Annotated in this window: 51 protein-coding genes and 1 pseudogene (2 of these 52 running past the window's edge); 18 read left to right on the top strand and 34 right to left on the bottom strand. The window is 69.3% G+C overall.

Features of this window, described 5'->3' with window-relative positions:
- Positions 1-651: the 3' portion of an O-methyltransferase gene (locus IEY95_RS34775; protein ID WP_308429374.1), read on the top strand. The gene continues 48 nt to the left of window position 1, outside the view; the window shows 651 of its 699 coding nt (coding positions 49-699); the start codon falls outside the window, past its left edge; the stop codon is at positions 649-651.
- A 151-nt stretch (positions 652-802) separates the two neighbouring features.
- Here IEY95_RS34775 and IEY95_RS34770 read toward each other — a convergent pair whose 3' ends face one another.
- Positions 803-970 carry a DUF3117 domain-containing protein gene (locus IEY95_RS34770; RefSeq protein WP_003966491.1) on the bottom strand — a complete coding sequence of 56 codons (168 nt, stop codon included), beginning with the start codon at positions 968-970 and terminating at the stop codon, positions 803-805.
- Positions 971-1,333: 363 nt separating this feature from the next.
- Between IEY95_RS34770 and chcB the strand changes: the two genes are divergently transcribed.
- A complete protein-coding gene (gene chcB / locus IEY95_RS34765; protein WP_189190160.1) occupies positions 1,334-2,137 on the top strand; it encodes a 2-cyclohexenylcarbonyl CoA isomerase in 804 nt (267 codons plus the stop codon).
- Positions 2,138-2,227: 90 nt separating this feature from the next.
- Here the strand turns inward: chcB and IEY95_RS34760 are convergent, their stop codons facing one another.
- Both IEY95_RS34760 and IEY95_RS34755 read right to left on the bottom strand, forming a co-directional pair.
- Positions 2,228-2,812: a DNA-3-methyladenine glycosylase I gene (locus IEY95_RS34760; protein WP_189190159.1), complete on the bottom strand. Its 585-nt coding sequence runs from the start codon at positions 2,810-2,812 to the stop codon at positions 2,228-2,230.
- On the bottom strand, positions 2,809-3,156 hold the full coding sequence (locus tag IEY95_RS34755) for a DivIVA domain-containing protein (protein WP_189190158.1): 348 nt from the start codon (positions 3,154-3,156) through the stop codon (positions 2,809-2,811). The genes IEY95_RS34760 and IEY95_RS34755 overlap by 4 nt, the downstream gene beginning before the upstream one ends.
- A gap of 152 nt (positions 3,157-3,308) precedes the next feature.
- On the opposite strand from IEY95_RS34755, the gene folP reads away from it, so the two are divergent.
- Positions 3,309-4,169, top strand: coding sequence for a dihydropteroate synthase (gene folP / locus IEY95_RS34750; RefSeq protein ID WP_189190157.1), 861 nt, complete (start codon positions 3,309-3,311; stop codon positions 4,167-4,169).
- A gap of 133 nt (positions 4,170-4,302) precedes the next feature.
- Here the strand turns inward: folP and IEY95_RS34745 are convergent, their stop codons facing one another.
- Both IEY95_RS34745 and dapE read right to left on the bottom strand, forming a co-directional pair.
- Positions 4,303-5,061: an LOG family protein gene (locus IEY95_RS34745; RefSeq protein WP_189190156.1), complete on the bottom strand. Its 759-nt coding sequence runs from the start codon at positions 5,059-5,061 to the stop codon at positions 4,303-4,305.
- A 107-nt stretch (positions 5,062-5,168) separates the two neighbouring features.
- Positions 5,169-6,248, bottom strand: a complete 1,080-nt coding sequence (dapE, locus tag IEY95_RS34740) for a succinyl-diaminopimelate desuccinylase (protein WP_189190155.1) — start codon at positions 6,246-6,248, stop codon at positions 5,169-5,171.
- 232 nt (positions 6,249-6,480) lie between these two features.
- Between dapE and IEY95_RS34735 the strand changes: the two genes are divergently transcribed.
- Both IEY95_RS34735 and IEY95_RS34730 read left to right on the top strand, forming a co-directional pair.
- Positions 6,481-7,476 (top strand): VldE C-terminal domain-containing protein, encoded by a 996-nt coding sequence (locus IEY95_RS34735; RefSeq protein ID WP_189190154.1) that lies wholly within the window; start codon positions 6,481-6,483, stop codon positions 7,474-7,476.
- A gap of 337 nt (positions 7,477-7,813) precedes the next feature.
- Positions 7,814-8,287 (top strand): ATP-binding protein, encoded by a 474-nt coding sequence (locus tag IEY95_RS34730; protein WP_189190153.1) that lies wholly within the window; start codon positions 7,814-7,816, stop codon positions 8,285-8,287.
- Between the two features lie 88 nt (positions 8,288-8,375).
- Here the strand turns inward: IEY95_RS34730 and IEY95_RS34725 are convergent, their stop codons facing one another.
- Both IEY95_RS34725 and fdxA read right to left on the bottom strand, forming a co-directional pair.
- Entirely contained in the window at positions 8,376-9,473 is a 1,098-nt protein-coding gene (locus tag IEY95_RS34725; protein WP_189190152.1) for a bifunctional succinyldiaminopimelate transaminase/glutamate-prephenate aminotransferase, read from the bottom strand.
- Positions 9,474-9,588: 115 nt separating this feature from the next.
- Complete coding sequence (gene fdxA / locus IEY95_RS34720; RefSeq protein ID WP_018089397.1) at positions 9,589-9,909, bottom strand: ferredoxin; 321 nt, start codon at positions 9,907-9,909, stop codon at positions 9,589-9,591.
- 140 nt (positions 9,910-10,049) lie between these two features.
- On the opposite strand from fdxA, the pseudogene IEY95_RS34715 reads away from it, so the two are divergent.
- Positions 10,050-11,033, top strand: a pseudogene (locus IEY95_RS34715) (GNAT family N-acetyltransferase); the annotation flags it as partial.
- 305 nt (positions 11,034-11,338) lie between these two features.
- Positions 11,339-12,190: a transglutaminase family protein gene (locus IEY95_RS34710; protein WP_189190151.1), complete on the top strand. Its 852-nt coding sequence runs from the start codon at positions 11,339-11,341 to the stop codon at positions 12,188-12,190.
- Positions 12,191-12,408: 218 nt separating this feature from the next.
- Here the strand turns inward: IEY95_RS34710 and IEY95_RS34705 are convergent, their stop codons facing one another.
- The 8 genes from IEY95_RS34705 to IEY95_RS34670 all read right to left on the bottom strand — a co-directional run bounded on the left by IEY95_RS34705 (position 12,409) and on the right by IEY95_RS34670 (position 20,115).
- Positions 12,409-13,023: a response regulator transcription factor gene (locus tag IEY95_RS34705; protein ID WP_189190150.1), complete on the bottom strand. Its 615-nt coding sequence runs from the start codon at positions 13,021-13,023 to the stop codon at positions 12,409-12,411.
- Positions 13,020-14,228: a sensor histidine kinase gene (locus IEY95_RS34700; protein WP_189190203.1), complete on the bottom strand. Its 1,209-nt coding sequence runs from the start codon at positions 14,226-14,228 to the stop codon at positions 13,020-13,022. The genes IEY95_RS34705 and IEY95_RS34700 overlap by 4 nt, the downstream gene beginning before the upstream one ends.
- A 5-nt stretch (positions 14,229-14,233) precedes the next feature.
- The gene (locus IEY95_RS34695; RefSeq protein ID WP_189190149.1) at positions 14,234-14,974 is read right to left on the bottom strand and encodes an ABC transporter permease; all 741 of its coding nucleotides are present in this window, start codon (positions 14,972-14,974) and stop codon (positions 14,234-14,236) included.
- The gene (locus IEY95_RS34690) at positions 14,971-15,894 is read right to left on the bottom strand and encodes an ABC transporter ATP-binding protein (protein WP_189190148.1); all 924 of its coding nucleotides are present in this window, start codon (positions 15,892-15,894) and stop codon (positions 14,971-14,973) included. The genes IEY95_RS34695 and IEY95_RS34690 overlap by 4 nt, the downstream gene beginning before the upstream one ends.
- A gap of 175 nt (positions 15,895-16,069) precedes the next feature.
- Positions 16,070-18,352 (bottom strand): hypothetical protein, encoded by a 2,283-nt coding sequence (locus IEY95_RS34685; protein ID WP_189190147.1) that lies wholly within the window; start codon positions 18,350-18,352, stop codon positions 16,070-16,072.
- Between the two features lie 160 nt (positions 18,353-18,512).
- Positions 18,513-18,932, bottom strand: a complete 420-nt coding sequence (locus tag IEY95_RS34680) for a DUF6113 family protein (RefSeq protein ID WP_189190146.1) — start codon at positions 18,930-18,932, stop codon at positions 18,513-18,515.
- Positions 18,933-18,963: 31 nt separating this feature from the next.
- On the bottom strand, positions 18,964-19,872 hold the full coding sequence (mshB, locus tag IEY95_RS34675; protein ID WP_189190145.1) for an N-acetyl-1-D-myo-inositol-2-amino-2-deoxy-alpha-D-glucopyranoside deacetylase: 909 nt from the start codon (positions 19,870-19,872) through the stop codon (positions 18,964-18,966).
- A gap of 48 nt (positions 19,873-19,920) precedes the next feature.
- Positions 19,921-20,115, bottom strand: coding sequence for a hypothetical protein (locus tag IEY95_RS34670; RefSeq protein WP_189190144.1), 195 nt, complete (start codon positions 20,113-20,115; stop codon positions 19,921-19,923).
- Between the two features lie 188 nt (positions 20,116-20,303).
- Here IEY95_RS34670 and IEY95_RS34665 point away from each other — a divergent pair, with 188 nt between their 5' ends.
- Positions 20,304-22,421: a S9 family peptidase gene (locus IEY95_RS34665; RefSeq protein WP_189190143.1), complete on the top strand. Its 2,118-nt coding sequence runs from the start codon at positions 20,304-20,306 to the stop codon at positions 22,419-22,421.
- 222 nt (positions 22,422-22,643) lie between these two features.
- On the opposite strand, the gene IEY95_RS34660 is transcribed toward IEY95_RS34665, so the two are convergent.
- From IEY95_RS34660 to IEY95_RS34640, 5 genes are read right to left on the bottom strand one after another with little or no spacing between them, the layout of a single operon-like run.
- Positions 22,644-23,705, bottom strand: coding sequence for an ABC transporter ATP-binding protein (locus IEY95_RS34660; protein WP_189190142.1), 1,062 nt, complete (start codon positions 23,703-23,705; stop codon positions 22,644-22,646).
- Positions 23,698-24,714 (bottom strand): ABC transporter ATP-binding protein, encoded by a 1,017-nt coding sequence (locus tag IEY95_RS34655; RefSeq protein WP_189190141.1) that lies wholly within the window; start codon positions 24,712-24,714, stop codon positions 23,698-23,700. Before IEY95_RS34655 ends, IEY95_RS34660 begins: the two co-directional genes overlap by 8 nt.
- Before the next feature lie 5 nt (positions 24,715-24,719).
- On the bottom strand, positions 24,720-25,700 hold the full coding sequence (locus IEY95_RS34650; RefSeq protein ID WP_189190140.1) for an ABC transporter permease: 981 nt from the start codon (positions 25,698-25,700) through the stop codon (positions 24,720-24,722).
- Positions 25,693-26,616, bottom strand: a complete 924-nt coding sequence (locus tag IEY95_RS34645) for an ABC transporter permease (protein ID WP_189190139.1) — start codon at positions 26,614-26,616, stop codon at positions 25,693-25,695. Before IEY95_RS34645 ends, IEY95_RS34650 begins: the two co-directional genes overlap by 8 nt.
- Before the next feature lie 57 nt (positions 26,617-26,673).
- Complete coding sequence (locus tag IEY95_RS34640; RefSeq protein WP_189190138.1) at positions 26,674-28,302, bottom strand: peptide ABC transporter substrate-binding protein; 1,629 nt, start codon at positions 28,300-28,302, stop codon at positions 26,674-26,676.
- Between the two features lie 540 nt (positions 28,303-28,842).
- Here IEY95_RS34640 and IEY95_RS34635 point away from each other — a divergent pair.
- From IEY95_RS34635 to IEY95_RS34615, 5 genes are all read left to right on the top strand, one after another.
- Positions 28,843-29,832, top strand: coding sequence for an ABC transporter permease (locus IEY95_RS34635; protein WP_189190137.1), 990 nt, complete (start codon positions 28,843-28,845; stop codon positions 29,830-29,832).
- 84 nt (positions 29,833-29,916) lie between these two features.
- Complete coding sequence (locus tag IEY95_RS34630) at positions 29,917-31,677, top strand: ABC transporter substrate-binding protein (RefSeq protein ID WP_189190136.1); 1,761 nt, start codon at positions 29,917-29,919, stop codon at positions 31,675-31,677.
- Between the two features lie 102 nt (positions 31,678-31,779).
- Positions 31,780-32,760, top strand: a complete 981-nt coding sequence (locus IEY95_RS34625; protein WP_189190135.1) for an ABC transporter permease — start codon at positions 31,780-31,782, stop codon at positions 32,758-32,760.
- A 59-nt stretch (positions 32,761-32,819) separates the two neighbouring features.
- Positions 32,820-33,857, top strand: coding sequence for an ABC transporter ATP-binding protein (locus tag IEY95_RS34620; protein WP_189190134.1), 1,038 nt, complete (start codon positions 32,820-32,822; stop codon positions 33,855-33,857).
- Positions 33,858-33,883: 26 nt separating this feature from the next.
- On the top strand, positions 33,884-34,930 hold the full coding sequence (locus IEY95_RS34615) for an ABC transporter ATP-binding protein (protein ID WP_189190133.1): 1,047 nt from the start codon (positions 33,884-33,886) through the stop codon (positions 34,928-34,930).
- Positions 34,931-35,091: 161 nt separating this feature from the next.
- On the opposite strand, the gene IEY95_RS34610 is transcribed toward IEY95_RS34615, so the two are convergent.
- From IEY95_RS34610 to IEY95_RS34600, 3 genes are read right to left on the bottom strand one after another with little or no spacing between them, the layout of a single operon-like run.
- On the bottom strand, positions 35,092-35,568 hold the full coding sequence (locus IEY95_RS34610) for a GNAT family N-acetyltransferase (protein WP_189190202.1): 477 nt from the start codon (positions 35,566-35,568) through the stop codon (positions 35,092-35,094).
- Between the two features lie 11 nt (positions 35,569-35,579).
- The gene (locus IEY95_RS34605; protein WP_189190132.1) at positions 35,580-35,972 is read right to left on the bottom strand and encodes a VOC family protein; all 393 of its coding nucleotides are present in this window, start codon (positions 35,970-35,972) and stop codon (positions 35,580-35,582) included.
- 3 nt (positions 35,973-35,975) lie between these two features.
- Positions 35,976-36,479 (bottom strand): DinB family protein, encoded by a 504-nt coding sequence (locus IEY95_RS34600; protein WP_189190131.1) that lies wholly within the window; start codon positions 36,477-36,479, stop codon positions 35,976-35,978.
- Positions 36,480-36,770: 291 nt separating this feature from the next.
- Between IEY95_RS34600 and IEY95_RS34595 the strand changes: the two genes are divergently transcribed.
- Positions 36,771-37,511 carry a class I SAM-dependent DNA methyltransferase gene (locus IEY95_RS34595; protein ID WP_189190130.1) on the top strand — a complete coding sequence of 247 codons (741 nt, stop codon included), beginning with the start codon at positions 36,771-36,773 and terminating at the stop codon, positions 37,509-37,511.
- Positions 37,512-37,612: 101 nt separating this feature from the next.
- Here IEY95_RS34595 and IEY95_RS34590 read toward each other — a convergent pair whose 3' ends face one another.
- From IEY95_RS34590 to IEY95_RS34560, 7 genes are all read right to left on the bottom strand, one after another.
- Positions 37,613-38,677, bottom strand: a complete 1,065-nt coding sequence (locus IEY95_RS34590; RefSeq protein WP_189190201.1) for an ABC transporter ATP-binding protein — start codon at positions 38,675-38,677, stop codon at positions 37,613-37,615.
- A 77-nt stretch (positions 38,678-38,754) separates the two neighbouring features.
- Positions 38,755-39,819 (bottom strand): ABC transporter ATP-binding protein, encoded by a 1,065-nt coding sequence (locus tag IEY95_RS34585; protein ID WP_189190129.1) that lies wholly within the window; start codon positions 39,817-39,819, stop codon positions 38,755-38,757.
- A 19-nt stretch (positions 39,820-39,838) separates the two neighbouring features.
- Positions 39,839-40,816, bottom strand: a complete 978-nt coding sequence (locus tag IEY95_RS34580; RefSeq protein ID WP_189190128.1) for an ABC transporter permease — start codon at positions 40,814-40,816, stop codon at positions 39,839-39,841.
- Positions 40,817-40,897: 81 nt separating this feature from the next.
- Positions 40,898-42,694, bottom strand: coding sequence for an ABC transporter substrate-binding protein (locus tag IEY95_RS34575; RefSeq protein WP_189190127.1), 1,797 nt, complete (start codon positions 42,692-42,694; stop codon positions 40,898-40,900).
- A gap of 114 nt (positions 42,695-42,808) precedes the next feature.
- A complete protein-coding gene (locus IEY95_RS34570) occupies positions 42,809-43,837 on the bottom strand; it encodes an ABC transporter permease (protein ID WP_189190126.1) in 1,029 nt (342 codons plus the stop codon).
- A 606-nt stretch (positions 43,838-44,443) separates the two neighbouring features.
- On the bottom strand, positions 44,444-46,351 hold the full coding sequence (gene typA / locus IEY95_RS34565; protein ID WP_189190125.1) for a translational GTPase TypA: 1,908 nt from the start codon (positions 46,349-46,351) through the stop codon (positions 44,444-44,446).
- A gap of 264 nt (positions 46,352-46,615) precedes the next feature.
- Entirely contained in the window at positions 46,616-48,835 is a 2,220-nt protein-coding gene (locus IEY95_RS34560; protein ID WP_189190124.1) for an ABC transporter family substrate-binding protein, read from the bottom strand.
- 518 nt (positions 48,836-49,353) lie between these two features.
- On the opposite strand from IEY95_RS34560, the gene IEY95_RS34555 reads away from it, so the two are divergent.
- From IEY95_RS34555 to IEY95_RS34540, 4 genes are all read left to right on the top strand, one after another.
- On the top strand, positions 49,354-49,641 hold the full coding sequence (locus tag IEY95_RS34555) for an Rv0250c family protein (RefSeq protein WP_189190123.1): 288 nt from the start codon (positions 49,354-49,356) through the stop codon (positions 49,639-49,641).
- Between the two features lie 109 nt (positions 49,642-49,750).
- The gene (gene sdhC, locus IEY95_RS34550) at positions 49,751-50,572 is read left to right on the top strand and encodes a succinate dehydrogenase subunit SdhC (protein ID WP_189190122.1); all 822 of its coding nucleotides are present in this window, start codon (positions 49,751-49,753) and stop codon (positions 50,570-50,572) included.
- Positions 50,573-50,590: 18 nt separating this feature from the next.
- A complete protein-coding gene (locus tag IEY95_RS34545; RefSeq protein ID WP_189190121.1) occupies positions 50,591-52,558 on the top strand; it encodes a fumarate reductase/succinate dehydrogenase flavoprotein subunit in 1,968 nt (655 codons plus the stop codon).
- The gene (locus IEY95_RS34540) at positions 52,555-53,325 is read left to right on the top strand and encodes a succinate dehydrogenase/fumarate reductase iron-sulfur subunit (RefSeq protein WP_189190120.1); all 771 of its coding nucleotides are present in this window, start codon (positions 52,555-52,557) and stop codon (positions 53,323-53,325) included. Before IEY95_RS34545 ends, IEY95_RS34540 begins: the two co-directional genes overlap by 4 nt.
- On the opposite strand, the gene IEY95_RS34535 is transcribed toward IEY95_RS34540, so the two are convergent.
- The 4 genes in view from IEY95_RS34535 to IEY95_RS34520 are tightly spaced (at most 48 nt apart) and all read right to left on the bottom strand, a layout consistent with a single transcriptional unit that may run on beyond the window.
- A complete protein-coding gene (locus IEY95_RS34535) occupies positions 53,306-53,653 on the bottom strand; it encodes a hypothetical protein (RefSeq protein WP_189190119.1) in 348 nt (115 codons plus the stop codon). The two genes, IEY95_RS34540 and IEY95_RS34535, sit on opposite strands and share 20 nt — an antisense overlap.
- Entirely contained in the window at positions 53,650-53,970 is a 321-nt protein-coding gene (locus IEY95_RS34530) for a hypothetical protein (protein WP_189190118.1), read from the bottom strand. The genes IEY95_RS34535 and IEY95_RS34530 overlap by 4 nt, the downstream gene beginning before the upstream one ends.
- 48 nt (positions 53,971-54,018) lie before the next feature.
- A complete protein-coding gene (locus tag IEY95_RS34525) occupies positions 54,019-55,110 on the bottom strand; it encodes a phosphotransferase family protein (RefSeq protein WP_229703568.1) in 1,092 nt (363 codons plus the stop codon).
- A protein-coding gene (locus IEY95_RS34520) for a glycoside hydrolase family 18 protein (protein WP_229703567.1) crosses the window boundary here: on the bottom strand, positions 55,107-56,193 show its 3' portion. 167 nt of this gene lie beyond the right edge of the window; 1,087 of the gene's 1,254 nt are visible here — the last part of the coding sequence; its start codon lies off the right edge, out of view — the gene reads right to left on this strand; it ends in the stop codon at positions 55,107-55,109. Before IEY95_RS34520 ends, IEY95_RS34525 begins: the two co-directional genes overlap by 4 nt.

Here is a 56,193-nt window from a genome sequence, read left to right as displayed (position 1 = left end):
CGGGGACAGGAGAGGGTCATTACCGGCAACCGGCAGACGAGCTGGGCGTTCGCCGACGCCTTTGTCGCCGAGGACGAGGCGCTGCGCTGGGCCCGCGACCGGGCCCGCGAGGCAGGCCTGCGCTCGGTGTCGCCCGGCACGGGCGCCGCGCTGCGGTTGCTCGCTGCCACCGTGGACGCGAAAGCGGTGGCGGAGATCGGGACCGGGACCGGCGTCTCCGGGATTCATCTGCTGCACGGCATGCGGCCGGACGGGGTACTGACCACCGTCGATCCGGAGCCGGAGCGGCAGCAGTTCGCCCGCCAGGCCTTCCGGGCGGCCGGTTTCGCCAGCAACCGCGCCCGCTTCATCCCGGGCCGCGCGCTGGACGTCCTGCCCCGGCTCGCGGACGCGGGTTACGACCTCGTCTTCTGCGACGGCGACCGTCTCGAGTGCCTCGACTATCTCGCTGAATCGTTGCGCCTGCTGCGCCCGGGCGGGCTCGTCGTCTTCGAGGGCGTCTTCGCGGACGGCCGCACGGTGGACTCGGGACCGCAGCCCGCGGAGGTCGGCCGGCTGCGCGAACTGCTGCGCGCGGTCCGCGAGAGCCAGGATCTGGTGCCCTCTCTCCTGCCGGTGGGCGACGGTCTGCTGTGCGCGGTCAAGCGCTGACGACGCACCGGTTCGTACACGTCTGACCTGCACAAATACCAAAGGGGTACGTCGCCGACGTACCCCTGGACCCCCTGGCCCCCCCGGAAAACCACTGCCCCGGCACCGATTACGGTGCCGGGGCAGCTGAAAAGGTATGGTCGCTTCCGCGTCAGCCGACGACCTTCTTGAGGGCGTCGCCGAGCGCGTCGGCCTCGTCAGGGGTCAGCTCGACGACGAGCCGACCGCCGCCTTCGAGCGGAACGCGCATGACGATGCCCCGCCCCTCCTTGGTCACCTCGAGCGGGCCATCGCCCGTCCGCGGCTTCATGGCCGCCATGCTCGTTCCCCTTCCTGAAACCAGCTCATCGTCGCCGACGGCCCCTTGAAGGGCACGCACGTCCCCTCATAGGACACACGTCACCGGCATCGAACACATTGCTTCCAGGCCATTATCCCGCATCTCAGGACCCGATGACCAACATCAGTCGGCATCGCTTGCGCAACGCGCTTGAGCAAAACCACTCAATTCGGCGATGTGGCTGCGATACTGCGCCGCCGCATGGTCTTCCGGAGCGCGGAATTCTTTGACGCAGGTCACATGTCCGGTCCGCGCCACCGTCGGTGATCTCCGCCATGCTGTCATCGGACACAGGACGTACCGACCGGTACGACGGAGCCGCGACCCCGGAGGGGACCCACCATGGCCGACACCGTGCTCTACGAGGTGAGCGACGGACTCGCGACGATCACGCTGAACCGCCCCGAGGCGATGAATGCGATGAACATCGAGACCAAGGTCGCCTTCCGGGACGCGGCTCAGGCGGCCGCGGCGGACGGAGACGTACGGGCGATCCTGCTGACCGCCGCCGGTGACCGGGCGTTCTGTGTGGGACAGGACCTCAAGGAGCACATCGGGCTGCTGATCGCCGCCAAGGAGTCGGGCTCGGGGCAGACGATGAGCACCGTGCGCGATCACTACAACCCCATCGTGCGGGCTCTGGTCGGCGCCGCGAAGCCCGTGGTCGCCGCCGTGAACGGCGTGGCGGCCGGAGCGGGCTTCGGCTTCGCGCTCGCCGCGGACTATCGCATCGTCGCCGACACCGCTGCCTTCAACACGTCGTTCGCCGGGGTGGCACTGACCGCCGACTCGGGGATCTCCTGGACGCTGCCCCGGGTCATCGGGCCCAGCCGGGCCGCCGACCTGCTGCTCTTCCCGCGCAGCATCACCGCGCAGGAGGCGTACGAGCTGGGGATCGCGAACCGTCTCGTGCCCTCGGCGGAACTGCGCGCCGAGGCGGAGAAGGTGGCCCGGGCGCTGGCCTCGGGGCCGACGCTCGCGTACGCCGCGCTGAAGGAGTCCCTCGCGTTCGGGCTCTCCCACTCTCTGGAGGAGACCCTGGAGAAGGAGGACGAACTCCAGACGCGGGCGGGTGCCTCCGAGGACCACACCATCGCGGTGCAGGCGTTCGTGAACAAGGAGAAGCCGAAGTACCTGGGGCGGTGACGGTCGACGAGAGGCCGAAGTACCCGGGGCGGTGACGGTTGTGGGGAACTGCGGGCCGGTGCGGGCCGGTCACGCAGTTCCCCCGCGTCCCTAAGGGGCGCTCCTGCGTGCGGTGCAGTCTGCCAAGTGATCGTTCACCAGGCCGCACGCCTGCATCAGCGCGTATGCCGTCGTCGGGCCGACGAAGCGGATGCCGCGCTTCTTCAGTGTCTTGGACAGGGCCGTCGACTCGTCGGTGACCGCCGGTACGTCGGCCAGCCTCTTCGGGGCCGGGCGGCTGGTCGAGTCGGGGGCGAAGGACCAGATCAGCTCGTCCAGCTCGCCGGGGGCCCAGTCGGCCAGCACGCGCGCGTTGGCGACCGTCGCCTCGATCTTGGCGCGGTTGCGGATGATGCCCGGGTCGGCGAGGAGGCGCTCCTTGTCGGAGTCCGTGAAGGTGGCGACCTTGGCGATCTCGAAGCCGGCGAAGGCGGCGCGGAAGCCGGGACGGCGGCGCAGGATGGTGATCCAGGACAGGCCCGACTGGAAGGCCTCCAGGCACAGCCTCTCGTACAGCGCGTCGTCGCCGTGGACCGGGCGGCCCCACTCCTCGTCGTGGTACGCCACGTAGTCCTCGGTCGACAACGCCCAGGGGCAGCGCAGCGCGCCGTCCGGGCCGGCGAGGGTGTCGCTCACCGGGAGTCCTCCTCGTTCCGCTTGCGCAACGAGGTGGCGCTCGCTCGGGCGCCGGCCAGCGCGACCTCCAGGTCGGCGATCCGGGCGTCCCGCTCGGCGATCTCGGCGCCGAGTCGGCCGAGGGCGTCGTCGACGTCCGCCATGCGGTAGCCCCGTACGGCGACCGGGAAGCGCAGCGCCTCCACGTCACCGCGGTTCACCGGCCGGTCGTACGGCAGCGGGTCCTGCAGCCGCTCCGGGCCGGCCTCGGGAAGGGGGGCGCTCTCGCCGCCGCCCACCACGGACAGTGTCACCGCGGCGACCACGACGGCGAGCGCGACGACCAGGAACAAGAACATGAACATCGCTGAGGTCCCCACGCTCTGGTGCCGACGCGTGCGCGTCGGCGCTGAAGTACTGAAGCTGAAACTGTCAGGCTCCGATCGTGCCATGCGAGTCTGACAGTTAAGGTCGCAGGCGGCTTATCGGCAGGACTTACTGGGAGAGGTCACAGGGGATGCTCAGGCTGGGCAAGCGTGAATTCGATCCGCGCGAGCCGGTGATCATGGCGATCGTGAACCGGACCCCGGACTCCTTCTACGACCAGGGGGCCACCTTCCACGACGAGCCGGCGCTCGCCCGCGTGGAGCAGGCGGTGGCGGAGGGCGCCGCCATCATCGACATCGGCGGGGTCAAGGCGGGGCCGGGGGAAGAGGTGACCGCCGAGGAGGAGGCGCGGCGTACGGTCGGTTTCGTCGCCGAGGTGCGCCGGCGCTTCCCCGACGTGATCATCAGCGTCGACACCTGGCGGCACGAGGTCGGGGAGGCGGTCTGCGAGGCGGGAGCGGATCTGCTCAACGACGCGTGGGGTGGAGTCGATCCGCGGCTGGCCGAGGTCGCCGCGCGGTACGGGGTGGGGCTGGTGTGCACCCACGCCGGAGAGTCCGAGCCGCGTACCCGTCCGCATCGGATCGCGTACGACGATGTCATGGCCGACATCCTGCGGGTGACCCTGGGGCTGGCCGAGCGCGCGGTGTCGCTCGGCGTGCCTCGTGAATCCGTGTTGATCGACCCCGGGCACGACTTCGGGAAGAACACCCGGCACAGCCTGGAGGCGACGCGACGGCTGGGTGAGATGGTGGCCACGGGCTGGCCGGTGCTGGTCTCCCTCTCCAACAAGGACTTCGTCGGGGAGACGCTCGACAGGCCGGTGAAGGAGCGGGTGGTCGGCACGCTGGCGACGACGGCCGTCTCCGCCTGGCTGGGGGCCCAGGTCTACCGCGTCCACGAGGTCGCGGAGACCCGGCAGGTCCTGGACATGGTGGCGTCCATCGCGGGCCACCGCCCACCGGCGGTGGCCCGGCGGGGGCTGGCGTAGCGGGATCCTCGCCGCCTCCGCCCCTGCCCTCCCCAAGCTCTCTGCTTCGCTCGAGCAGGGGACCCCACCCGTACCCGGGACTCCGCCCCGGACCCCCGGTGATCCCGGTGATCCCGGGGAAACCCCGACCCGACTACCGGCCCGCCTCCTTCGACACCAACGCCACCGCCTCCGCCACCTCGTCGGTCAGGTGGAACAGCAGCAGGTCCTTCTCGGAGGCCTTGCCCTGGGCGATCAGGGTGTTCTTGAGCCAGTCGACGAGACCGCCCCAGTACGCGGTGCCGAAGAGGACGATGGGGAAGCGGGTGACCTTCTGGGTCTGGACGAGGGTCAGCGCCTCGAAGAGTTCGTCGAGGGTGCCGAGACCGCCGGGCAGAACCACGAAACCCTGCGCGTACTTGACGAACATCATCTTCCGGACGAAGAAGTAGCGGAAGTTGAGGCCGATGTCGACGTAGGGGTTCAGGCCTTGTTCGAAGGGCAGCTCGATGCCGAGGCCGACGGAGATGCCGTTCGCCTCGCAGGCACCCTTGTTGGCGGCCTCCATGGCGCCGGGGCCACCACCGGTGATCACGGCGAAACCGGCTTCGACGAGACCACGGCCGAGGGCGACCCCTGTGTCGTACTCGGACGAGTCCACCGGCGTACGCGAGGATCCGAAGACACTGATCGCGGGCGGGAGTTCGGCCAGCGTGCCGAAGCCTTCGATGAACTCCGACTGGATGCGCAGAACCCGCCACGGGTCGGTGTGCACCCAGTCGGAAGGTCCGCCCGCGTCCAGAAGGCGCTGATCCGTGGTGCTCGCCTGCACCTGACTCCGCCTGCGCAGCACCGGTCCGAGCCGCTGCTCCTCGGGTGGCACCTTCTTGCCCTCGGGGTTGCCGGTAGCCATGTCCGCTCCCTTCCGACCGTCCGCGTCGTTCCACCCCAGCGTAGATCTACGCGGGTTACGGAGGGGGGACGTGTGTATGTCTGCCATGAACCGCCCCGAGATACGGCTCAGGCGGTCAGCCAGGAGCGCAGCCGCTCCTCGCCCGCAAGGACCTTCGACGTCTCCACACGCTCGTCGCGCTTGTGCGCCAAGTGCGGGTTGCCGGGGCCGTAGTTGACCGCCGGGATGCCGAGCCGACTGAAACGGGAGACGTCCGTCCAGCCGTACTTGGGCTGCGGGGTCCCCCCGACCGCCTCGATGAAGGCGGCGGCCGCAGGGTGCGAGAGGCCGGGGAGCGCGCCGCCGCTGTGGTCGTCGACGACGAACTCCTGCACGCCGCAGTCGGCGAACACCTCCCGGACATGGGCGATGGCCTCCTCCTCGCTGCGGTCGGGCGCGTAGCGGAAGTTGACTGAGACGACGCACTCATCGGGGATGACGTTGCCGGCGACTCCGCCCGAGACGCCCACCGCGTTCAGGCCCTCGCGGTATTCAAGGCCGTCGATGACGGGGTAGCGCGGCTTGTACTCGGCCAGCCTCGCCAGGATCGGGGCCGCCGCGTGGATCGCGTTCGAGCCCATCCAGCTGCGCGCGGAGTGGGCGCGCTCGCCCTTCGTCTTCAGCAGCACCCGCAGCGTGCCCTGGCAGCCGCCCTCGACCTGGCCGTCGGAGGGCTCCAGGAGGACCGCGAAGTCACCCTCCAGCCACTCGGGGTGGGCGTCGGCCACATGCTTCAGACCGTTCAGGTGTGCCGCGACCTCTTCGTTGTCGTAGAAGACGAAGGTGAGGTCGCGGTTGGGGGCGGGGACCGTGGCCGCGATGCGGAGCTGGACCGCGACACCCGACTTCATGTCGCAGGTGCCGCAGCCCCACAGCACACCGTCCTCATCGAGGCGCGAGGGGACGTTGTCGGCGATGGGGACGGTGTCGATGTGGCCGGCGAGGATGACGCGCTCGGCGCGGCCCAGGTTCGTCCGCGCCACCACGTTGTTGCCGTACCGGTCGACCGTCAGGTGCGGCAGGGCGCGCAGGGCGGCTTCGACGGCGTCCGCGAGCGGCTTCTCGTTGCCGCTCTCCGAGGGGAAGTCGACGAGCTGCGCGGTGAGCTCGGCAGCGTCCAGGGTGAGGTCAAGGGAGGTGTCGGCCATGCCCTCGACCCTAGCGCCCCCGGGCACCCGGTCCCGCTGACGACAGGATGCGCACGGACAGGAACGGACGGACGGGAAAAGACAGAACGTGACGGACGGACAGGGAAAGACGGAACGTGACGGACGAATAGGAAAGGACGGATAGGGACGGATGTCCCGAAGTCCCGGTCGGCATTCCGGTTGTCCACAACCCCACGCCTCGCCGACAGTGGCCTCCAGTACCTTGTACGACGTGCCAGAGCCGTCCCCCACTCCTGCCCGGCGCGGCCGCCTCCTCCGTTTCGGAGGGGCCGTCGTGGTCCTGCTCGCGCTCGCGGGCTATCTCACCGTGCAGTACCTCACGGGAGGCACCGGGGCGCCGAGATGCGAGGTCGTCTCGGGCAAGGGCGACGGGGCGTCGTACGAGTTCACACCGGAGCAGGCGGTGAACGCGGCGACGATCTCGGCGGTCGGCACCTCCCGCGGCATGTCCGAGCGCGCCGTGACCATCGCCCTCGCGACCGCCCTCCAGGAGTCGGGGCTGCGCAACATCCGGCACGGCGACCGTGACTCGCTGGGCCTGTTCCAGCAGCGGCCCTCGCAGGGCTGGGGGACGACGAAGCAGATCATGGACCCGACGTACGCGGCGGGGGTGTTCTACGAACACCTGGCCAAGGTGCCCGGCTATTCGCGCCTTCCGCTCACCGTCGCCGCGCAGCGTGTACAGCGCAGCGGCTATCCGCAGGCGTACGCGAAGCACGAGCCGGACGCCACGCTGCTCGCCGCGGCCCTGACCGGGCGCGCGGCGGCCACGCTGACCTGCGAGGGGCGCCCCGACGCGACCCCGACCGGCGGCGCGGACTCGGTGCGGGCCGCGCTCGTACGGGACTTCGGGCGCGAGGTGCTGCAGGAGGCGGGGGCCGACGTGGGTGCCGACGGCGTCTCCGCCTCGCCGTCGGCGGCCGCTTCGGCGTCGGCCTCGCACTCCACGACGGGCGGCGGGGGCCGGACCGTGACCGTTCCCGTGCGCAAGGAGGCCACCTCCGGGACCGGCGCCCGGCAGCGCGGCTGGGAGCTGGCGCACTGGGCCGTGGCCAACTCCTCGGCGCTGCACATCGAGCGGGTGTCGTACGCGGGGCAGATGTGGACCGCCGGGAGCACCGACAGCGAGTGGCGCGCGTCCGGCGCGCAGGGGGGTTCGGCCGCGCGGGAGTCCGTCGCCGACGTCCGAATCGTCACTGGGCAGTAGTACGGGTCCTCACCCGTTGGGGGGACCCGCCCCGCGGCGCGTCGACGATGTGCGCAGGTATTCGTGTCCTCACTCCCCCGTCCGTCGAATCCCTTGAAAACACAGAGCCGTAAGGATTCGGCAGACTTTCCGACCGGGCGCTCTTTGCCCGTTTTTGTCCGCAGATGATAATGCGACGCATTGCCAACTCTTTACGTCGGGCCACCGCAACCTTCGCGGGCTTCGAGCGGTAGTCACTGCGTCCGAGCCCGGAACGATCACCTTCGGTCGGCAGCCAGCCGCTCAACTGCCGGGCGCGGTCGGACATTTCAACGTTCTCTCCCGTCTAAGGAGCATCATGTCCCTCCCCCTGACCCGCCGGATCGCCCGTGCCGCGCTGCTCGTCGCAGCGGGAGCGGCAGCCGGGGTCGGTGCGGCCGGCTCCGCCAGCGCTGCGGCCGAACTCCCGGCCACCCCCGACCTCGGCGGGCTGACCGCCCTGGACGGGGCGAGCGTCGGCAACACCGTCGACGGAGCGGCTCAGAACGCCACCGGGCTCGCGGGCACGGCCGGCGGCAGCACGGTCAAGAAGGCGGTGCCCACTGTGGGCAAGACCGGTGGCAAGGTCGCCAAGACGGCGACGCCGGCCGCGCGGAAGGTGGCCCGGGATGCGGCGGGGCAGGCCGGGGGCCTGCTCGGCACCGCGAAGACTGCCGCCAAGGGTGGGCTGCCGACGGACGCCGTCACCAAGGGTGGCCTGCCGACGGACACCGTCGCCAAGGGTGGGCTGCCGACCGACCAGCTGCCGCTCAAGACCCTGCCGCTCGGCTGACGCCGGGTCCGTACGGCTACGGGGGTCCAGGGACGTGTTCCCTGGACCCCCGTTGCGCGTTCGGCCGCCCCCGCGGTAGCGGACTCCGCTACCGCGCCAGGCGTTCCACCGCTGCCGCTACGCGCTCGTCCGTTGCCGTCAGGGCCACGCGTACGTACTTCTCGCCCGCCTGGCCGTAGAAGTCGCCGGGGGCCACCAGAATGCCCAGCTGTGCCAGGTGGGCCACCGTGTCCCAGCAGGACTCGTCGCGGGTGGCCCAGAGGTAGAGGCTGGCCTCGCTGTGTTCGATGCGGAAGCCGTGCTTCAGGAGGGCGTCGCGGAGGGCGGTGCGACGGGCGGAGTAGCGCTCACGCTGGTCGCGGACGTGCGTGTCGTCCGACAGGGCGGCCACCACCGCGGCCTGGGTCGGCGCGGATGTCATCATGCCGCCGTGCTTGCGGATCTCGAGCAGGTCGCCGAGAACGGCGGGGTCACCCGCCAGGAACGCGGCGCGGTAGCCGGCCAGGTTCGAGCGCTTCGAGAGGGAGTGGACCGAGACGATCCCCTCGTACGACCCGCCGCACACATCCGGGTGCAGGACCGAGACCGGGTCGGCCTCCCAGCCCAGCTCGATGTAGCACTCGTCGGAGAAGACCAGGACGTCGTGCTCGCGGGCCCAGGCGACGATCCGGGTCAGTTCGTCCTTCGACAGCACCTTGCCCGTGGGATTGGAGGGCGAGTTGAGCCAGAGGAGCTTCAGGTCCGTCGGATCCAACTGCGTCGGGTCGTCGTAGGCCTCGTACTCCGCACGGGCCAGCCGCGCGCCCACCTCGTACGTCGGGTACGCCAGGCGCGGGTAGGCCACCTTGTCGCCCGGGCCCAGGCCCAGCTGGGTCGGAAGCCAGGCGACGAGCTCCTTGGAGCCGACGATCGGCAGGACGTGGCGGTGGGTCACGTCGCGGGCGCCGAGGCGGCGCTCGACCCAGCCGGTGATCGCGTCGCGCAGCTCGGGTGTGCCCCAGACGGTCGGGTAGCCGGGAGAGTCGGCCGCCGCGATCAGCGCTTTCTGGATCAGCTCGGGCACCGGGTCGACCGGGGTGCCGACGGACAGGTCGACGATGCCGTCCGGGTGGGCGGCGGCCGTCTTCTTGTACGGCTCCAGCTTGTCCCAGGGGAAGGTGGGCAGGCGGTCGGAGACTGCGGACACGGTTCTGGCTCACTTTCTCGTACGTACGAGCCGTCGTACGGCAAACGCCTCGGTCCCGTACGGCGATCAAGGAGATCGGGCCGTACGGGACCGAGGCGGCGCGTGTGCGGGCCGCTTACTGGTTCTGCGGCGGCAGCGCTGCGATGAAGGGGTGGTCGCGCTCGATCAGGCCGAGCTTGCTGGCGCCGCCGGGCGAGCCGAGCTCGTCGAAGAACTCGACGTTCGCCTTGTAGTAGTCCTTCCACTCTTCCGGAGTGTCGTCTTCGTAGAAGATCGCCTCGACCGGGCACACCGGCTCACAGGCTCCACAGTCGACGCATTCGTCCGGGTGGATGTACAAGGACCGGGAGCCCTCGTAGATGCAGTCGACCGGGCACTCCTCGATGCACGCCTTGTCCTTGACGTCGACACAAGGCTGCGCGATGACGTAGGTCACGCTGTCGTTCCTCCTCGATAGGGCGCTGGCGGGCCTCCGTAGGCTCCGCCGCCTGGCGCGCGGGAGCGCGGCGTCGTCGATGCCCGCCCCTAGTATCTCCGTTCTTGGGCATGATCCGAACAGGAGGGGTGAACTGACCTGTGGAAATCTCTGCCTCCGGCCGTCTCGAGGTCCGTATCACCGCTGCTGACGTGGGCAAACGTGTCTCTGTTCGGCGGATGATCAAAGATGCCGCCGAGGGTGAGAAGTTCACCGACACGGTCGGTGTTCTCACATCATGGGACGAAGGTGTGCTGCTGATCACACGACGGACCGGCGAACGTGTCCGGATTGCGGAATCCGCGCTGGTCGCGGGCAAGGTCGTGCCGTCCGCTCCGGCGCGTCGGCGGGGCCCGGCGGCCTCGTACGAGGAGCTGGCGCGGGTCGCCGCGCGGGCGTGGCGGCCGGTGGAGAGCGAGCGGCTCGGCGAGTGGGAGCTGCGGGCGGCCTCCGGTTTCACCCGGCGCGCCAACTCCGTCCTGCCGCTCGGCGACCCCGGCGTGCCGCTGGACGAGGCGCTGACGCGCGTACGGGCCTGGTATGCCGCCCGTGACCTGCCCGCGTACATCCAGACCGCGACCGGGGCCGAGGGCACGCAGGAGCTGCTGTGCGCGGAGCTCGAGGCGCGCGGCTGGACGCGTGAGGTGACGGCCGAGCTGTGGATCGGCTCGCTCGCGCCGATCGGGGACCGGGAGGCGCCCGAGGTCGTGCTCTCCCGCGCGGCGGACGACGCGTGGCTGGGCAGGTATCAGCGGAAGGGACTGACCGAGGTGGCCCTGAAGGTGCTGGGCAGTGGGCCTTCGGTGTGGTTCGCGACGGTGCCCGGTGCGAAGGGGGAGGCTCCGGCCGCGATCGGACGCTGCGTGGTCGACGGCCGCTGGGCCGGTTTCGCAGCGGTCGAGGTCGATCCGGCCCACCGCCGCCAGGGGCTCGCCACCGCCGTCATGGCCGCGCTGGCCCGGCGGGCTCTGGACGAGGGCGCCTCGGCTGCCTGGCTCCAGGTGGAGGACGACAACGCGGGGGCGCGGGCGATGTACGCGGGGATGGGCTTCGGGCCGCATCACGCGTACCACCACTATCGGTGGGCGCCGGACCCCGACGCCGGGGAGGGCGCTGCCGAGCGGCCGGACGCGCGGGACCTCGGCCCGCTCACCGACGGCGCGGCGGGCCGGACCGACGAGCCGACCGGCCACCGGAGCGAGCCGACAGGCCACCGGAACGGACCGACCGGTCACAGGAACGAGCTGATCGACCACCGCAACGAGCCGACCGGTCACAGGAACGAGCCACCCGGTCACAGGAACGAGCCGATCGGCCACCGGACCGGCGCGAGCGGCGGTTTCGGTGCCGACGACTGCTATCGATCGGTGTGAAGGGGCACGAGCCAGGTATGCGTTCCCCTCAGCCACCGGAGCCGGAGCGGGCCGCCGAGGTGCGGCGGCGCTTCGCCGATGAGGCGCGGGCCGATCGGCCCGATCTGGCGGAACTGTGTCTGCTGGTGGGGGCCGCGGCGGACGGGACGCTGGACGAGGCCGGGATGGACGCGGCGCAGATCGAGCTGGACCGGCTGGCGGGGCAGCTGCCGTTCCGCCCGGGCGGGCCGCGGTCCTGGGCGGCCGCGCTCGGTGAGCTGCTCGGCGGGCGCTACGGGTTCCGCGGGGCGCCGGCCGACTACCAGCGGCTGGAGTCCTCGCTGCTGCACGAGGTGTTGCGGCGGCGGCGCGGGCTGCCGATCCTGCTCTCCGTGGTGTGGATGGAGGTCGCGCGGCGGGCCGGTGCGCCGGTGTACGGGGTAGCGCTGCCCGGGCACTTCGTCGTCGGCTTCGGGCCGACCGAGCAACAGGTGCTCGCCGATCCCTTCGACGGCGGGCGCGTCCTCACCGGCTCCGACGCGGAGCTGCTCGTCGCGGGGGCGACCGGTGCACCGCTCGACCCGTCGATGCTCTCCCCCGCCGACCCGCTCGATGTCGTGCTGCGCATCCTGAACAACATCCGGGCCTGGGCCGCCGCCCGGCCGGAGCGCTCCGACGTGTCCCTGTGGGCAGTGGAGCTGTCCCTGCTGCTGCCCTCGCATCCGGCGCGGCTGCGCTACGAGCACGCCCAACTCCTGGTCCAGCGTGGCGACTTCCTCGGAGGCGCGGCCGAACTCGACGCGTATGCCGACATGGTGGCCGCCGTCGACGAACCGGCCGCGGCCCGGGTGCGCCAACAGGCCCATGCCGCACGGGCGATGCTCAACTGAAGCCGGGGGAGGGCTTATCGCCCCCTCCGCCCCTACCCTCCCCCAAGCTCTCGGCTTCGCCCGAGCAGGGGAACCCCCACCGTGCCTGGGGCCGCGCCCCAGACCCTGCTGGGTTGTTCTTTCGGCTACGGGTGCCTGGGGGCTGATCGCGCAGTTCCCCGCGCCCCTCACGGGGCGCCAGGGGGCGAAAGGGCGCGAAAGGCCGCTGGGGCGTGCCCCTACAGCCAGCCCTTCTCCCTTGCTGTGCGAACGGCTTCCGCGCGGTTGCGGACTGCCAGTTTCTGGATGGCTGTGGACAGGTAGTTGCGGACAGTGCCCTGGGAGAGGTGCAGGGTCGTGGCGAGCTCCGCGTTGGTGGAGCCGTCGGCTGCCGCGCGCAGGATCTCCCGTTCGCGGTCGGTCAGGGGGTTGGCACCCCCGGCGAGGGCGGCGGCCGCCAGGGTGGGGTCGATGACCCGCTCGCCGGCCAGTACCTTGCGTACGGCTTCGGCGAGTTGGGCGGCCGGTGCGTCCTTGACGAGGAAGGCGTCGGCACCGGCCTCCATCGCGCTGCGCAGATAGCCGGGACGGCCGAAGGTCGTGAGGATGACCAGCTTGAGGCGCGGAAGTTCCTTGTGGAGTTCGGCCGCCGCCTCGATGCCCGTCCGGCCGGGCATCTCGATGTCGAGGAGCGCGACATCGACGTCCAGGGCACGGGCCGCCGCCAGTACTTCGTCGCCGCGCGCCACCTGGGCGACCACCTCGATGTCCGGTTCGAGGCCCAGCAGCGCGGCCAGCGCCTCGCGGACCATCGACTGGTCCTCGGCGAGCAGGACCTTGATCGTGCGGCTCATGCCCCGGATCCTACGGGGTGGCCGCCCACGGCAAGGGGGGCCTCCGTCGGTACCCGCGCCACCAGCCGGAAGCCGTGCCGCGCCCTCCCCGCTTCCAGCGATCCGCCCGCCTTCTCCAGGCGTTCGGTCAGCCCGGTCAGACCGTTGCCGTGGGTGCCCCCGGAGCCGCCCGAGCCGTCGTCCTCCACGGACAGTTCGAGCATCTGACCGTCCAGCGTCTGCCGTCGGACGACCTCCACCGCGCAGCGCCGGGCCCCGCTGTGCCGTACGACGTTGGTGACCGCCTCGCGCAGCGCCCAGGCCAGCGCGGACTCACTCTCCTCGGGGACGCCGCCCAGGTCCGGTTCGGCCGGCAGATCGGCGGTGACGCCCGCGGCGGTCAACGCGACCTGCGCGCCCGCGAGTTCGCCGGCCAGCCGGGGTCGCCGGTAACCGGTGACCGCCTCGCGCACGTCGACCAGCGCCTGACGGCTCACCTGCTCGATGTCGGCGACCTGCTGGGCCGCCTTGTCGGGATGGTCGGGGAGCATCCGGCCCGCGAGCTCGCTCTTCAGCGTGATCAGGGAGAGCGAGTGGCCGAGCAGGTCGTGCAGGTCGCGGGCGAGGCGAAGGCGCTCCTCGTTGGCGGCGAGCTGGGCGACGGTGGCCCGGGCCTTGCGCAACTCGATGGTCGTGCGGACCAGTTGACCGACGCCCGTCATCGCGAATCCGATCAGCAGCACCAGGAGGACCAGGTTCTGGGCCTCCTCGCGGCCGACGTGGCTGCCGACGAGCAGCATCACGCCCGCCGTCGCCGGGATCGCGCCGTAGGCCACCCGCAGCGGGAGGGTGGCCCCGCAGGCGACGGAGACGTAGCAGAAGAGGCCGAGCCAGTGCTCGCCGAGCGTGAAGCAGAGCACCGTGGCGAGCGTGCCGAGGGCGACGATCAGGCCGACGACCAGCCGTCCGGAGAACGGCCTGCCCATGTTCCGGAAGACCAGCGCCAGATAGCCTCCGACGAAGGCCGCGAGGCCGATCGATCCGGCCACCGTGCCGCCGGTGCCGTGGTCCCCGGAGGCGAGGTCCTGGACCGGGGCGCTGAGAAACACCAGCCAGACACCTATCCACAGGATCTTGCGCAGCAGCTCACGCCGGTTGCGGGGCGACTGGCCCATGCTCATCAGCCGCGCCGCCCGGTTCTCGTCGCAGCGCGGGTCTTCCGTCATGGCGCTCACGCCTTCAGCGTGTCCTTCCGGTACAGCCAGGCCGCGCCGCCCGCGAAGAGGACGAAGAAGACGGCGAGGATGGCGATGTCCTGGGCTCTCGGGGCCTGGCTCTGCTCGATCGCCCGCCCCAGGGCAGCGTACGCGTGCGTGGGCAGCCACTTGGCGATGTCCTGGAGCCACCGCGGGAAGGTCGTCTCGGGCATCCACAGGCCGCCGAGCATGGACAGACCGAAGTACGTGATCATCGTGATCGGGCGGACCGCGTCCCCGGTGGCGAGGTAGCCGATGGCGACACCGAGAGCTGCGAAGACCAGGCTCCCGGCCCAGATCGAGCCGGTGAGGGCGAACCACTGCCAGGCGTCCAGACGTACGTCCTTCACGGCCGCTGCGACGACGAAGACGATGACGATGGACGGCAGGCTGACCACGGCGGCGCCGGCGGTCTTGGCGAGGACATAGCCGCGCCCCGGCAGCGTGGTCAGCCTGAGCTGCCGCACCCAGCCGCTCTCGCGCTCCTTGGCGATGCGCTCGCTGTTGCCCATCAGGACGGCCGTCAGGGCGCCGAAGGAAGCCATGGAGACCATCATGTAGGTCGGGATGGTGAGGCCGGTGCCGTCGACCTTGGCCGTGCTGTCGGCGTTGCCCGCGATCAGCAGGAACAGGGCCGAGGGGTAGATCACCGAGAAGAACAGGAACTTGCGGTTGCGCAGGGCGCGGGCGAGCTCCAGCTTGATGAGGCTGTTCACGACTGCTTGGCCTCCTCGGCCTCCGTGATGGCGACGAAGGCCTGCTCGAGCCCGAGCCCGGCGACTTCGAGGTTGCGGGGGTAGACGCCGAGGCCGTACAGGGCGTGGACGGTCGCGTCGGCGTCGGTGGACTGGATGCGGACGGTCTGACCGCTCACGTCGATGGAGTTCAGGAAGGGCAGCCGCCGCAGCGCGGCCTGGTCGATCTCGCCCTCCAGGTCGAAGGAGACGCGGCGCGCGCCCGCCTTCGCCTTGATCTCGGCGGCGGTGCCGTCGGCGAGGAGCCGCCCCCGGTGCAGGACCAGCACGCGGTCCGCGATCGCGTCGGCCTCCTCCAGGTAATGCGTGGCGAACAGGACCGTACGCCCCTGGTCGGCCTGTTCGCGCATGGTGGCCCAGAAGGCCTGGCGGGCGGAGACGTCCATGCCGGTGGTGGGCTCGTCGAGGACGATCAGGTCGCTGTCACCCGCGGTGGCGAGGGCGAAGCGGACGCGCTGGGCCTGGCCGCCGGAGAGCTTGTCGACCTTGCGGTCGGCTATCCCCGAGATGCCCGCACGGGCCAGTACGTCGGTGGCCCGGAACGGCTTGGGGTGCAGATCGCAGGCGAGCTTCACGAGTTCGCCGACGGTGACCTCGTCCATCAGTCCCCCGCTCTGCAGCATGGCGCCCACCCGGCCGGCGACGATCGCCTCGCGCGGGCTGGTGCCGAACACCCGGACCGCGCCGCTGTCGGCGTGCTTGAGGCCGAGGAGCAGGTCCAGCGTGGTCGACTTGCCCGCGCCGTTGGGCCCCAGCAGGGCGACGGTCTCGCCCGGGTGCAGGTCGAGCGTCAGCCCGTCGACGGCCCGGACGCTCCCGTAGACCTTGGTCACCGATTCGAACCCGACCACCGAGGTGGTGGCCGCCGCAGTCGTTGTCATGTGATCCATCGTGGCGGCGCGGGAGGGGCCGTCGGCAGTGCAGCGTGTCCTCGGTCGGGGATGACAGATGTCATATCGCGCCTCGCCCCCGTGCTGTCCCGGCGTACGACAAAAGGGCACCCGGCCAGGGAAACCATGGCCGGGTGCCCTCCGGAGAGCGGCAGCGGAGCGCCCGCTAGCTGGGGTTGGTGGAAAGGGTGACGATGCGGTCGGCGGGCGTCTTTCCGAGCAGCGCCTGCCCGAGGGCCGAGGCCACGTCCTCGGGGCTCACGGCCTTCTTGCTGCCGTCGCCCTTGGTGATCGTGACCCCGTCGAAGGCGCCGCCGTACAGCTCCTTGAGGACCTTGAGGTCGTAGTGCTGGACGAGCTTGCCGTTGACCGCCTGCACGCTCAGGAACTTCCAGATGGAGTTCTGCGGGCTGAAGGAGATGGTGTGGACGGCATCCGTGCGGACCGTGACGTTCGCGGACATCGCCGGCTTCGCGAACTTCGTCATCATCCGGTCGACCTCGGCGTTCGAGACCGTCGGCTGACGGGTCTTGGTGGCGACCTTGACCGGCGTGGTCGCGTCGGTCTCCACCTGGGTGCGGTACGCGTCCTCGACGGCCTGGGTCGAGGACGCGACGTCGATGCCCTTGCCCGCCTTGCCGTACACGGCGACGGCCTTGCCGGCCTGGAACTTGATCGTGCCGTCGCTCACCGAGCCGGAGCCGCCCGCGGCGCGCTCCAGGGCGGCCTGCAGCTTCTCCTCGTCGACCGGCATCACGGGCTCGACGACGCGCTCCTGGCCGAACAGCGAGCCGATCACCGAGACGGGGTTGTAGTCACTGCCCGCGGCGGCGCGGACGGTGGCCTGGCTGTCGAGCTGGAGCCCGGCCTGGTCCGGCTTGAGCGAGACGGTGTCGCCGTCGACCGACAGCTTGAGCGCCTTGTTCGTACGATCACCGAAGGCGTCGTCGAGCTTCTTGGCGGCCTCGTCCCGGGTGCCGCCGCCGATGTCGACGCCGAGCACGGTGGTGCCCTTGGGCACGTCCGAGTGGTTCATGAGCAGCCCGGCGCCGTAGGCGCCACCGGCAACGACGAACACGCCGACGCCCAGAAGCTTCAGCTTGCTGCGGCCCTTCTTCTTCGCCGTCGCCGGCTTCGACGAGGCGGGGGGCTGCTGGACCGGCTCGGGCAGCTTCGGCGGGGTGTGCGGCAGCGGGCCGTCGGTGTGCGCGCCCGGCCCGAACGGGGAGTTCTGGGCGGGCGGCACGACGGGGATGCCGCTGGTCAGGGTGTGCCCGGAGACGTTGTCCACGGGGCCGCCGTAGCCACCGGCGCCCGGCTCGGGCGCCGGCTTCTGCGGCGTGAGGATCGCGGTGTCGTCGCTGAGACCGCCGCTGAGACCGCCCGGCGCGCCGGGAGCGCCACCCGGACCACCTCCGGGGTATCCCGTGCCCGGGCCCGCCGCCAGGCTGCCCGGTGCCGCGCCCGGACCGACCGGCGGCGCCAGCGGGCCGTCTCCGGTGACCGGACCGCCGGTCGGGCCGGCGGGGCCGCCCTGACCGCCCTCCGAGAAGTACGGAAGATCGTCGCGGCGCGGTTCGCCGCCGTTGCCGGGTCCGACGGAGCCGCCGTTGCCGGGTCCGACGGAGCCGCCGTTGCCGGGTCCGACGGAGGGGAAGGATCCGGTGTTGTTCAGCGCCGCGGAGACGTCGAAGGAACCGGTGCCGCCGCCGTGGCCGGGCGCCACGGGTCCGGCGCCGGTGGCGCCGGGCAGCCCGGCGCCGTTCGTACCGCCGCCGGCGCCGGGGCGGGGGGCGTTCGCGCCACCGGGCCGGGCGCCGCCGGTGGCACCCAGCGGACCGGCACCGCTCGGGGAGCTCGGGCGCGCACCGCCCGGAGTGCCAGGACGCCCGCCCTGCGCTCCCGTGGGGTCGGCCGCGCCCGCGGGGCCCGAACCGCCCGGCAGGCCCGCCCCGTTGGTGGACCCACCGCCCGGCCCGCCCTTGGGCGCACCGGACTTGCGGGGTGCGAACCAGTCGCTCGCCTTCTCCTCGGCCGCGGCGGGCGCCCCGGCGGGACCGCCCGCGGAAGCGGACGCGCCCGTGGAAGGCGACGTGGTCGCGGACGCGGTGGGGGACGTGGCCGCGGACGGGCCCGGGGGCGAACCCACGCCCCGCGGCGGCTCCGCGCCCGCGCCGTCGGCACCCTCGGTGGACGCGTCCGCGTCCCCGACGGGTGTGCGAACGACGACGGGCGGGATGGGCCGCGATCCGGGGATGTTGATCCGGATCCGTGTCGTCAGCGTGGTCTCGGTCTTGCGCTCCTCCGGCGGGTTGCCAGTGGCGGAACGGCCCGCATCGGCACCGCTTTCGGAAGCCATGGGGGTCCCGTACGGCGGCGTCCCCGACGGGTACGCGGCTCCACCGCGCCCGTTGGGCCCGGAGGACGAACTGTCAGTTTCACGACTCAAGGCAGGTTCTCCCGGTTGGCTCCGCCGCCCGTTTACTCGACCTCATCTCGGGCAGCTCGGCGGCGCGCACCACCATACTGGCCATGTCCGGCGCGCAAACCTCGCCCGGGAAGGAAACCCCCACCGGACCCGCACCTGTTGGATACGGCGAAGTGGTACGTCACTTGCCAAGTCGGACGCCGGAACCGCCCGGTTGCCGCCCCTGCCCAAGGGTGGCGCACATCACAGCGATGGCCATGCCGCCGAGCAGGAAGAGGTAGGAGACGACTCCCGCGCCGAAGAGGAAGTCCCCCTCGGGGCGGCTGGCGGTGAGCAGGACGACGGCGACCATCCAGCCGGCCGCGGACGCCACGGCCCCGGCGCGGGACCCGGTCGCCCGCGCGCCGCCCAGGAAGAGTCCCGCCGCGCCCGCCAGCGCGAGCAGCAACCCGCCCGGGAACCAGCCGGATTGCACCAGTGCCCCGGCGGCCCCTACCACCATGCCGAGCACAAAAAGTCCCAGGTAGGCGGCCATCCGCCCGCCCGAGGGCCGTGTCAGCGGCTGGGCGAGCATGCTCCCGCGCTGTCCCGTCGCACTCATCGCACTTCCGCCTCTCGCCGATCGGTGGTCCTCATCGCATGCCCGCCTCTCCCCGACCGGTCACGATGCCCGCGAACAGGTCCGTCTCCCGCGTCTCGGGCCGCTCCCCGCGCACCAACTCGTAGTACTCGGTGGTGAAGAGGGGCTGCGCGAGCTGGTTCGAGAGGACGAACCAGGGCTCGGCCACCTCGATCTGGGTGGCGTGCGCGCGCATCGCGGCGGCCTTGGCGGCGGTGTACGCGGTCCCGTCGATCTCGGTGGTGATCACCGACTCGTCCACGACGCCCGGTACGTCGTCGACGGTGGCGGACTCGGTGAACGGCAGCCGGGGCAGGGTCGCGCGCAGCCGCGCGAAGCCGTCCTCGGCCGCCGGACGCGGCACCCGGTTCCAGTAGATCTTGGCGATCGCCCAGGGGTCTCCGAGGTCCCGGCGGAAGGCGGCCTCGGCAGCCAGCTCGGCGGCCCGCATGGCCACGCGGTGGGCCTGGATGTGATCCGGGTGCCCATAGCCGCCGTGCGGATCATAGGTGACGAGCACCTGGGGGCGTACCTCGCGGATCACCTGCACCAGGTGCTCGGCGGCCTCGTCGACGTCGGCGGACCAGAAGGCGCCCGCGCGGTGGTTCTGCTCGACGCCCATCATCCCGGAGTCACGAAAACGCCCGGGTCCGCCGAGGAACCGGTGATCGGTGACGCCGAGCTCCTTCATGGCGGCGGTCAGCTCACCGATCCGGTGCGGGCCCAGCCCGCCGTCGCGGTCGGGTGCCAGATGCGCCAGCTCGGAGGGGATGACCTCGCCCTCCTCGCCGAGGGTGCAGGTCACCAGCGTCACATGGGCGCCCTCGGCCGCGTACCTGGCCATGGTCGCGCCATTGTTGATCGACTCGTCGTCCGGGTGCGCGTGCACCAGGAGCAGACGCCGGTCGGGCAGTTCCGTCATGAAACCCACCCTACGAGGCGACCGCCGGACCACTGCGCCGGGCGCGGTTCAGAACTTGATGCTCCCGATCATGCCCGCGATGTTCGTCGTCAGCTCGTTGATCGTGGGAGCGACTGTGGAGGAGGCGAGGTAGAAGCCGAGCAGGACGCACACGACGGCGTGCCCGCCCTTCAGCCCCGACTTCTTGATCAGAAGAAAGACGATGATCGCCAGCAGCACCACCGCCGAAATCGAGAGTGCCACGGCGGCTCACCTCCAAAGATCCCAGGGACTTGGGGTCCGGTACGGGGGTCGGACATGGGGGGACGGTAAATCCATACAACAGCCAGCAGGTTGATACCCACGCAGCGCTAGTGATCATAACTATCCGTACGCGCGCATCGATCGGCGCACGGCCGCACAAGGGGGCGCATGGCCAATATGGTCAGGGCATGACGACCGAGCCTCTTTCCTTCCCGCGCCGGTACGCCCGCACCCAGCGGTTCACCTCCGGCGCGCCCCGCGCGTTCACCGTGTCTCCCGACGGTTCCCGTGTCGTGTTCCTGCGGTCCCGCTCCGGTACAGACCGGGCGAATCAGCTGTGGGCTCTCGATGTGGCGGAGGGCGAGGAGCGGGTCGCGGCCGATCCGGCGGCGCTGCTCGGGGGCGCCACGGAGCATCTGCCGCCGGAGGAAAGGGCGCGCCGCGAGCGCAGCCGCGAGGGCGGTGCCGGGGTCGTCGGCTATGCCACCGACACGGCGGTCGAGTTGGCCTCTTTCGCCTTGTCAGGGCGGCTTTTCACGGCCGAGCTGCGGGTCGGCACGGCACGTGAACTCCGGGTCCCGGGACCGGTGATCGACCCGCGCCCCTCCCCCGACGGACGGCTCGTCGCGTACGTCGCCGGGGGCGCCCTGCGCGTGGTCGGCGCCGAGGGCGAGGACGACGGCGCACTCGCGGAGCCCGAATCGGAGTCGGTGTCCTATGGATTGGCCGAGTTCATCGCGGCCGAGGAGATGGGGCGTTCGCGCGGTTTCTGGTGGTCGCCGGAGAGCGACCGACTGCTCGTCGCGCGGGTCGACGACACGCCCGTACAGCGCTGGTGGATCTCCGATCCGGCGCATCCGGAACTGGATCCGCAGCGGGTCGCGTATCCGCTGGCGGGCAGCGCCAACGCGGACGTGCGGCTCTTCGTCATCGGCCTCGACGGGGTGCGCACGGAGGTCGTGTGGGACCGGGCGCGCTACCCGTATCTGGCGCATGTGCACTGGTCAGAGGCGGGTGCGCCGCTGATCGTGGTGCAGGCCCGGGACCAGCGCAGCCAGCTGTTCCTCGCCGTGGCGCCGGACACCGGGGCGACCCGGATGGTGCACGCGGACGAAGATCGACAATGGCTGGATCTTTTCGCTGGTGTGCCGTGCTGGAGCCCCGGCGGGCAGCTCGTACGGATCGCCGACGAGGGTGGCGCCCGGGTGCTCGCGTTCGGTGAACGTCCGCTGACGGGACCGCAGTTGCATGTGCGCGCGGTGCTCGACGTGTCGGACGACGATGTGCTGATCTCGGCGTCGGCGGGTGAGGCCGCGACCGCGCCGGAAACGGGCGAAGTGCATGTGTACCGGGTCAACGAGCTCGGCATGGAGCGCGTCTCGCAGGAGCCCGGCGTGCACTCGGCGGTGCGCGCCGGGGGCGTGACCGTGCTCGTCTCCTCGGTGCTCGACCGGCCGGGCGCCCAGGTGCAGGTGCTGCGCGAAGGAAAGCGTGTGGCGGCCGTGTCCTCATACGCCGAAGATCCCGGTTTGTCCCCGCGCGTGACCCTCACACAGGGGGGCGCACGGAAAATCCCATGCGCCGTGCTTATGCCCACTGACTACGACGGTGACAATCCCCTTCCTGTCCTCATGGACCCCTACGGCGGCCCGCACGGCCCCCGAGTGCTCGCCGCGCACAACGCGCACCTCACCTCGCAGTGGTTCGCCGACCAGGGCTTCGCGGTGATCGTCGCCGACGGCCGGGGCACTCCCGGCCGCTCCCCCGCCTGGGAGAAGGCGATCCGCGACGACTTCACGCTCTCCCTCGACGACCAGGTCGACGCGCTCCAGGGGCTTGCCGGGACCTTCCCCCTCGACCTGTCCCGGGTGGCGATCCGCGGCTGGTCGTACGGCGGCTGGCTCGCGGGGCTCGCCGTGCTGCGCCGCCCCGACGTCTTCCACGCGGGCATCGCGGGCGCCCCGGTCGCCGACTGGCGGCTGTACGACACCCACTACACGGAGCGGTACCTCGGTGACCCGGCGGCGAGCCCGGACACGTACGCGAAGAATTCACTGATCACCGACGAGGGGCTCTCCGCGCCCGCCGAGCCGCACCGCCCGCTGATGATCGTGCACGGCCTCGCCGACGACAACGTGGTGGTGGCACACGCCCTGCGGCTGTCCTCGGCGCTGCTGGCCGCGGGCCGCCCGCACGAGGTGCTGCCACTGTCGGGCGTCACACACATGACCCCTCAGGAGCAGGTCGCTGAGAACCTGCTGCTGCTCCAGGTGGACTTCCTCAAGCGCTCACTCGGGCTCGTCTGACCGCAGACGAACCTTCCGTACCGGTGGCCCGGAATCCCGAGTACCCGTACTCATCCGCGCAGGGGACCGGCAGGACAGCAACGAGCCGGGGTGACATGGCGCACCCCGGCTCGTTCACGGCACCCGCACGGCCGTACGTTGTTCAGACTGACGCGTCCGTATATCGGGATCGGGTCGGCCAAGTTGCCTGCGTGTTAACGCAGTTGGTGCGCATTTGTATGGCTATTTCACCCCGCCACCATGATCGTCCGGTGGCTCCTCCGGCGGTACCACCTGCTTCTCCTCGGCGAAATGGCAGGCCGAGTCGTGCGCGGCCGGGCCCTCGGTGAGCCGGAACTCCGCGGGCACCGCGAGCAGCGGCACCTCCAGCGTGCACCGCTCCTGCGCCTTCCAGCAGCGGGTGCGGAAGCGGCATCCGGACGGGATGTTCGCCGGCGAGGGCACGTCCCCGGTGAGGATGATCCGCTCCCGGTGCTCACGCGCCTCCGGGTCGGGCACGGGCACGGCGGAGAGCAGGGCCTGGGTATAGGGGTGTGTGGGGTGGTCGTAGATCTCGGCGTCCTTGCCGGTCTCCACGATCCGCCCGAGGTACATCACGCCAACCCGGTCGGAGATGTGCCGCACGATGGAGAGGTCGTGCGCGATGAAGACGTAACTCAGGTCGAACTCGCCCTGGAGCCTGTCCATCAGGTTGATCACCTGGGCCTGCACGGAGACGTCGAGCGCGGAGACCGGCTCGTCGGCGACGATGATCTCCGGGCGCAGCGCCAACCCCCGTGCGATGCCGATGCGTTGACGCTGGCCGCCGGAGAACTGGTGCGGATAGCGGTTGATGTACTCGGGGTTGAGCCCGACCACGTCGAGCAGATCCTGGACCCTGCGCCTGCGCTCGCCCTTCGGCGCGACCTCGGGGTGGATCTCGTACGGCTCCCCGATGATGTCGCCGACGGTCATGCGCGGGTTGAGCGAGGTGTACGGGTCCTGGAAGACCATCTGGATGTTGCGGCGTACGGCCTTCAGCGCCTTGCCGGTCAGCCGGGTGATGTCCTCTCCGTAGTACTTGATCGTCCCGGCCGTCGGTTTCTCCAGGTTGACCAGCATCTTGGCGACCGTCGACTTGCCGCAGCCGGATTCGCCGACGATGCCGAGGGTCTCGCCCCGGCCGAGGTGGAAGTCGACGCCGTCGACCGCCTTGACGGCCCCGATCTGCTTCTTGAAGAGAATGCCCCGGGTGAGGGGGTAGTGCTTGACCAGGCCGCTGACCTCGAGAATCGCCTCAGGCATCGGGCTCTCCCGCCGCACTCGCTCCCTCGCCGCTTCCGGCATCGAGCGTCTCTCTCCAGAAGAAGCAGGCGCTCCTGCGGTCCTCGTCCACTTCGAAGAGCGGCGGTACGTCGGTGCGGCACACGTCCTGGGCCATCGGGCAGCGCGGGTTGAAGGCGCAGCCCGGTGGGATGCGCATCAGGTTGGGCGGCAGGCCCTTGATCGCGTACAGCTCCTTGCCCTTCTGGTCGAGCCGCGGAATCGACTCCAGAAGCCCCTTTGTATAGGGGTGCGCCGGGGCTTTGTAGATGTCGTGGACCGGCGCCGACTCGACGATCCGGCCCGCGTACATCACCGCGATCCGGTCGGCGACGTCCGCGACCACCCCGAGGTCATGGGTGATGAGGATGAGCCCCATGTCGAGCTCGCGCTGCAACTCGGCCAACAAGTCCATGACTTGGGCTTGGACGGTGACATCGAGTGCGGTGGTCGGTTCGTCGGCGATGATCAGCGCGGGTTCCAGGGCCAGCGCCATGGCGATCATGATGCGCTGGCGCATTCCGCCGGAGAACTGGTGCGGATAGTCGCGCACCCGGTCGCCGGCCGCCGGGATCCGCACCCGGTCCATCAGCTCGATCGCCTTGGCCCGGGCGTCCTTCCGCGACATCCCACGGTGCACGGTGAACATCTCGCCGAGCTGGTCGCCGACGCTGAGCACGGGGTTCAGGGAGGACAGCGCGTCCTGGAAGATCATCGCCATCTCGGCGCCGCGGACCTTGCGCCGCTCGTCCTCCTTGAACTTCAGCAAGTCCTTGCCCCGGAAGAGGATTTCACCGCCGGTGATCCTCCCGGGCGGCATGTCGAGAATGCCCATCACGGCCTGCGCGGTGACCGACTTGCCGGAGCCGGACTCGCCGAGCACCGCGAGCGTCTCGCCTTCGTCCACGCTGTAGGTGACTCCGTTGACGGCCTTGGCGACCCCGTCCCTGGTTCTGAACTCCACGTGCAGATCGCGTACTTCCAGCAGCACGGCGGTCACCTCAGCTTCGGGTCGAGGGCGTCGCGCACCGCGTCGCCGAGCATGATGAACGCGAGCACGGTGATCGCGAGCGCTCCCGCCGGCCACAGCAGCATGTGCGGGGCGTTGCGGATGTAGGCGGAGGCCGACGAGATGTCGATGCCCCAGCTGACCGTCGGTGGCTTCAGGCCCACGCCGAGGTACGAGAGCGTCGCCTCCAGAGAGATGTAGGTACCGAGCGCGATGGTCGCGACCACGATCACCGGCGCGACGGCGTTGGGCGTGATGTGCCGCAGCAGCAGCCGTGCGTGGGAGGCGCCGAGAGCGCGGGCGGCCTGTACGTAGTCGTTCTGCTTGATGGTGATGACGGAGCCGCGCGCGATCCGGGAGATCTGCGGCCAGCCGAGCAGCACCATGAACCCGATGACCGGCCAGATCGTATTGCTGGTCACCACGGAGAGGAGGACAAGACCGCCGAGCACGACGGGGATCGCGAAGAAGATGTCGGTGATCCGGGACAGGAACGAGTCCCCCAGCCCGCCGAAGAACCCGGCAAGGCCGCCGAGCACCGAGCCGAGAATCGCGACGCCGAGGGTGGCGCAGACGCCGACGCTGATCGAGACGCGGGTCCCGTACACCACCCGCGTGTAGACGTCGCAGCCCTGGCCGTCGAACCCGAAGGGGTGTCCCGGCTGCGAGCCCTGCTGGGCCTTGGCGAGGTCGCACTTGAGCGGGTTCTGGGAGGCAATGAGCGAGGGCCACAGGGAGATGACCACCAGGAAGAGGATGACGAGCCCGGAGATGATGAAGACGGGGTTGCGCCACAGATCGCGCCAGGCGTCCGACCAGAGGCTTCTGGGTTTCTCCTGCGGGCCCGTGCCCTGCGGTCCCCCCGGGGTCTTCTCCAGGGTCTCGGCCTCGCTCACGGCGAGGTCCATGGCCCCGCCCATTCCGGTTCCGGCGATGGCGCCCTCCTGCTCGTACGGCTGCTCAGGCATAACGGATCCTCGGGTCGAGTACGGCGTACAGGAGGTCGACGAGCAGGTTGGCGACCAGGAAGACGAGGACGAGGACGGTCACGAAGCCGACGACGGTCTGCGTGTTCTGGCGCAGGATCCCCTGGTAGAGCTGGAAGCCGACGCCGTGGATGTTGAAGATCCGCTCGGTGACGATCGCGCCGCCCATCAGCGCGCCGATGTCCGTGCCGATGAAGGTGACGACGGGGATCAGCGAGTTGCGCAGCAGATGCCGGGTGATCACCCGGTGCCGGGGCAGGCCCTTGGCGGTGGCGGTGCGGACGTAGTCGGACCGTTTGTTCTCCGCGATGGAGGTCCGGGTCAGCCGGGTCACGTAGGCGAGGGAGACGGAGGCCAGCACCAGGCCCGGCACGATCAGTTCACCGAAGGTGGCCTCCGGGGAGACGGACGGTTTGATCCAGCCCCACTCGACGCCGAGCAGCAGTTGGAGCACCAGACCGGTGACGAAGACCGGCACCGAGATGACGACGAGGGTGAGCAGCAGAACGCTCGTGTCGACGGGTCGTCCGCGGCGCAGCCCGGTGACGACGCCGAGCGCGATCCCGATGACGATCTCGAAGAGGATCGCGACGATCGTCAGCCGGATGGTGACCGGGAAGGAGGCGGCCATCAGCTCGGTGACCTTCTGCCCGTTGAAGGCGGTGCCGAAGTCGCCGGTGAAGACGTTGCCCATGTATGTCAGGTATTGCTGCCACACGGGCTTGTCGAGGCCGAACTCCTTGCGCAGTTGGGCGGCCGTGGCGGGGTCGCACTGCCGCTCGCCGCACAGGCCCGCGATGGGGTCGCCCATCACGTTCACCATCAGGAAGATCAGCAGTGTGGCGCCGAAGAAGACCGGGATCATCTGCAGCAGACGCCGGATTACGTACCGTCCCATGAGGGCTCCGGAGGTAGTACGGGGCGAGCCCTGGCGTGGGCTCGCCCCATGGACGGTTCAGCTGACCTTGATCTCGTTGTAGACGGGGACGCTGAACTGGTTGAGCGCCACGTTGGACACGCGCTCCGAGTAGCCGGCGCTGCCGTTCTGGTACCAGAGCGGGATGGCGGCCATGTTGTCCCGTACGACCCCTTCGGCCTGCTGGAAGAGCTTGACCGCCTTGGCCCGGTCGGTCTCGGCGTTCGCCTCGTCGACGAGCTTGTCGAAGTCCTTGTTGGACCACTTGCCATCGTTGGAGGAGGCGTTGGTGTAGTACAGCGGCTGCAGGAAGTTCTGGATCAGCGGGTAGTCCATCTGCCAGCCGGCCCGGAAGGGACCCGGCATCTTGTGCCGGCCGATCTGGTTGCGGAAGTCGGCGAAGGTGCCGATCGGGTTCCCGACGCACGCCTTGTCGTTGCCCAGCGCGTTGTTGATGGAGTTGCAGACGGCGTCGATCCACTCCTTGTGGGAGCCCGTGTCCGCGTTGTACGAGAGCTTGACCTGGCCGCCGGGCAGGCCGCCGCCCTCCTGGATCAGCCTTTTGGCCTCGCTCGGGTTGTACTTGCAGGAGTCCCCGCACAGCCCGTCCTGGAAGCCGCCGTCCGTGCCGAGCACCGGGGAGGTCCAGTCGGAGGCCGGGGTGCGGGTCTTCTGGAAGATCGTGTTCGTGATCTGATCACGGTTGATCGCCATGGACAGGCCCTGGCGGACCTTCTGGGCCCCGCTCGTGTCCCAGTTCTTGTCATAGAACGGGAAAGCGAGCGTCTGGATGATCCCGGCAGGTGTATTGATGTACCGGCCGCCAAGGTCACTCTTCGCGTTCTTGAGCTGGGAGGCGGGCACATCGTCGACAAGATCGAGGTTGCCGGCCAGCAGATCCGTGTAGGCGGTGTTGTTGTCGGTGTAGACCTTGAGGTCCACCCCGTCGTTCTGCGCCTTGTCGTCGCCGGGGTAGCCGTCCCACGTGCGCAGGGACATCTGCGAGCCCTTGGTGTAGGAGTCGATCATGTACGGTCCGTTGCCGATCGGCTTCTGTACCCACGCCGCGTGGTCGTCGAAGAAGGCTTTGGGCAGCGGCGCGTAGGCCACGTATCCGAGAGTGTCGGGGAACGTCGAGAACTTCTGGTTGAGCCTGACGGTGAAGGTGTTCGTGCCGGTCACCTTGAGCCCGGAGAGGGTGTCGGCGCTCTGGCTGCCCGTGTCGGGGTGGACCTTGTCGTAGCCCTCGATGTACCCGAAGAAGTACGCGTTCTTCTGGTTGTTCTTGAGACTGGCCCCGTAGTTCCACGCGTCGACGAAGGACTTGGCGGTGACGGCCTCGCCGTTGCTGAACTTCCAGCCGTCGTTGACGGTGATGGTGAAGTTCTGCGAGTCCGTGGTGTCGATCTTGTCGGCCAGCATGTCCTCGGCCGCGCCGGTCTTGGAGTCGTACCGCTTCAGACCGCGGAAGATCATGTCGAGGACCTTGCCGCCCTGCACCTCATTGGTGTTGGCCGGCTCCAGCGGGTTCTGCGGGTCCCCCCAGGAGGAGGAGACGACTCCGGAGCCCTTGCCGCCACCGCCGCCTCCTCCGCCCCCGCAGGCGGTCGCCGCGAGGGCTGCCGCCGCCGCGCAAGCGGCCCATTTGGCGTGCGTGGCTCCACGCATGGAGTGCCTCCTCAAGAGTGCGCTGTGCCGTCGGCGCCGGGACATGAGGACACGGCCCCGGTGCCTTGTGCCTTTAGCGCTCAATATCGGGCTATACCGGGCGTATCGCACGATCACCCCACCCGTATGGGTGGCAGCACCATCCGGATGCAGTCACTCCGGACGGTCAACCAAATGATCTTGAAGATTGAGGCAATGGATCTTCGCCGTTCGATGCCGAACCGTTGGATTGCGCGCACCAGATGTACGCATTCCGAGACTCAGGCGTCCGCTTATCGAACTCCTTGCCCGTTTCGCGTAGTTAGTCCGATTCTGGACACGGAACGGCCACAGTGCGCTACACGCGTAGTTACGCTAAGGTCAAGTCCGGGCAAAGAAAGTAAAGACAAGCCCAAGGGGGTCGAGAATTTATTGACCTTGAATGAATTGCGTTGAAAAAGTCCGGCGTAGCCCGTAGGGAGCGCCCTGCGGAGTCCTTGACCGCATCGGGCCTGGAGCACCATGACCCCCCCAACTCCATCTGCGGCTGCCCCGCTAGAGGTGACCGACGAGAGCGTCGAGAAGTCGCTCTCTCCTTCCACCACCAAGGGCTCCGAGAGTCGCTCTCCGGGACGACTCGCCTGGAAGCGGTTCAAACGTGACCGCACGGGCGTCATATCGGCCTACATCGTGATCTTCTTCTTCGTGATCGCGATCGCCGCCCCCTTGATAGCCAAGCTGTACGGCAAGAACCCGTACACCACGTACGCCAGCCAGCGACCTGAGCTCCTGGACGCCTTCTCCTACCCCTCGGGGCCGAACGGCGGAATGAGCTCGGAGTTCTGGTTCGGTATCGAGCCGCAGCTGGGCCGGGACGTGTTCACGTTCCTGCTGTACGGCATCCGTACCTCGCTGGGTATCGCCGTGGCCGCCACCCTGCTGACCACCGTCGTCGGCGTGGTCGTCGGTGTCACCGCGGGCTACCTGGGCGGCAAGACGGACTACCTCGTCGGCCGGATCATCGACATCCTGCTGTCGTTCCCGTCCACGCTGTTCTTCATCGCCTTCATGCCGGTGGTGTACGGACTGTTCGTCGCCCCCGACGAGAACATCCCCACCTCCCTGCGAGCCATCTCCCTGATCCTGGTGCTCTCCGCCTTCGGCTGGGCCTCCATCGCCCGTCTGCTGCGCGGCCAGGTACTCGGTCTGCGTGAGCGGGAGTACATCGAAGCTGCCAAGGTCACGGGCGCGTCTCCGAAGCGCATCGTGTTCAAGGAGCTGCTGCCCAACCTGTGGACGCCGATCATCATCCAGTCCACGCTGATGCTTCCGGCGTATGTGACCGCGGAGGCGGGTCTCGCCTTCCTCGGCGTCGGCATCATCGACCCGACGCCGGACTGGGGCGTCATGATCCAGCGCGGCGCCCAGTTCTACACCGAGGACCTCACCTTCATGCTCTTCCCGGGCCTGTCGATGGTGATCTTCGTCCTCGCCTTCAACCTGCTCGGCGACTCGGTGCGCGACGCGCTCGACCCGAAGTCCAAGCGGTAACCGCACCCCGTTCCACCCGGCCCGTTCAGTGTTGTGCGGCCGGCGTCATTCCGTCCCGATCGTCCCTATAAGGCAGGCTCATCCATGTCTTTCTCCCGTAGAAACTTCCTGATCGCCACCGGCGTGGTCGCGGCCTCGTCCTCGGTGCTGACCGCGTGTGGCGGCAGCGGCAGCGACAGCAAGTCGAAGAGCAAGGCCCCCTCGGTCAGCGGTTCCAAGACCCAGGAGATCCTGGTCGGCACCAAGGCCGACTCCACCGGCCCGGCGCCGGAGGTCAAGGGAGCGGTCAAGGGCGGGACGATCTACTCGCTCGACCAGTTCGACATGGACCACCTGGACCCGGCGCAGATCTACGTCTCGACCGAGGGCGCCATCACCGCCCCGATCATGCGTGGCCTCACCGGCTACAAGATCGACGACAAGGGCGGCGCCACGCTGGTCGGCGACGCGGCCACGGACGCCGGCACCATGAAGGACGGCGGCAAGACCTGGACCTTCACCCTGAAGGACGGTCTGAAGTGGGAGGACGGCTCGGACATCTCCGAGGACGACCTCCGCCACACCTTCGAGCGCCTCTTCGCCTCCTTCATCGCCGAGGGTCCCCGCTACGTCCAGCAGTGGCTGGTCGGCGGCGACAAGTACAAGGGCCCCTACGACGGCAAGAAGCTCGACTCCATCGAGGTCGACGGCAAGACCATCACGTTCCGCCTCAACGAGGCGCGCGCCGACTTCAACTTCACGCTCGCCATGCGTGGCTACTCCCTGGTGAACAAGAAGCACGACACCAAGGAGAAGTACGACAAGCGCCCCTTCTCCTGCGGCCCGTACAAGATCGGCGCCCGCTCCATCGGCAAGTCGCTCACGTACGTGCGCAACGAGCACTGGGACCCGAAGACCGACTCGATCCGCAACAACTACCCGGACCAGTACGTCTTCCAGTTCGGCTTCGAGCTGCTGGCCTCCACCGACCGCTACATCGCGGACTCGGGCAAGGACCAGTACGCGATGTCGATCTTCAACGAGGTCGCCCCGGAGCGCATCGCCCAGGTCCTCACCAACGCCAAGCTGAAGCAGCGCGTCCTCACCCAGGTCGACACGGTCACCTACTACTGGCCGATCAACATGACCCGCATCAAGGACGTCAAGGTCCGTCAGGCCATCAACCACGCGTGGCCGCACCAGCAGATTCAGACCATCCAGGGCGGCGCCTCCACCAGCGAGATCGCCACCACCATCCTCGCCCCGGTGACCCCGGGTTACGAGAAGTTCGACCTCTACGGCGTCAACAAGAAGCCCGGCGGCGACCCGGTCAAGGCCAAGGCCCTGCTGAAGGAGGCCGGCAAGCTCGGCCAGAAGCTGGTCATCGCCTACCAGTCCTCGGACACCCAGGTGAAGGTGGCCGTCGCGGTCAAGAACGCGCTGGAGGCGGCCGGCTTCAAGGTCGTCAACAAGCAGGTCGACAAGTCGACCTTCTACACGCAGATCGGCAAGGTCGACAACGACTTCGACCTGTTCGGCGCCGGCTGGAGCCCGGACTGGCCGAACGGCTACTCGGTCTTCTACCCCTGCTGGAGCGGCAAGAACATCGGCGACGGCCGCAGCAACTACGCCCAGCTGAACGACCCGAGCATCAACAAGGCCATCGACGCGGCCGCCAAGATCACGGACGCGGCCGAGGCCAACAAGGCCTGGGGCAACATCGACCGCCAGATCATGGAACTGGCGCCGGTCGTCCCCGACTACCACAAGATCCGCAACTGGATGCACGGCTCCAAGGTCGGCAACGTCGTGTACGACAGCGGCAACACCTGCGTCGCGCTCTGCAAGCTCTACGCAATGAAGTAAGCCGTACGACCAGGGGGGTGGCCGTTCGCCCGGCCGCCCCCCTCCGGCCCTCTCCCCTCCACGCCCCCGGCGACGGCGCCCCGTCCGGAAAGTCACGCCCCCATGTCCCGCTTCCTCGTCCGCCGAGTCCTCGGCGCACTGGTCATCCTGCTGATCATCAGCGCCATCACATTCGGTCTCTTCTACGCCATCCCGCGTGACCCGGCGATGATGTCCTGCGGCAAGAACTGCACGCCCGACATGCTCGCGCAGATCCGGCACAACCTGGGCATCGACCACCCGATCCCGGTGCAGTACTGGGACTGGCTCAAGGGTGTCTTCGTCGGGCGGGACTACGCCGGCTTCGGGAACTGCAACGCCCCCTGCCTCGGCTACTCCTTCGCCAACCGCGAGCCCGTCCTCGGCACGATCATGGACCGTCTGCCGACGACCCTCTCGCTCGCGTTCGGCGCGGCCGTCGTCTTCCTGATCTTCGGTGTCGGCGCGGGCATGCTGGCCGCCGTCAAGCAGGGCAAGTTCCTGGACAAGTTCGCCAGCTCGGCCTCGCTGTTCGGCTCTTCGCTGCAGATCTACTTCGTCGGCTATGTCGCGATGTTCTTCCTGGTCTCGAAGCTGCACCTGTTCGCGCAGCCGTCGTACACGCCCTTCACCGAGGACCCGGTCTCCTGGTTCTCCGGGCTGCTGCTGCCCTGGCTGACCCTGGCGATCATCTTCACCGCCAACTACACCCGTATGACCCGCTCCCAGCTCGTCGAACAGCTCAGCGAGGACTACGTCCGCACCGCCCGCGCCAAGGGCCTGTCCCGTGCGAACGTCTTCTTCCGGTTCGCCTGGCGCGGAGCGATGGGCCCGATCGTCACGGTCTTCGGCATCGACCTGGGCGTGCTGATCGGTGGCGCGATCATCACCGAGTCGACCTTCAGCATCCAGGGCATCGGCCGCCTCGCGGTGGACTCCGTGAACAAGAGCGACCTGCCCATGCTGCTCGGCGTCACCATCCTGTCGGCCGGTGCGATCGTGTTCTTCAACATCATCGTCGACGCCGTCTACGCCCTCATCGACCCGCGGATCCGGCTCGCCTGACCCCGGGCAACCCGCCCCCGACAGCTACCCCCGGCATCACCCCCCTCAGGAGCGTCCCCGTGACGAGCACCGATCAGCAGCCCTTCCTGTCCGTCAGGGATCTGAAGGTTCACTTCTCCACCGAAGACGGCGTCGTCAAGGCCGTCGACGGTCTCACCTTCGACCTGGCCAAGGGCAAGACGCTCGGCATCGTGGGCGAGTCGGGCTCGGGCAAGTCCGTCACGAACCTGACGATCCTTGGCCTGCACGACCGCGATCGCACCGCCATCGACGGGGAGATCCTGCTCGACGGCAAGGAGTTGCTGACCGCCTCCGAGCGAGAGCTCGAACGGCTGCGCGGCAACAAGATGTCGATGATCTTCCAGGACGCGCTGGCCTCGCTGTCGCCGTACCACACCATCGGCAAGCAGATCGGCGAGACGTACCGCAAGCACACCGGTGCCTCCAAGAAGGAGGCCCGGGAGCGGGCGATCGAGATGCTGAAGCGCGTCGGCATCCCGCAGCCGGACATGCGGGTCGACGACTACCCGCACCAGTTCTCCGGCGGTATGCGCCAGCGCGCGATGATCGCGATGGCGCTGGTCTGCGACCCCGAGCTGCTGATCGCCGACGAGCCGACGACCGCGCTCGACGTGACGGTCCAGGCCCAGATCATGGACCTGCTGAAGGACCTCCAGCAGGAGTTCGGCACGGCGATCATCTTCATCACCCACGACCTCGGTGTCATCGCCGACATCGCGGACGACGTGCTGGTGATGTACGGCGGCCGGTGCGTGGAGCGCGGTACCAAGAAGGAGGTGCTGCGTGCGCCGCAGCACCCCTACACCTGGGGCCTGCTGGGCTCGATGCCGAGCCTGGACGGTCCGGTCGACGTACCGCTGAACCCGATCCCCGGCGCGCCGCCGTCGCTGCTGAACCCGCCGACGGGCTGCCGCTTCCACCCGCGGTGCACCTTCACGGAGAAGATCGAGGGCGGCCTCTGCTCCACCGAGCAGCCGCTGCTGAAGATCACGGACGGGCGCGGTGCCGCCTGTCACCTCACGGCGGACCAGCGCCGCGAGTTCTTCGCCGACTACGCCGCGACCCGGTCGCACTGACGTAACTGAGACGGGATTTCACGATCATGAGCAACACGAACCCCCTCCTGGACGTCACCGGACTGACCAAGCACTTCCCGGTGATGGGAGGCTTCCCCTTCAAGCGGAAGATCGGCGCGGTCCAGGCCGTGGACGGACTCGACTTCCAGGTCGCCGAGGGCGAGAGCCTGGGTCTGGTCGGTGAGTCCGGCTGTGGCAAGTCGACGACGGGCCGGCTGATCACGCGCCTCCTGGAGCCCACCGGCGGCAGCATCAAGTACCGCGGCCAGGACATCACGCACGCGGGCCGCAAGCAGCTGGCGCCGGTCCGCTCCGAGATCCAGATGATCTTCCAGGACCCGTACGCGTCGCTGAACCCGCGCCAGACGGTCGGCAAGATCATCTCGGGTCCGATGGAGATCAACGGGATCAACCCGCCCGGCGGCCACGAGAAGCGCGTACGCGAACTCCTGGAGACGGTGGGCCTCAACCCCGAGCACTACAACCGCTTCCCGCACGAGTTCTCCGGTGGTCAGCGTCAGCGCATCGGCGTGGCCCGCGCGCTGGCCCTCGAACCCAAGCTGATCGTCGCGGACGAGCCGGTCTCGGCGCTCGACGTCTCCATCCAGGCGCAGGTGGTCAACCTGCTCCAGGAGCTCCAGCGGGACCTGGGCATCGCGTTCGTCTTCATCGCCCACGACCTCGCGATCGTGCGCCACTTCTCGGAGCGCGTCGCGGTCATGTACCTCGGCAAGATCGTCGAGATCGCCGACCGCGAGGACCTGTACGACAACCCGCGTCACCCCTACACGCGCGCGCTGCTGTCCGCCGTTCCCGAGGCCACCGCGGACGAGGTGCCGTCCCGCGAGCGCATCCTTCTCACCGGTGACGTGCCCTCCCCGCTCAACCCGCCGTCGGGCTGCCGCTTCCGCACCCGCTGCTGGAAGGCCACGGAGAAGTGCGCGACGGAGGCCCCGCCGCTGGTCCAGGTCGAGGGCAACCGCGAGGGCCATCTGACGGCGTGCCACTACCCCGAGGTCAAGGAGACCGTGCCGGCTCCTCGCCTGTCCAAGGACCCCGGAGTCACGGCCTGACACACCCCTTTTCGTCAGCCGTGACCCACGGAACCGACCTTCGCCGGCCCATTGACCCGAGCCCACGAATGTCCGGTTCCCGGGGAACGAAGGCCCGCACCCTTCCGGTGCGGGCCTTCACTCGGCTCAGGGCACCCTTCTGGTGCGGGCCTCCACCCGGCTCAGGCGTCCGTGGCGTCCGGCTCCAGGTCCAGCTCGCCCACGACCTGGTCTCCGCTCATCTCCCCCGTACGACGGAAACCGAGCCGCAGATAGAACTCCTCGGGTCCGCCCTCACCTTCGACCCAGGTCACCGTGACCCGCGACTGGCCGCGCCCGCGGATCTCCTCGCACACGGACTCGACGGCGAACCGGCCGTAGCCGCGCCCCTGTCGGCCGTCGGCGATGTTCAGACGCCAGAGGCCGGAGCGGGGCCGGTCGTCGGGGTTGTCGGGGTCGAAGCGGAAGTCGAAGAAGGCCATCACGAAGCCGACCGGTTCGTCGCCGTCGAGGATCAGGCGGGGCCAGGCCTTCTCGGCGTGCGCGTAGGCCTCGGCCAGCGACTTCACCACCGGGGAGGCGAACCGCTCCTGGTCCGGCCGAACCTTCAGCGTGAGGGCCGCGTCGATGTTGTCCGGCGTCACCTTCGCCAGCCGCAGATCCGCCACCGCTAACCCGACTTCCCGCGCTCCACGCAGAATTCATTGCCCTCGGGGTCGGCCAGGGTGACCCAGCCGCCACCGTCGGGGCGGGTGTGGTCCGCGATCTGCCGGGCACCGAGGCCGAGCGCCCGCTCGACCTCCGCCGCCCGCGTGCGGCCGTGCGGCTGCAGGTCGAGGTGGACGCGGTTCTTGGCCGCCTTGTCCTCCGGGACGTGCACGAAGAGCAGAGTGGGCCCGCCGGACGGGTCCACGATCACCGCCTCCGGGTCGCCGGGCTTGTCGTCGTCGGCCAGCGGGCGGCCGAGCAACTCGCTCCAGAACAGGCCGAGATCGTAGGGATCGCCGGTGCAGTCGAAGGTGATCGTACGGATGGTGGGGTTCAACGACCCTTGCTCTCCCATGTACTAGTCCCCCGTCCGGCCGTCGGCCATCTCGCGCAGGATGTCGATGTGGCCGTTGTGCCGGGCCGTCTCCTCGATGAGGTGGAGGAGGATCCAGCGGAGGTCGACATGGCGGCCGTCGCGGATGGGGCGCTGCGCCTTGGCGTCCAGGTCGTGGTCGGCGACCAACTGGCGGTAGCGGGCGGCCTGTTCCTCGTAGTCGTCGAGAAGTTGGGGCAGCGGGATGTCGACGGCGATGCGCATCTCGCGGTCGGGATCCTCGTCCGTCCAGGGCCCCTCGTCCTCCTCGCCGAGGAAGACCACCTGGAACCAGGAGTACTCGACCCAGCGCAGATGGCTGATCAGTCCGGAGAGGGTCATCAGCGGGGACCCGGGCAGCGGCGCCTTGATGGCGTCCTGCGCGGAGACGCCCTCGCACTTGGCGTGGGCGGTGGCGCGGGCGTAGTCGAGGAAGGTGGTCAGCTGTGAGCGCTCGTCCCATGCGGGGGGCGTGTCAGTTCGAGTCATCGGGGTGAAGCATCCCCGTCCGCCCGTGCGATGTCGAGCGATTAAGTGCCCGCTCCCGGTGCGGGGTTGTCGGCTCCCCGGCACCGGGGCCAGACTGTCGCGCCATGGCCTTCCACCTGCGCGGGACCGTCCTGCCCGACGGCGTGGTACGCGACCTCTGGACGCTCGGCGACCGGCTCAGTCTCTCCCAGGCGCCACCACAGCCGTGGCCACCCCGGGTTCGTAAGAGAGCGCGAGGATCAAAGGTCCAGTAGTGCTTCGAGCGGGGCGACGGGCTGAGACACTGCTGCGATGGCTGATCGTTCGTTCAGTGACGTCTCACTCGCCGCCCTGTATGACGCCCTCAATCCGTGGGGGCCGAGTGACGACTTCTATCTGGGCCTGGTGATGTCCGCGCGGTCCGTGCTCGACGTCGGGTGCGGGACGGGGCGGCTGTTGGGGCGGGCCCGGGAGGCCGGGCACGAGGGGCGGCTCTGCGGGCTGGATCCCGCCGCGGCCATGCTGGTGCAGGCGCGGCGCCGGATCGACGCCGAGTGGGTGCTCGGGTATCTCGCCTCCGCGCGCTGGGAGCGGGAGTTCGACCTCGTCGTGATGACCGGGCACGCCTTTCAAGTCCTGGTCGGTGACGAGGAGTTGCGCTCCTCGCTGGCCGCGGTCCGCGAGGCCCTCAGCGACGACGGCCGGTTCGTCTTCGAGACGCGCAATCCCGCCGCCCGCGCCTGGGAGTCGTGGACCCCGGAGCGCGTGCGCGAGGTGAGCGACGCCCACGGCGATGTCGTACGGGTGTGGCACGAGGTCGAGACGCCCGTGCTCGGGAACCACGTGACGTTCACCGAGACGTTCGAGCACCCGGGGTGGGAGCGGCCGCGGGTCAGTCGCAGCACGCTGCGGTTCCTGGGGGCGGACGCGCTGGCCGGGTTTCTCGGCGACGCCGGGCTGGCCGTCCACGAGCAGTTCGGCGACTGGGGGCGGGGGCCGCTCTCCCCCACCGCCCCCGAGATCATCACCGTGGCCGGGCCCCGGCCGACCTAGGGGGCTTCTGATGGATCATGTCGAAGACGCGGGGCCTGGCACGCCCATCTGCGCTTATGAGGCACCGCAGCTCTCCTCCGACCTGATCCGCCGGACAGGCCCTAGTCGTCCTCGCCCTCCAGGGCCGCCAGCGCCGGATCCAGCACGATGTCCTCCGCGCGGGCCTCGATCGTCGGATCTTCCGGGAAATGGCAGGCCGTCAGATGTCCCTCGGTGTTGCCCGACAGCTGGATCAGCGGCGGCTCCTCCTGCGCGCACTTGTCCTGGGCCTTCCAGCAGCGGGTGCGGAAGCGGCAGCCGGAGGGCGGGGAGATGGGGGAAGGGACGTCGCCCTCCAGGCGGATGCGTTCCTTCTTCTCGGCGTCGATGTCCGCGTCGGGGACGGCCGACATGAGGGCGTGGGTGTAGGGGTGGCGCGGGCCGGTGTACAGCGACGTACGGTCCGCGATCTCCACGATCTTGCCGAGGTACATCACCGCGACGCGCTGCGAGAAGTGGCGGACGACGGCGAGGTCGTGCGCGATGAAGACGAACGCGATGCCCATCTCCCGCTGGACTTCCTGGAGCAGGTTCACCACCTGCGCCTGGATGGAGACGTCCAGGGCCGATACCGGCTCGTCGGCCACGATCAGCTTGGGCTTGAGCGCCAACGCCCGTGCCACGCCGATGCGTTGGCGCTGACCACCGGAGAACTCGTGCGGGAAGCGGTTGTAGTGCTCGGGGTTGAGGCCGACCGTCTCCAGCAGCTCGCGCACCCGGGCCTCGCGGCCGCCGGGCGGATTGATGCCGTTGATCTCCATCGGCGAGGAGATGATCGTGCCGACCGTCTGCCGGGGATTGAGGGAGGCGTACGGATCCTGGAAGATCATCTGGATCTCGGAGCGGATCGGCGACAACTGGCGCCGGGTGGAGCGGCTGATGTCCTTTCCGCGGTACGAGATCGTGCCTTGCGTGGGCTCCATGAGACGGGTCAGCAGTCGTCCCGTCGTGGATTTGCCGCAGCCCGACTCGCCGACGAGACCCAGCGCCTCACCGGGGAAGACGTCGAACGACACGCCGTCCACGGCCTGCACCGCGCCGATCGTGCGCTTGATCGGGAAGCCTCCCTTCACCGGGAAGTGCTTCTTCAGGTCGCGTACCCGCATCAGCGGTTCGGCCGGGTCCATGTCCCGCTGACCGGGGATGGTGTCGGCCGCGACCGCGGTCTTCTCGTCGCTCACAGCGTCGCTCACAGTCAGTCCCCTCAGCCCAGCCTGGGCCGAATCGTCTCGGTGAAGATGCGGCTCTTTTGATCCAACGTCAGATGACAGGCCGCTCCCCGACCCTCCGGCAGCTCCGGCCGGATGTCCACGCACCGGTCGGAGCCCTCCACCTCACCGCGGAAGCCGCAGCGCGGATGGAAGGGGCATCCCGAGGGCGGGTTCAGCAGTGACGGGGGCGCGCCCGGAATGGGGGTCAGCGGTTCGTCCACATCGGCCGTCAGACGTGGCATGGACCCCAGCAGACCCCAGGTGTACGGGTGTTGCGGGGACTTGAGGACCTCGCGGACCGTGCCGCGCTCCACCGCCCGGCCCGCGTACATCACGAGCAGGTCGTCCGCCATGTTCGCGACCACCCCGAGGTCGTGGGTGATCATGATGATCGCGGAGCCGAACTCCTGCTGGAGGTCCTTCAGGAGGTCCAGGATCTGTGCCTGGACGGTCACGTCGAGGGCCGTGGTCGGTTCGTCGGCGATCAGCAGGTCCGGGTTGCAGACCAGGGACATCGCGATCATCACGCGCTGGCGCATACCGCCGGAGAACTGGTGCGGATAGTCGTCCACGCGCCGCTGGGCGTGCGGGATGCCGACCTTCTCCAGCATCTCGATGGCCCGCTCGCGCGCCTCCCTCTTGGAGGCCCCGGTGTGCTTGCGGAACGGCTCGCCGATCTGCCGCCCCACGGAGTGGTACGGCGACAGCGCGGTCAGCGCGTCCTGGAAGATCATCGCCATCTTGTTGCCCCGGAGCCTCTCCAGCTCGGCCTCGGTGGCGGTGATCAGTTCCTTGCCGTCGAGGACGATCTCGCCCTCGATCGTGGTGGTCAGCGGGTTGTGCAGGCCCAGGATGGTCAGGTTGGTGACGGACTTCCCGGATCCGGACTCGCCGACGATGCCGAGCGTCGTACCGCGCTCCAGGTCGAAGGAGAGACCGTCGACCGCCTTGACGACGCCGTCCTCCGTGGAGAACCGCACATGCAGGTCGCGGACCGACAGGAACGCGTCGGATCCGGCCGGCGCCGGGGCGTCCTCGGGCTTGGTGAGTGTGGTCACTGAGAGGGCTCCTCAAGCACTAGGACAGCCGCACACGCGGGTCGATCACGGCGTACAACGCATCCACGATGACGTTGAGCAGAAGGATGAACGCGGCGCTGAAGAGCATCACGCCCATGAGTTTCGGCAGGTCCTTGCCTACGACAGACTCCACTGCGAGCCGGCCGATGCCCGCGAGCCCGAAGGTGAACTCGGTGACGACGGCGCCGCCGAGCAGCGCGGAGAGGTCCATGCCGAGGATGGTGAGGATCGGGATGAGGGAGCCGCGCCAGGCGTACCGGAAGAAGACGTATCTGCCGGTCATGCCCTTCGCGCGGGCCGCGCGCACATGCTCTTCCTGGAGCTGTTCGATCATCGTCGAGCGCGACATACGCGTGTAGTTCGCGGTGAAGATCACGGACATGACGACCCAGGGGATCAGCAGGCCCATGAACCACTGCCCGGGATTGTCCGAGAACGGCACGTACTTGGGCTTGTCCAGCCAGCCGGTGCTGTAGACGAAGATCCCGAGGACGATCGGGCCGAGGAAGTAGATCTGGAACGAGCTCAGCACCAGCGAGATGGAGCTGAAGACCTTGTCGAGCCAGGTTCCCCGGTAGCGGGCGGCGATCATGCCGGTGCCGAGACCGACGATGAGGAAGACGATCAGGCCGCCGATCGTGAGGGACAGCGTCAGCGGGAAGCGGTCCATGATCGTGGACCAGACCATCTGCTGGTCACGGAAGGAGACACCGAAGCAGGGAGCCGGGCAGTGCCCCACGGCGAAGTCCCGTCCGACGAAGATGCCGGAGAGGAACTTCCAGTACTGCACGGGGATCGGATCGTCGAGCCCCAGGTTCTTGTGGATGATCGCCAACGCGTCCGGGGTGCAGTTCTTGCCGCACGCTAGCGTGGCCGGGTCCTGGGGGATCGCGTAGTACATGAAGAACGTGAAGGCGCTGATCAGCAGGAGGATGAGCATCGCGCCGAACGTCCGGCGAAGGATGAATCGAAGCATGGCGGAACGCTGCTCTCAGGACGGCGGCCAGGGACAGGAGCGCCCGGGGCGCACTGCGCGCAGTGCGCCCCGGGAGGGTGGTCAGCTCTTGAGGAAGACCCGGGTCGGGTCGGTGTAGCTGGTCACCGTGGAGTAGCGCAGGCCACCCACGTTGGTACCGGCGATCTGGAACACCTTGGTGTAGTAGATCGGCGATGCCGGGTTGACCTTCTGGCTGATGTACTGGTTGAGGGCGGTCCAGGCCTTGGTGGCCTCGGCGGTGTCCGTGATCTTCTGGATACGCGCGATCTCGGAGTTCACGTGGTCGTCGTTGATGTGCGCGTAGTTCGAGGCGCCGTCCTGGATCTGCGTGCCGTCGTACAGCGGCGGGAAGACGGTGCTGGCGGACGGCCAGTCCTGGCCCCAACCGGTCATGTAGATGTCGAAGCCGTTCTGGACCTTGCCGACCTGCTCGTACCAGGTCGCGGCGTCGATCTCCTTCTTCTGGACGTCGAGACCGATCTTCGTGAGGGCGTTCTCGACGAGGACGGCCTGCTGCTGGCGGACCGGGATGTTGGCGTAGGCGTAGACGATCTTCTTGCCCTTGGCGCCGGCTTCCTCGATCAGCTTCTTGGCCTTGGCGATGTCACCGTTGGGGTGCTTGGTCCGGTCGAAGGGGTCGTAGTCCTTCTGGTAGCCCGGAGTGGTGGGCGACATCAGGCTGTTGGCGACCTCACCGCCGTACGCGCCACCGTCCGCCTTGTACACGGCCGTGGACGGCATGGCGTAGGTGATCGCGTCGCGGATCTTCTTGTCCTTGATGCGGTCCATGTTGAAGTTCATCTGCCACACGTACGGGGCGTAGCCCTGGATCGTGCGCTTCATCGCCGCGGCGTCGGAGACGACCTTCTGCACCTGGGTGGTGGCGACCTGACCGGTCATCATGATGGCGTTCTTGGCGTCACCACGGTCGGCGAGGATCGTCTTGGTCTGGTCCTCGTCGTCGTGGTTGATGTCGATGTTGAAGCCGTCGACGTACTGGTGACGCATCGCGTCGCTCTTCGCGTCCCAGTTGGTGTTCTTGACCAGCTTGACGCTCTTGCCGGCCTTGAACTCCGAGATCTTGTACGGGCCGACGGCGACCGGCTTGGTGTCGTACTTCGCCTTGGTGTCCGTCTTCTCGGGGACGACGGAGTAGCCGGCCATGGCCAGGGCCTGCGGCAGGTCGGGCTGCGCGACCTTGAAGTGGAAGACGATCGTCTTGTCGTCCGGGGTCGCGAGGACCGAGTCCGGCAGGTGCTTGCCCTTGAACGGGCCCGCGTACGCCTTGCGGTAGGTGGTGCCGGAACCCGACAGCCACTGCTGGATGTAGGACGGGCCATCCGTGATGAACGGGTCGTAGAGCCGCTCGAAGGTGTGGCGGATGTCGGCCGAGTCGATCACATGACCGGTCTCGTCCTTGATCCCGTCCTTCAGCGTGTACGTCCAGGTCTTGCCGCCGTCCGACATCTTGCCGGGGTCCGTGGCGAGGTCGCCGACGACCGTGAGGCCGCCCTTGGCGTCCTCCTTGTACGTGGTCAGGCCGCGGAAGATGAGCTTGGCGAGCAGGCCGGCGTCGCTGACGTAGATCTGGCCCGGGTCGAGGTGCGAGAAGTCGTCCTCCTCGTACACCTGGATCGTGCCGCCGGGCTTGGCGCCGGTGACCTCTTCGGCGGGGCCGGTCGAGTCCGCGGCGGTGCCCATTTTCACCGCCGCGGACTGCGACGCGGCTTCTTCCTTGTTCTTGCTCTTGTCTTTGCCGCTGCCGTTGTCACTGCTGCTGCAGCCGGCCAGCGCGAGGGCGCCGGCCGCGACCGCGACGACGGCGGTCCGCGCTCTGCGGGAACTGAGGATGCTCATGGAGTCGAGTCCACCTGCCTGTGAGTTGTGATCAGTGATCCACTGGTGCTGCTTGGCAGTGCACGGCCGGTCGTCGCCGGCTCCCGGGTGGCAGCGGCACCCCCGAACTCGGAGTCAGCGGCCCGTCTTGGGATCGAAGGCGTCCCGGACCGAGTCACCGAGGAGGTTGAACGCCACGACGAAGACGACCATGGCGACACCCGGGAAGAACATGTAGACGGGGTCCTGTTCGTAGATGTCCGACCCGATGGCGAACATCCGGCCCCAGTCGGGGGTCGGTTCGGAGTAGCCGACGCCGACGAAGGAGAGAAACGCAACCGAGAGAATGGTGTTGGGCAGCATGTACGTGCCCTGCACCAGGATCGGTGTGACGAGGTTGGGCAGCAGTTCCTTGCGGATGATCCGCCACGGCGAGGCGCCCGCGACCTTCGCGGCCTCGACGAACTCCCGCTCACGCAGCGAGAGCGCGACCGCCCGGATCAGCCGGGCGAGGCCCATCCAGCCGAGGAACCACAGCACCCCGATGATCGCGAGGGCGTGGATGTAGGTGGGCGTCTCCTCGTCGGGAGCCACGAACACCGCGGTGATCACCGGCATCGCCGCGATCATGAACAGCTGCTGCGGGAAGGCGAGCAGGAAGTCCGTGAGCCGGCCGAGCCAGTAGTCGACCTTGCCGCCGAAGTAGCCGCCGACCAGGCCGATCAGCACCCCCATGAACACCATCGCGATCGTCGCCACGAGCGCCGTGTACAGCGAGGTGCGCATGCCGTACAGGAGCTGCATGAACACATCGCGCCCCAGCGTCGGTTCGATCCCGAACCAGAACTCCGACGTGATGCCGCCGTTGGGACCGGCGGGCATGTTGAAGTCGTTCAGGAGCGTGGGGTCGTCCTGCCCGTAGAGCGTGTACGGATTCTTGCCGTACAGCTTCGAGATCAGCGGAGCGAGGGCGGCGATCAGGAAGAAGAACAGCACGATGTACGCGGAGACGACACCGGTGCGGTCGCGCTTGAACCGGCGCCACATCAGCTGTCCGGGCGATCGGCCCTCCAGCTTCTCCGGCTCGGCGGAACGCTTCCGCTCGGTCTGCTCGTCGACCTCGGTGGAGGCTTCCGCGCCCTCGATCTCGATCGGACTGGTCATGATTCGTCCATTTCATGGGTACGCCGAGCCCGCGGCCGCCACAGGGTGTGGGCGGCCGCAGTTCGGACCATGCGGATCAGGAGAGACGTATGCCTAGCGGTCGCTGTGCGCACGGGCGCGGCGTGCGACAACTCGCAGATGAACACGCGTAGTTGGCATCTGGTGCCTCCTCATGACTCAACCGGTGCACGGACAGGAGGGGCCCCTGACTGACCTCCGACACCCCTGACGGAGGGTCAAACACCCCACTGTGCTCGTGAGTCGGCGCTGTCCCCACAGCGCATGACCCATTGACCCGAGCGTTACGCGGCTAACTATCTGACATGAGCCAGATAACCGACCACAGCCTTTAGGTCTCGGTTCCATCACAGCTGACGCCTACATCTTCCAAAATCTGGACAAAATGATCTGCGGGAGAAGCCCGCGAAACGGACGTGTTACATGCGTATCGGGCGGGTGGCACCGCATTTCGGACAGCGGCGAGCCGAAAATGGGTTGCAAAAAGCCCGGGTCCCCCCATCCTGGGGAAACCCGGGCTCAGTTGCCGTGGATCAGCCGTGCACGACGACGTGAATCAGCCGTTCTGCACGCCGGACGACCGGTGGATCAGCCGTGCTTGGCGCGGCTCGCGGTGCGGCCACGCTCCTTCTGGTCCAGGACGACCTTGCGGATGCGAACGGCCTCAGGAGTCACCTCGACGCACTCGTCGTCGCGGCAGAACTCCAGCGACTGCTCCAGCGAGAGCTTGCGCGGCGGGACGATCGCCTCGAACGAGTCGGCCGAGGACGACCGCATGTTCGTGAGCTTCTTCTCCTTGGTGATGTTCACGTCCATGTCGTCGGCGCGCGAGTTCTCGCCGACGATCATGCCCTCGTACACCTCGGTGCCGGGGTCGGTGAACAGCACACCGCGCTCCTGGAGGTTCGTCATCGCGAACGCGGTGACGGCACCCGCGCGGTCGGCGACCAGCGAACCGTTGTTGCGGGTCGTCAGCGCGCCGAACCACGGCTCGTGGCCCTCGTGGATGGAGTGGGCGATGCCCGTGCCACGCGTGCCGGTCAGGAACTCCGTACGGAAGCCGATCAGGCCGCGGGACGGCACGACGAACTCCATGCGGACCCAGCCGGAACCGTGGTTGGACATGTTGTCCATCCGGCCCTTGCGGACGCCCATGAGCTGCGTGACGGCGCCCATGTGCTCCTCGGGCACGTCGACCGTGAGGCGCTCGACCGGCTCGTGGACCTTGCCGTCGACCTCCTTGGTGACGACCTGCGGCTTGCCGATCGTGAGCTCGAAGCCCTCGCGGCGCATCTGCTCGACGAGGATGGCCAGCGCCAGCTCACCGCGGCCCTGCACCTCCCAGGCGTCCGGACGCTCGGTGTCCAGGACGCGCAGCGAGACGTTACCGATCAGCTCGCGGTCCAGGCGGTCCTTGACCTGGCGGGCCGTGACCTTGCGGTCCTTGACGGCGGCCTTGACGGAGGCGCCCTTGCCGGTGCCGCCACGCCCGACCAGCGGCGAGGTGTTCGTACCGATGACCATGGAGATCGCGGGCTCGTCGACCGTGATCAGCGGGAGCGCCACCGGGTTCTCGGGGTCGGCGAGGGTCTCACCGATCATGATGTCCGGGATACCGGCGACGGCACAGATGTCACCGGGCCCCGCCATCTCGGCGGGCTTGCGGGTGAGCGCCTCGGTCATCATCAGCTCGGTGATGCGGACGTTGGAGACGGTGCCGTCGCGCTTGATCCACGCGACCGTCTGGCCCTTGCGCAGCTCGCCCTGCTCGACGCGGAGCAGCGCGATACGGCCGAGGAAGTTGTCCGCGTCCAGGTTGGTGACGTGCGCCTGGAGGGGGGCCTTCTCGTCGTACGTCGGGGCCGGGACGTGCTCCAGGATCGTGGAGAAGAACGGCTCCAGGCTGTCGCTGTCGGCCGGGACGGTGCCGTCCGCCGGCTTGGTCAGGGAGGCGACACCGTCGCGTGCACACGCGTAGACGATGGGGAACTCGATCTGGTCCTCGTCGGCGTCGAGGTCGAGGAAGAGGTCGTACGCCTCGTTCACGACCTCGTCGATGCGGGAGTCCGGGCGGTCCGTCTTGTTGATGCACAGGATGACGGGCAGGCGGGCCTGCAGCGCCTTGCGCAGCACGAACCGGGTCTGCGGCAGCGGCCCCTCGGAGGCGTCGACGAGAAGGACCACCGCGTCGACCATCGACAGACCGCGCTCGACCTCGCCGCCGAAGTCGGCGTGGCCGGGGGTATCGATGATGTTGATCGTGATGACGTCGCCGCCATCCTTGGGGTGGTACTTGACGGCCGTGTTCTTGGCCAGGATCGTGATGCCCTTCTCACGCTCCAGGTCATTGCTGTCCATCATGCGGTCGTCGAGCGACTCGGCGGCGTGCGCGGCGAAGGCACCGGCCTGCTTGAGCATGGCATCGACCAGGGTGGTCTTGCCATGGTCGACGTGGGCGACGATGGCGACGTTGCGGATGTCGTGGCGCGTGGCCATATTGAGGCGCTTCTCCCGGGGTGAGTGGACGGCCTCCGCTGCGCGGGGCCTGCCGGGCTGAACACGCCACGGCCTTACCCCATGGTACGTGCCCCGAACAGACCCGGCCTCCGCAGGGCGACCACCACCGCCTGACCTGGGGCCCCGCGCCCCGCCCCGGCCGCCCGCACCACGGTCCCGCGCCCCGCCGTCGCAGCTGTGGGCCTGCGTGCCGTCAGGGGCGGCACGCAGGCCCACAGCAGTCGGTGGTGGCGGGAGCCGTGGCTAGTTCTGTGACGCGCCGGCCGAAGGCTTCGCGGAGGGCTTCAGATAGCCCATGTCCTCGTAGATCGGGGTCTGGAAGCCGAAGGCGCCGGTGTTGGCGAGGTTCGTGCGGGCGGCGGTGAGCTGGGGGCGCTGGTAGAGGGGGATGGAGCCGGCGGCGGCCCAGATGCGGGCGTCGGCCTTGCGGACCAGCGAGCGCTCCTCGTCCTCGTCCAGTGTGGCGATGGCCTGGTCGAAGAGCTGATCGATCTGGTCGGTGCCGACCCGGGTGTAGTTCTGCTCGACGCTCAGGGACCCGTCGGCGGCCGGCACCGGCTTGGCGAAGATCGGGCGGGCGTCGGTGGCCGGAAAGGCGGACGCGGGCCACGAGTACAGCGCCAGGTCGTACTGGCCCGACGCGATGTGGTCCTTGAAGTAGCTGGCGTCCGAGACTTTCGAGATCTCGGTGTGGATACCGATGCGCTGCAGCATCTGCGAGATGCGGTCGGCGACGGCCTGCAGGGACTCCGAGCCCGGGCCCGACGGCAGCACGAAGCGGAGCGTGAGCGGCTTGCCGTCCTTGGCGAGCGTGGCCGCCGCGGCGCCCGCGGGAGCCGCCGTCCCCTTGGGCGCGTACGCCCCCGGCGCCCCGCCCTGCCTGGCGTACCGCTTCCCGTCCAGGTGCTTGCCGGCCTGCTCGTCCGCGTACTCCCCCGACGGCTTGCGATGGTGTCGCTCGCTGTGGTCCTTGGGGTCCTTCTTCTCCCGGTCGGCATCGGAGGGCTTGTCGTCCTCGCCGACGATGTACGTCCCGTCGTCGCCGGAGCCGTCGGAGTCCGCCTTCTTGCCCTGGGAACCTGCCGCGTTCTCCGTCTTCTTCTGTTCCTTGACCGGGCCGCCGGGCACCCACCCGGCGTCGGTCAGCAGCGCCTGCGCCTCCTTGGTGTTCTGGCCGCCGAGGGCGCCACTGTTGTCGGCGTACGCCTGCTGGCCCGAGAGGGCGAGATGGCTGCCGACCGGCACAGAGGGCAGGCCCAGCGGCTTCAGCACCACCTGGGCGAGCTCCTGCCGGTCGAGCGCGCGGGCCACGGCGCGGCGGACGCGCTCGTCGGCGAGCGGGCCCTCGGAGCCGTTGAGGGCGAGCTGGGTGTAGGCGGGTTCCAGGGACTTGCGGACCACGAAACGGCGCAGCCCCGACTGCTGGTCGACGAACTTCGCCATCGTCTTGCGCAGCTTCTTGCGGGCGCCGGCCTCTTCGGAGGCGGCGTCCTCGTCGGAACCGTGCGCGACGGCCCAGGAGCGCAGCGCCTTCGCGGGTGTGATCTCGGCGCCGGGCCCCTGCAGCGCGGTGCTGCCCTGATCGCGGGCGGCGAGCGTGATCTGTTCGGCCTCGGAGGGGTCGATCTCGGCCAGGTCGAGCTTGTCGTCGGCGAGCGCGGCGGCCCGCTTGTCACGGGCGACGGCGATCAGATCGATCTCGGAGAGCTTGGTGGGATGCCCCCACCAGCGCGGATTGCGGATGAGGTGAACCTCGCCGGCCTTGCGGTCCACGTCCTTCAGCGCGAAGGGTCCCGCGGTGACCTTCAGCTTCCTTCTCGCACCGTCGTTGAAGGTGTCCGGGGTGCCCATGACGTCCTTCGGGTACAGCGGTGAGAACAGCGACTTCCAGTCGGCGTAGGAGCGGCTGAAGGTGACCCTGACCTCCAGGTTGTTCTTGCCGCGCTCGATCTTCTCGATGCGGTCGTAGCCGGCGTTGCGGGCCGTCCAGTACGCGGTGTCCTTGCCGGAAAGGGCGCGCCACTGGGCGGCGAAGTCGGCGGCGCCGATCTCGCGGCCGTCGCTCCAGACGGCCTGCTGGTTGAGCTTGTACAGCACGACCTGCTTGGGCTCGGTCTCGACGATCTTCGCGGACTCCAGGTAATCCGGGTTGATCTGTGGCCGCCCGTTCCGGTCGAGCCGGTACATCGACGGCAGTACGGCCCCGGCGATCCGCGAGGTCGCGGCGTCGGCGTCGGCCTGGAAGGTGTTGAGCGTCTCCGGTACGGCGTCCACGGCCCAGCGCAGGGTGCCGCCGTCGGCGACCTGGTCACGAGCCGCGGGTGCGATGTCCTGCCCGGCCACGGGCTGGCCCGCCTCGTCCTCCGCGCTGCACGCGGCGAGGGCGGGTACCGCGAGCGCGCCCGCGGTGAGGAACGCGACCGAGCGCATCACCGCGCGCAGTCCGACGCCGTCGTGGGACATCACTGCAACCTCCGGGGGGCGCTCCGCTGTGGGACAGGTCGGCTTCTGATCACGTTTGGCGGTATATGGAGTTGATCAGATGTATGCGCCCACTGAAGGGGAGGAGGGCCCCCAGGGGGCGGCGACACGGCGGGGCGCGCCGCGAAGGTCACCCGTGTGGAGCAATGGCACCCGGCGCCGGGGCCGGCCCGGGGAGGATTTCGCCCCGAATGCCGGAGAGGCCGGCTTCGGCCCGTCCGGCGTTCGAGGACGAGGCCGTCAAGGCCGAAGCGGGCGTCTGGGGGCGGCAGCCCCACAGGTACGGGACAGGTGGGGGCGGAGGGGGCGCCCCTCCCAGGGGCACGGTCCCACCACCGGCGGCACCCGGCGTGCGAAAGGCGCGTGGCGGCGCGTTCGGGATGGTGCGATCCTGGAATCCGTGCAGATCTCTTCACACGGCCCGGTGTGACGCGCAACACTCGCAGGCGCATGAACGTTGCCGCCTTGGGCCGGAGGGTCCGCGGAAGTGAGGGCAAGTCATGTCCGTGCACGACGACTTGACGTCCGTACAGCGCTGTCTCGACGACCTCGCGAGGTCGGTCGGACGGCTGGAACAGCAGATAGGCGCAGGCCTGGATATGCGCCGGGTGCGGGCTGACGCCGACCACCTGCGCGAGAGCGTCGCGCTGCTGCGCGCGGCCGCCGCCCAGCCGGCCGCGCCACGCCGGCCCGACCTGGTCGCCATCCCCGACACCCCCTACGACAACTCCCTGTGGACGGACTCGGACGACGAGGGCCTCGGCGCCCGCGACCGCCACGCCCCGTGATCACCCCCGGCGAGCAGGCCGAAGGGTCGACACAGTCACGCGCCGGGAGGCGCACATCGATGCGGTTGCGGCCCGGAGGCGAACCGAGCCCTGAAGAGGAGCAGCAGCGTTGGCCACTGGTACGGAACCCCATCTGAACAGCGGCGGCGTACGGTCCGCCTCGCGGGCCGCGATCACCGCCCCGCATCTGCGGACGGACCGCTGGTGGCTGGCGCCCGCCGCCACCGCGGCCGGGCTGCTGGCCTTCGTCGTGTACTCGACCTGGCGAGCCTTCGCGGACACGAACTACTACGCGGCGCCGTACGTCTCGCCGTTCTACTCGCCCTGTCTGGCCGAGCGGTGCGAGACCATGCACGCGGGCCCCAATGCGGACGTCTTCGGGAGCTGGTGGGCCATCTCCCCGGCCATCATCATCCTGATCTTCCCGCTCGGCTTCCGGCTGACCTGCTACTACTACCGCAAGGCCTACTACCGCGGCTTCTGGGCGTCGCCGCCGGCCTGCGCGGTCCCCGAACCGCACAAGAAGTACACCGGCGAGACCCGCTTCCCGCTGATCCTGCAGAACATCCACCGGTACTTCTTCTACGCGGCCATCATCGTCGCCGGGATCCTCACCTACGACACCGTGCTGGCCTTCCGTGACGAGCACTACAACTGGGGCCACATGGGCCTGGGCACCGTGGTGTTCCTGGTCAACATCGTGCTGATCTGGTCGTACACCATCTCCTGCCACTCCTGCCGGCACATCGTCGGCGGGAAGCTGAAGCACTTCTCCAAGCATCCCGTGCGCTATCGGATGTGGCAGTGGGTCGGGAAGCTGAATGCCCGTCACATGCTGCTCGCCTGGACGTCGCTGGTGAGCGTGGCGCTCGCCGACTTCTACGTGTATCTGGTCGCGTCAGGCGCCTTTGCCGATCCGCGCTTCTTCTGAAATGAGTGGGGCCTTCTGATGTCCGTGGTCGATCGGCAGGAGTGGGACGTCGTCGTGGTCGGCGCCGGGGGCGCCGGACTGCGCGCCGCCATCGAGGCGCGGGAACGCGGCGCCCGTACCGCCGTGATCTGCAAGTCCCTGTTCGGCAAGGCGCACACCGTGATGGCCGAGGGCGGCATCGCGGCGGCGATGGCCAATGTCAACGAGCACGACAACTGGCAGGTCCACTTCCGCGACACCATGCGCGGCGGGAAGTTCCTCAACCAGTGGCGGATGGCCGAGCTGCACGCCCAGGAAGCGCCCGACCGGGTGTGGGAGCTGGAGACGTGGGGCGCCCTCTTCGACCGTACGAAGGACGGGCGGATCTCGCAGCGCAACTTCGGCGGCCATGAGTATCCGCGGCTCGCGCACGTCGGCGACCGGACGGGCCTGGAGCTCATCCGGACCCTGCAGCAGAAGATCGTGTCCCTCCAGCAGGAGGACATGAAGGAGACTGGGGACTACGAGAGCCGCCTGAAGGTGTACCAGGAGTGCACCGTCACCCGGATCCTCAAGACTGTGTCCCACAGCGGCTCCGCCGCGGGCAGCCGCGTCTCCGGGGCCTTCTGCTACGAGCGCGAATCGGGCCGTTTCTTCGTCCTCGAAGCGCCCTCCGTCGTGATCGCCACCGGCGGCATCGGCAAGTCCTTCAAGGTGACGTCGAACTCGTGGGAGTACACCGGGGACGGTCATGCGCTCGCACTCCTTGCCGGGGCTCCGCTGCTGAACATGGAGTTCGTGCAGTTCCACCCGACGGGCATGGTCTGGCCACCGTCGGTGAAGGGCATCCTCGTCACCGAGTCGGTGCGCGGAGACGGCGGAGTGCTCCGGAACTCCGACGGCAAGCGGTTCATGTTCGAGTACATCCCGGACGTCTTCAAGGAGAAGTACGCGCAGTCCGAGGAAGAGGGCGACCGCTGGTACGAGGACCCGGACAACAACCGCCGTCCCCCTGAGCTGCTGCCCCGGGACGAGGTCGCGCGGGCCATCAACTCCGAGGTCAAGGCGGGCCGCGGCTCCCCGCACGGCGGGGTCTTCCTGGACGTCTCCACCCGAATGCCCGCCGAGGTCATCCGACGCCGGCTGCCGTCCATGTATCACCAGTTCAAGGAACTGGCGGACGTCGACATCACCGCCGAGTCGATGGAGGTCGGCCCGACCTGCCACTACGTGATGGGCGGCATCGCGGTCGAGTCGGACACGGCGGCGGCACGCGGTGTACCCGGCCTCTTCGCGGCCGGCGAGGTGGCCGGTGGCATGCACGGCTCCAATCGGCTCGGTGGCAACTCGCTCTCCGACCTGCTGGTCTTCGGGCGGCGGGCCGGGCTGCACGCGGCCGAGTACGCGGCAGGGTTTGCCGAGGACCGTCCGGCCGTCGACGACATCCAGGTGGACACCGCCGCCGCGGAGGCGCTGCGCCCCTTCTCGGCCGAGGGACCCGAGCCCGGCGAGGAGAACGGGCGGCCACCCGAGAACCCGTACACCCTGCACCAGGAACTCCAGCAGACGATGAACGACCTGGTCGGCATCATCCGCCGCGGGGGCGAGATGGAGCAGGCCCTGGAGAAGCTCGCGGACCTGCGGGTACGGGCGCGCCGGGCGGGCGTGGAGGGACATCGGCAGTTCAACCCCGGCTGGCACCTCGCCCTCGACCTGCGGAACATGCTCCTGGTCAGCGAGTGCGTGGCACGGGCCGCCCTGGAGCGTACGGAGTCCCGCGGCGGCCACACCCGCGAGGACCACCCGACCATGGACCGCGCGTGGCGCCGTATCAATCTTCTGTGCCGGCTCACCGACCCGACGGGAGGGTTGGCGGCCACCGACCCCGTGGCGGGCCAGATCGACCTCGCACGCGAGACCACCGAACCCATCCGCTCCGACCTGCTCGCCCTCTTCGAGAAGGAGGAGCTGGTCAAGTACCTCGCCGAAGAGGAGCTGTACGAGTGAGCAGCTATGAGGCCCGCTTCAAGGTGTGGCGCGGGGACGCCGAGGGCGGCGGCCTGGAGGACTTCAAGGTCGAAGTGAACGAGGGTGAGGTGGTGCTCGACATCATCCACCGGCTCCAGGCGACCCAGGCCCCCGACCTGGCCGTGCGCTGGAACTGCAAGGCGGGCAAGTGCGGTTCGTGTTCGGCGGAGATCAACGGGCGGCCGCGGCTGATGTGCATGACGCGGATGTCGGTGTTCACGCCGGAGGAGACGATCACCGTCACGCCGCTCCGCGCCTTCCCCGTCGTACGTGATCTCGTGACGGACGTCGGCTTCAACTACACGAAGGCGAGAGAGGTCCCGTCCTTCGTGCCCCCGGCGGACCTCGGCCCCGGCGAGTACCGGATGCAGCAGGAGGACGTCGACCGCTCGCAGGAGTTCCGCAAGTGCATCGAGTGCTTCCTGTGCCAGGACACCTGCCATGTCGTCCGTGACCACGAGGAGAACAAACCGGCGTTCGCGGGCCCGCGCTTCCTGATGCGGGTGGCGGAGCTGGACATGCACCCGCTGGACGCGGCGGCGGATTCCGGCCTGGACCGCAAGCGCGCCGCCCAGGACGAACACGGGCTCGGCTACTGCAACATCACCAAGTGCTGCACGGAGGTCTGCCCCGAGGGCATCAAGATCACCGACAACGCCCTGATCCCCTTGAAGGAACGGGCGGTGGACCGCAAGTACGACCCGCTGGTGTGGCTGGGGTCGAAGATCAGGAGGCGGGAGACGTAGGGCCGGACGCGGGGCCGCCGGGGCGTCGGCGGTCGCGGCTGGCGCGCTGCATCAGGGCGCCTCCGGTGATCGTCCCCGCACCGCCCACGAGGGTGACGGTGAACTGGAGGGCGCCGGGGCCGAGCGCGCTCAGCGCCACCGCGGGGAGCGCGAGGGACCCCGTCATCACCAGCACCCCCTGGCCCCACAGCCGTCGGCGGACGACGGGGCGGCGCTCCCACCCCGGAATGCGGCCACCGCGCACGGCGGCGATCCCGACGGCGGCGGCCAACCCCAGGACCACGCCTTCGGCCAGCCCGAGCGCGAAATGCCAGTCGCCTGCCATCATCGGTCCGTCGTCATGGGCTGCACGGTGACACGGCCGGGGCGCTGCCCGGCCATCTGGAGCACCACGCCCACGAAGAAGAGGGCCAGTCCGGTCATCGCGTAGGGCGTGATGTCGGCGTCGGGACCACGGAACGGTCCGAGGAACATGTACAGGGACATGCCGACGGCGCCCACCAGCGCGCCGTATCCCCACAGCTTCGGCCGCAGGACACGACGACGGCCCCACGGAGGCACCCATCCGGTCGTGATCGCCGCGATCCCGATCGCCGCGAGGCCGGTCACGGCGAGGGCACCCAGGGCCACCAGCATCCAGTGCATCTCTGTACCCCACTTCCCGGTGCGGGCCGAAAACGGCCCGCACGCAGATCATGGCACGCGAGGATTCTTTTCAGCCAGGTACATGACCGTCTGTTGAAGGTTGTACTCCACGATCCCGCGCATGAACTCCGGCTCCGGGAAGTCGCCGTCGAGCAGACGCAGCGGGCCCGCGACGAGGGAGAGGTGCATCGCCAGGCGGTAGAGGCGCAGCCGGTCCTCGTCGAGGCCGTCGGCGCCCAGGGCCGCGTAGTGCTCCTGGAACCGCAGGCGCAGGAACACGTGCTCCCACTCCGCGTCGAAGTACATCAGGCCCTCGATGTCGATCAGGACCGGATGGCCGTCGGCGTCCATGAGGACGTGGTCCGGGCCGAGTTCGCCGTGGATGAGGCTGTGGTGGCCGCGCGGCCGGATCGCGGCGGCGAGGGCCTGCACGCGGTCGTGGAGCGCTCCGCGTACGGCGGCGATCCGGGCGTCCCGGGCCGCGGCCTCCGCCAGGTCGACCAGGGCGCGCTCCCGTACCACCTCCTCGCAGGAACTCCCGTACGAGATACCGCCGTTGTCGACGACGGCGACCTTGCCGAAGCCGGGGGCCCGGTGGCCGCGCAGGGTGTGCAGGGCGTCGGCCAGCTCCCGCAGGGGCGCCGCTGCCGCCGCCGGATCGCGGTTCAGCAACTCCTCCAGGCTGCCGCCGCGCACGTCCTCGACGACGGCCGCGTCCGCCGGGAGGTGCGCGTGGGAGCGGTCGGCGAGGAAGAGGCGCGGGGTGCGGATACCCAGCGCTGCCAGCCGGTCGTACGAGGCCGTGAAGAGGTCGATTCCGTTGGCGTGGGAGAAGGGGTCGCGGTGGTCGGTGGCGGCTGCGGGATCCCCGGAGGGATCCGTCGGGGCCGTCGAGGCCGTCGAGGCCGTCGAGGCCGTCGAGGCCGTCGAGGCCGTCGAGGCCGTCGGCCAGAAGTCCTCGTCCGGGGACCAGACGTAGGCGATCGCCGTGGAGCCGTCGTCGAAGGCGAGGCGGTAGACGCCCTTCTTGCTGCCGCCGCGGAGCCGCGTGGTGGCGGTCAGGGTGCGGGCGGGGCCGACGGCGGCACGGGCGAGGGGAGCCAGGTCGTCGCGGGTCAGAGGTGTTCCGGTGCCCGTCACCGGACCCACCCTTCCCGATAGGCCGTCCAGTCCACTTCCCTGGCGGCGAAATCCACGTACAGCGCGACGCCGAAGTGTGCGCGGTGGCGATCCGTGCGGGAGAGGCCGAGACGGGTGCCGCGTACGGCGGCCGCGACGGTCTCCGCCGAACCGTGGTGGGCCAGGTTGTCCTCGTAGAAGAACGGCAGGCCCATCAGCAAGTCCGTGGACTTCGGGGTGACTTCGAGGGCGAGGGAGGTCTGCTGGGCGACGTAGCCGCCGTACAGGCTCTCCAGCGGCATGGCCGTGTCGTACGACATGAGGGCGATCTGGTCGACGCGGCGTGCGACCTGCCCGAAGTACCGCTGAGACCACCACTTGGGGTGTCCGGTGAGGGTGCCGCGGAGGGAGTTGGCCGCCGGGAGCGGGTCGATCTGATGGGCGGCGATGGAGAGGGGGACGCGCCGCGCCTTGGTGACCCGGTGCAGGTCGTCGAGGAGGGAGAGGTAGTCGCGGTCGCCCGAGTGGAGGGGTTCCATGTCGAAGTGGACGCCGTCGAAGCCGGCGTCGAGGATCTGGCGGGTGGAGCGTACGACGGCGTCGCGGGTCGCCGCGCGCTCCAGTCGCAGCCCGACCGGTCCTTCGCTCGCCAGCTTGTCGCCGAGCCAGGCCTGGACCCGTACGCCGGGCAGTCGGCGGTGCAGGGCCTCGATCAGCCAACTGGCCGACGGGTACGCCGTCTCGGGCAGCGTCCCGTCGTGTTCCAGCGGTCCCGCGTGCACATACAGATCCCGGACACCGGTACTCCGCAACCGCGTCGCCAGCGCCTTGACGTCCGCGTCCCCCTTCCGCCCGTCCACCCAGGCGTGGCCCAGCCAGAGGGCGTCACGGTTTCTGGTCTGCGTGCCGGGGGCCGGGTCTCCGGCGTAGTTCACCCGGAGGGCGATTCCGGCGGCGAGGGAGGGGAGGAGAAGGGCGAGGAGGAGCGTGAGGGCGATCCGCTTGGGCCAGCGGAGGCGGGGGTGGCGCCAGGCCCGGGCGATCCGCCGGATCGGGGCGGGAACGGCACTGCGCGGGGGCTCCTCGGGGTCACCCGTCCGGCCT

The sequence above is a fragment of the Streptomyces albiflavescens genome, from assembly GCF_014645835.1.
Classification (GTDB): Bacteria; Actinomycetota; Actinomycetes; order Streptomycetales; family Streptomycetaceae; genus Streptomyces; species Streptomyces albiflavescens.
This window is presented reverse-complemented; position numbering and strand designations above follow the sequence as displayed.

What these genes read in the sequence shown, in the direction of transcription:
- IEY95_RS34770 (WP_003966491.1), bottom strand. Translation starts at nt 970, where the DNA reads ATGGCGGCCATGAAGCCGCGGACGGGCGATGGCCCGCTCGAGGTGACC.
- chcB (WP_189190160.1), top strand. Translation starts at nt 1,334, where the DNA reads ATGGCCGACACCGTGCTCTACGAGGTGAGCGACGGACTCGCGACGATC.
- IEY95_RS34755 (WP_189190158.1), bottom strand. Translation starts at nt 3,156, where the DNA reads ATGTTCATGTTCTTGTTCCTGGTCGTCGCGCTCGCCGTCGTGGTCGCC.
- folP (WP_189190157.1), top strand. Translation starts at nt 3,309, where the DNA reads ATGCTCAGGCTGGGCAAGCGTGAATTCGATCCGCGCGAGCCGGTGATC.
- IEY95_RS34745 (WP_189190156.1), bottom strand. Translation starts at nt 5,061, where the DNA reads ATGGCTACCGGCAACCCCGAGGGCAAGAAGGTGCCACCCGAGGAGCAG.
- dapE (WP_189190155.1), bottom strand. Translation starts at nt 6,248, where the DNA reads ATGGCCGACACCTCCCTTGACCTCACCCTGGACGCTGCCGAGCTCACC.
- IEY95_RS34730 (WP_189190153.1), top strand. Translation starts at nt 7,814, where the DNA reads ATGTCCCTCCCCCTGACCCGCCGGATCGCCCGTGCCGCGCTGCTCGTC.
- IEY95_RS34710 (WP_189190151.1), top strand. Translation starts at nt 11,339, where the DNA reads ATGCGTTCCCCTCAGCCACCGGAGCCGGAGCGGGCCGCCGAGGTGCGG.
- IEY95_RS34705 (WP_189190150.1), bottom strand. Translation starts at nt 13,023, where the DNA reads ATGAGCCGCACGATCAAGGTCCTGCTCGCCGAGGACCAGTCGATGGTC.
- IEY95_RS34700 (WP_189190203.1), bottom strand. Translation starts at nt 14,228, where the DNA reads ATGACGGAAGACCCGCGCTGCGACGAGAACCGGGCGGCGCGGCTGATG.
- IEY95_RS34690 (WP_189190148.1), bottom strand. Translation starts at nt 15,894, where the DNA reads ATGACAACGACTGCGGCGGCCACCACCTCGGTGGTCGGGTTCGAATCG.
- IEY95_RS34680 (WP_189190146.1), bottom strand. Translation starts at nt 18,932, where the DNA reads ATGAGTGCGACGGGACAGCGCGGGAGCATGCTCGCCCAGCCGCTGACA.
- mshB (WP_189190145.1), bottom strand. Translation starts at nt 19,872, where the DNA reads ATGACGGAACTGCCCGACCGGCGTCTGCTCCTGGTGCACGCGCACCCG.
- IEY95_RS34665 (WP_189190143.1), top strand. Translation starts at nt 20,304, where the DNA reads ATGACGACCGAGCCTCTTTCCTTCCCGCGCCGGTACGCCCGCACCCAG.
- IEY95_RS34660 (WP_189190142.1), bottom strand. Translation starts at nt 23,705, where the DNA reads ATGCCTGAGGCGATTCTCGAGGTCAGCGGCCTGGTCAAGCACTACCCC.
- IEY95_RS34650 (WP_189190140.1), bottom strand. Translation starts at nt 25,700, where the DNA reads ATGCCTGAGCAGCCGTACGAGCAGGAGGGCGCCATCGCCGGAACCGGA.
- IEY95_RS34645 (WP_189190139.1), bottom strand. Translation starts at nt 26,616, where the DNA reads ATGGGACGGTACGTAATCCGGCGTCTGCTGCAGATGATCCCGGTCTTC.
- IEY95_RS34640 (WP_189190138.1), bottom strand. Translation starts at nt 28,302, where the DNA reads ATGCGTGGAGCCACGCACGCCAAATGGGCCGCTTGCGCGGCGGCGGCA.
- IEY95_RS34630 (WP_189190136.1), top strand. Translation starts at nt 29,917, where the DNA reads ATGTCTTTCTCCCGTAGAAACTTCCTGATCGCCACCGGCGTGGTCGCG.
- IEY95_RS34625 (WP_189190135.1), top strand. Translation starts at nt 31,780, where the DNA reads ATGTCCCGCTTCCTCGTCCGCCGAGTCCTCGGCGCACTGGTCATCCTG.
- IEY95_RS34615 (WP_189190133.1), top strand. Translation starts at nt 33,884, where the DNA reads ATGAGCAACACGAACCCCCTCCTGGACGTCACCGGACTGACCAAGCAC.
- IEY95_RS34605 (WP_189190132.1), bottom strand. Translation starts at nt 35,972, where the DNA reads ATGGGAGAGCAAGGGTCGTTGAACCCCACCATCCGTACGATCACCTTC.
- IEY95_RS34600 (WP_189190131.1), bottom strand. Translation starts at nt 36,479, where the DNA reads ATGACTCGAACTGACACGCCCCCCGCATGGGACGAGCGCTCACAGCTG.
- IEY95_RS34595 (WP_189190130.1), top strand. Translation starts at nt 36,771, where the DNA reads ATGGCTGATCGTTCGTTCAGTGACGTCTCACTCGCCGCCCTGTATGAC.
- IEY95_RS34590 (WP_189190201.1), bottom strand. Translation starts at nt 38,677, where the DNA reads ATGGACCCGGCCGAACCGCTGATGCGGGTACGCGACCTGAAGAAGCAC.
- IEY95_RS34580 (WP_189190128.1), bottom strand. Translation starts at nt 40,816, where the DNA reads ATGCTTCGATTCATCCTTCGCCGGACGTTCGGCGCGATGCTCATCCTC.
- IEY95_RS34575 (WP_189190127.1), bottom strand. Translation starts at nt 42,694, where the DNA reads ATGAGCATCCTCAGTTCCCGCAGAGCGCGGACCGCCGTCGTCGCGGTC.
- IEY95_RS34570 (WP_189190126.1), bottom strand. Translation starts at nt 43,837, where the DNA reads ATGACCAGTCCGATCGAGATCGAGGGCGCGGAAGCCTCCACCGAGGTC.
- typA (WP_189190125.1), bottom strand. Translation starts at nt 46,351, where the DNA reads ATGGCCACGCGCCACGACATCCGCAACGTCGCCATCGTCGCCCACGTC.
- IEY95_RS34560 (WP_189190124.1), bottom strand. Translation starts at nt 48,835, where the DNA reads ATGTCCCACGACGGCGTCGGACTGCGCGCGGTGATGCGCTCGGTCGCG.
- IEY95_RS34555 (WP_189190123.1), top strand. Translation starts at nt 49,354, where the DNA reads ATGTCCGTGCACGACGACTTGACGTCCGTACAGCGCTGTCTCGACGAC.
- IEY95_RS34545 (WP_189190121.1), top strand. Translation starts at nt 50,591, where the DNA reads ATGTCCGTGGTCGATCGGCAGGAGTGGGACGTCGTCGTGGTCGGCGCC.
- IEY95_RS34535 (WP_189190119.1), bottom strand. Translation starts at nt 53,653, where the DNA reads ATGATGGCAGGCGACTGGCATTTCGCGCTCGGGCTGGCCGAAGGCGTG.
- IEY95_RS34530 (WP_189190118.1), bottom strand. Translation starts at nt 53,970, where the DNA reads ATGCACTGGATGCTGGTGGCCCTGGGTGCCCTCGCCGTGACCGGCCTC.